This window comes from Streptomyces sp. Act143, assembly GCF_003143935.1.
Taxonomy (GTDB): Bacteria; Actinomycetota; Actinomycetes; order Streptomycetales; family Streptomycetaceae; genus Streptomyces.
Genome location: NZ_QFRX01000001.1, coordinates 8,202,474 through 8,258,633 on the forward strand (window position 1 = coordinate 8,202,474; position 56,160 = coordinate 8,258,633).

Sequence of the window (56,160 nt, forward strand, 5' to 3'; positions counted from 1 at the left end):
GCCCACCACCAGCCGGGCCCCGGCCAGCGCGGCGGCGGGGACCGGCGCCCCCGTGCCCGTGCCGAAGACCGTGATCACGTACTCGCACCCCGCGCGCGCAGGGCCCGGCGGGCCTCCGGGTCGGCCTTGCGGTACCCGTGGAAGTGGCCGGGGTGGTACAGGTGCGAGCGGGTGCCCTCGGCGTCGAGCGCGGGCCCGACCAGGAAGAGGGTGTGCTTCCAGAGCTTGTGCTCCTTCACCGTCTCCTCCAGCGTCTCGATCGTGCACCGCACGACGAGCTCCTCGGGCCAGGTGGCCTGGTAGGCGACGACGACGGGCGTGGAGGTCGGGTACCCGCCCTCCAGCAGCTCCCGCACCAGCTGACCGCTGCGCGCCGCCGACAGGAAGATCGCCATGGTGGTGCCGTGCTTGGCGAACTCCCGCACCTCCTCGCCGGGCGGCATCGGCGTCTTGCCGCCGCCGAGCCGGGTCAGCACCACCGACTGCGCGACCTCGGGGATGGTCAGCTCGCGCTGCGCGAGCGCGGCGACGGCGGAGAACGCGGAGACACCGGGCACCACCTCGGTGGCGATACCGATCTCGGCACACCGGTCGAGCTGCTCCTGGGTACCGCCCCAGAGAGCGGGGTCACCGGAGTGGATGCGGGCGACCCGAAGGCCGTCCTGGCGGGCCCGCCGGTAGACGGCGACGACGTCCTCCAGCGACATCGTCGCCGAGTCGAGGATCTCCGCGCCCTCGCGGGCATGCTCCAGCACCTCGGCCTGGACCAGGCTGGCCGCCCAGATCACGACGTCGGCCTCGGCGATGGCGCGTGCGGCACGGAACGTCAGCAGGTCGGCGGCGCCGGGGCCGGCACCGACGAAGGTCACCTTGCCGGTGGGGGTGTCGGCCATGGAAATCGGTCCTCCTACAGGTACTGCCGGATGTGCGGAAACGGGGGCTGATCGGATACGAAGAACCCATGGCGGTCTTCGTCGCGCTCGGCGCGTTCCTGATGACGCTGGCCGGCGGCTGGACGGCCCAGAAGGTGACCGACCGTCGCCATCTGGTCCTCGGGCTGGCCGGCGGCCTCATGCTCGGTGTGGTCGGTCTGGATCTGCTGCCGGAGGCGCTGGAGGCGGCGGGCACCGAGATCTTCGGCGTACCGGCCGCGCTGCTGCTGTTCGTGGCGGGCTTCCTGGCCGCCCATCTGGTGGAACGTCTCCTCGCGGTACGCCAGGCGGCACACGGCGGCGAGGAGCACGACGGCCGGGTCCCCGAGGTGGGGCTCACGGCCGCCGCCGCCATGGTGGGTCACAGCGCCATGGACGGCGTGGCGATCGGCGCGGCCTTCCAGGTGGGCGGCGGCATGGGCGTGGCGGTCGCCCTGGCGGTGATCGCCCATGACTTCGCGGACGGCTTCAACACGTACACGATCACGAGCCTGTACGGGAACGCCCGCCGCCGGGCACTGGCGATGCTGTTCGCGGACGCGGCGGCCCCGGTGCTGGGCGCGGCCTCGACCTCCTTCATCAACATCCCCGAGAAGCTGCTCGGCGCCTATCTCGGCTTCTTCGGCGGCGCGCTGCTCTACCTGGCCGCCGCCGAGATCCTGCCCGAGGCCCACCACGAACACCCCGCCCGCTCGACCCTGCTGTGCACGGTCGCGGGCGCGGCGTTCATCTGGCTGGTGGTGGGCATCGCCGACTGACGCCCCGAGGGACGCTCTCACAGCTTGCCGCCCCGCCCGCCGTCACGCCGGGCGGGCGCGATGAGCGTGGAGAGGTAGGGCAGCGGGCCGCCGTCGAGCTCGGCGGCGGCCCGCACCGACTCCTCGGGCAGCCCCAGCGCCGACCCCCACACGGCGTCGTCGAGCCGCCCGGTCTCCCGCAGGGCCTCGGCGACCTCCTGGGCCTGCCGCCCGAACTTGTACGCGACGACCGTCCCCGGCCCGGCGAGGGCGTCCTTGAGCACCGCGGCCCCCGCGGTCACGGGCACCAGCGTCAGCGGCTCGGTCCCCTCGGTGAGCACCGCCCCGGACCGGGCGGCGAGGTCCTGCATGGCGGTGATGCCCGGCACGGTCTCGACGACGGTCCCCGGCACCAGCTCGGCGACGGTCTGCGCGAGGTAGGTGAAGGTGGAGTACACATTGGGGTCGCCGATGGTCGCGAAGGCGACGGTGCCGTGCGCGCGGAGCAGTTCGGCGACCCGCGTCCCGGCGGCGTCCCAGGCGGCCTCGCGGCGCCCCCGGTCGCTGCGCTCGTTGAGCGCGAAGACGACCCGGACGACCTTCTCCTGCCCGACGTAGTGCAGCACGGTGGCCTCGGCCCGCCCCCGCTCCAGGGTGTCCATCACGGGTACGACGACCACGTCGGCGGCACGCAGCGCGTTGACGCCCTTGACGGTCACCAGCTCGGGATCGCCCGGGCCCACCCCGACTCCGATCAACCTGTTGCTGCTCATGACGTCCGGCACCTCTCCACGAACCGACGGGCCACACCGGGCTGGGACGCCCAGTGCGTGTGCAGGTAACTCGCGTGCACACCCTGTTGTACGAAACCTTCGACGCGCCGCGCAGGGGCGCGCACCCCCCATGCGGGAGCCGCCCCCGCGCCGGGCTCCACGACGGTGCGGTGGAACTCGTGCCCCCGCATCCGCGTCCCGGCGACGGCGAGCGAACTGTCCCCGACGGCCACCGCGTCCCGGTACCCGAGCGTGAGCCGCTCGCTCATCCGCGCGGAGGCGTCGAGCACCCCGCACATGGGGAGCCCGTCGAGCTCACGGCAGAGGTAGAGCAGCCCGGCGCATTCGGCGGCGACGGGAGCGCCACTGAGGGCGAGCTCGCTGACGGCCTTGCGCAGAGGCTCGTTGGCGGCCAGTTCACCGGCGTACACCTCGGGGAAGCCGCCGCCGATGACCAAACCGCTGGTGTCCGGGGGGAGTTGCTCGTCGCGGAGGGGATCGAAGGTGACGACTTCGGCTCCGGCGGCGGAGAGCAGCTCGGTGTGCTCGGCGTAGGAGAAGGTGAAGGCGGAGCCACCGGCAACGGCGACTACGGGGCCTCGCCCCTCGACCGACCGGGTCGGGTGGTCGGTGGGCACCGGCTCGGGGGTCCAGGCGGCGGAGCCCCCTGGTACGGCGCCCGCGGTACGGGCCAGCGCTTCCAGCGCGGCCAGGTCACACCCTTCGGCGACCTGCGCCCCCATCGCGGCCACGGCCTCGACAGCCGCCCCCCGCCGCTCAGCAACCGGCACCAACCCCAGATGCCGAGAAGGCGTGTCCACCTGAGCCACCCGCCGCAGCACCCCCAGGACCGGCACCCCGGCAGCGTCCAGAGCCTCCCGAAGAAGCTCCTCGTGCCGATCGGACGCGACCTTGTTGAGGATCACGCCCCCGACCCGCACCTCCGGATCCCAGGAGGCGAACCCGTGCACCAGCGCCGCCACCGACCGGGACTGCGACGAGGCGTCGACGACCAGCACCACCGGCGCCCGCAACAGCTTCGCGACATGAGCGGTGGACGCCAGTTCACCTTCCCCCGCGGCCCCGTCGTACATCCCCATCACGCCCTCGACCACGGCGATGTCACACCCGCGCGAACCGTGCGCGAACAACGGCCCGATCAACTCCGGCCCGCACAGATACGCGTCGAGATTCCGTCCCAGCCGCCCGGTGGCGAGCGAGTGGTACCCGGGGTCGATGTAGTCCGGCCCGACCTTGTGCGGCGACACGGCAAGCCCCCGCGCGGCGAACGCGGCCATCAACCCCGTGGCGACGGTGGTCTTCCCGCTGCCCGAGGAGGGCGCGGCGATGACCAGCCGAGGGACGGAAACGGAGGAGGACATCACCACTCGATACCCCGCTGCCCCTTCTGCCCGGCGTCCATCGGGTGCTTGACCTTGGACATGTCGGTCACGAGATCGGCGAAGTCGACCAGCTTCTCGGGAGCGTTCCGCCCGGTGATCACGACATGCTGGGTGCCCGGCCGATTGCGGAGCACGTCGATCACCTCGTCCGTGTCCACCCACCCCCAGTGCATGGGGTAGGCGAACTCGTCGAGCACGTACAGCCGGTACGTCTCGGCGGCGAGGTCCCGCTTGACCTGCTCCCAGCCCTCCCGCGCCTTCTCCTCGTTGTCCATCTGGGCGTCCCGCTGGACCCAGGACCACCCCTCGCCCATCTTGTGCCAGTCGACGGACCCGCCCTCACCGGACGCCCCCAGCACCCGCAGCGCGTTCTCCTCGCCGACCTTCCACTTGGCCGACTTGACGAACTGGAACACCCCGATGGGCCACCCCTGGTTCCAGGCCCGCAGCGCGAGCCCGAAGGCGGCGGTGGACTTGCCCTTCCCGATCCCGGTGTGCACGACGACCAAAGGCCGATTACGCCGCTGACGAGTGGTCAGCCCATCGTCCGGCACCACACTCGGCTGTCCCTGAGGCATTACGCGGCCCTCCTCTGCACGTCCTTGACCAGGCCGGCGATGGAGTCCGCCCGCAACTCGTCGAGCGTCACCGCCGTACCCCCCAACTCACCCGCGAGCTGCCCGGCGAGCCCCAGCCGCACGGGCCCGGACTCACAGTCGACGACGACGGAGGCGACCCCGTCGGCGGCGAACAGCCGAGCCGCCCGCTGGGACAGCGCGACCGGCTCGGGCCCGCCCGTGGCCCGCCCGTCGGTCACCACCACGACCAGCGCCCGTCGCGCCGGGTCCCGCAACCGCTCGACCCGCAGCACCTCATGCGCCTTCAGCAGCCCGGCGGCGAGCGGCGTCCGCCCACCGGTCGGCAGCGACTCCAGCCGCGCCGCGGCGGCATCCACGGACGACGTCGGCGGCAACGCCACCTCACCCGCCGTCCCCCGGAACGTCACCAGGCCCACCTTGTCCCGCCGCTGATACGCGTCGAGCAGCAGCGACAGCACCGCGCCCTTCACCGCGCTCATCCGCTGCCGCGCGGCCATCGACCCGGAGGCGTCCACGACGAAAAGCACCAGGTTCCCCTCGCGCCCCTCCCGCGTCGCCTGCCGCAGATCGTCCCGGCGCAGCACCAGCCCCGGCCCGGACCGGCCGCGCGCCCGCTGATGCGGTGCCGCCGCCTGCACGGTGGCCGCCAGGTGCAGCTTGGTCAGCGCGCCCTTGGGGCGTCGCGCACCCGTGGTCCGCCCGTGCTCGGTCCGCGCCCGCGACCGCCGCCCGGCGGCACCGTCACCGAGCCCCGGCACACTGAGCACCTTGGTGCGGAACGGCTCCGCAGCCCGTACGGCCGACTGCTCACCGGAACCGGCCCCGCCGGCCTGCGGTTCCCCGCCCTCTCCGGCCTCGGGCTGCGCCGCGGCCCCGGAGTCGCCCTGCGACCCGTCGTCCGGCGCCGGCTGCCCGCCGCCCCCGCCGGGCCCGTCCGGATCGGGATCGTCCTCGCCCTCGCCGCTGAACTCCTCCAGCGTCTGGTCGAGCTTGTCCTCGTCAAGTCCCGGCGCGTCGAAGGGATTGCGGCGCCTGCGATGCGGCAGCGCCAGCAGCGCCGCCTGCCGCACGTCCTCGGCCAGCACCTCGGTCCGCCCGGCCCACGCGGCCAGCGCCGTGGCCGTCCGCGCCATCACGATGTCGGCGCGCATGCCGTCCACCTCGAACGCGGCACAGGTCGCCGCGATCTGCCGCAGCGCCCCGTCGCCCAGCCGCACCGACGGCAGCAACTGCCGCGCGGCGACGATCCGTTGCCGTACGGCCGCCTCCTCGTCGGCCCAACGCGCCGCGAAACCGCCCGGGTCGTCGTCGTAGGCGAGCCGCCGCCGCACGACCTCCACCCGCTGGTCGGGTTCGCGCGAGGCCGCGACCTCCACGGTCAGCCCGAACCGGTCGAGCAACTGCGGCCGCAGCTCACCCTCTTCGGGGTTCATGGTCCCCACGAGCAGGAACTTCGAGGCGTGCCGCACGGAGACGCCCTCGCGCTCCACGTACGAGGCGCCCATCGCGGCGGCGTCGAGGAGCAGATCGACGAGGTGGTCATGGAGCAGGTTGACCTCGTCGACGTAGAGAATCCCGCGGTGCGCGTCGGCCAGCAGGCCCGGCTCGAAGGCCTTCACGCCCTCCGCGAGCGCCCGCTCGATGTCGAGGGCGCCGACGAGGCGGTCCTCGGAGGCGCCGACGGGGAGTTCGACCATGCGGGAGGGGCGGGACGCGCCGGGGCCGGGCTCGTGCGGGCCGTCCGGGCAGCCGGGGTCGGGCCGGGCCGGGTCGCAGGAGAAGCGGCAGCCGGCAACGACGTCGACCTCCGGCAGCAGCGCCGAAAGGGCCCGCACCGCCGTGGACTTGGCGGTGCCCTTCTCGCCGCGCACCAGCACTCCGCCGACGGCCGGCGACACGGCGTTCAGCAGGAGTGCCAGCCGCAGGTCGTCCTGACCGACGACGGCCGTAAAGGGGAAGGGGGTGGTCACTGGTCGTCGCCCTCCAAGTCGCCCTCCAGCTCCAGATACGTGGCGCGCAGCCGCTCCAGCGTGTCCGCGTCCGGCTCCGCCCACAGCCCGCGGTCGGCGGCCTCCAAAAGCCGCTCGGTGATGCCGCGCAGCGCCCATGGGTTGGACTTCTTCATGAAGTCCCGGTTCTCCGGGTCGAAGACGTACTCCGCGCTGAGCTTCTCGTACATCCAGTCGTCGACCACGCCCGCCGTGGCGTCGTAGCCGAAGAGGTAGTCGACGGTCGCCGCCATCTCGAAGGCGCCCTTGTAGCCGTGCCGGCGCATGGCCGCCATCCAGCGCGGGTTGACCACGCGGGCGCGGAACACGCGGTGCGTCTCCTCGCCCAGCGTGCGCGTCCTCACCTGGTCCGGGGTCGCCGAATCGCCCACGTACGCCTCGGGGTTGGCGCCCGTGAGATGCCGGACCATGGCGACCATGCCGCCGTGGTACTGGAAGTAGTCGTCCGCGTCGACGAGGTCGTGCTCGCGGGTGTCCACGTTCTTCGCGGCCACGTTGATCCGCTTGAACGCCGTCTCCATGTCCCCGCGCGCCGCCCGCCCGTCGAGCCCGCGCCCGTAGGCGTAACCGCCCCACACCGCGTACACCTCGGCGAGGTCCGCGTCGGAGCGCCAGTTGCGGGCGTCGATCAGCGGCAGCAGACCGGCACCGTACGCGCCCGGCTTGGAGCCGAAGACGCGGGCCGTCGCGCGCCGCCGGTCGCCGTGCTCGGCGGTGTCCTCGTCGGCGTGCGCCCGCACGAAGTTGCGGTCCGCGGGCTCGTCCAGCTCGGCCACCTTGCGCACCGCGTCGTCGATCAGCCCCACCACGTGCGGGAACGCGTCCCGGAAGAACCCGGAGATGCGGACGGTGACGTCGATGCGCGGGCGGCCCAGCTCCGCCAGGCCGATGACCTCGAAGCCCGTCACCCGCCGCGACGCCTCGTCCCACACCGGCCGGCACCCCAGCAGCGCCAGGATCTCGGCGATGTCGTCACCCTGGGTGCGCATCGCCGACGTGCCCCACACCGTCAGGCCGACGGACTTCGGGTACTCGCCGGTGTCGGCCAGGTACCGCTGGACGAGCGAGTCGGCGAGCGCCTGCCCGACCTCCCAGCTCAGCCGGGACGGAATGGCCTTGGGGTCGACCGAGTAGAAGTTCCGCCCGGTCGGCAGCACATTGACCAGACCGCGCGTCGGCGAACCGGACGGGCCCGCCGGGACGTACCCGCCGTCGAGCGCCTTGAGGATGTGGTCGATCTCGTCGGTGGTGCGGGCCAGCCGGGGCACGACCTCATTGCAGGCGAACTCCAACACGGCCACGCCGTCGGCGAGTTCGGCCCCCAGCACACCGCGCAGCACGGCCGGGGCGACGGACACGTCCCAGTCCCGGGCCTCCATGCCCTCCGCGACCCGCCGGCACAGCTGCTCCAGCAGATCGATCGCGTCGGCGGCCGTACGCGCCGGCCCCTCGACCAGATCGGTCAGCTCCACCGGCACCTTCACCGGCGCACCCGGCTCGGCCAGCAACTCCTTCTCCACCAGCCCGAAATGAGCCGCGAACGAAGCCCGCAGCCCCGGCAACGCGTTGGCCTGCCCGCCCCACACCTGCGAGGCCCGCAGCACGGCCAGCACGAGATTGACCCGTGCCTCCCCGACCGGGCCGCCGCCGAGGATGTGCAGACCGTCCCTGATCTGCACGTCCTTGATCTCGCACAGGTAGCCGTCGATGTGCATGACGAACTCGTCGAAGTCGTCGTCGTCCGGCTGGTCCTCGACATGCAGGTCGTGGTGCAGCTCGGCCGCCTTGACCAGCGTCCAGATCTGCGCGCGCACGGCCGGCGCCTTCGTCGGGTCCAGGTCGGAGACGAGCGCGTACTCGTCGAGGAGCTGCTCCAGCTTGGCGAGGTCGCCGTAGGTGTCGGCGCGCGCCATCGGCGGCACCAGGTGGTCGACGACGGTGGCGTGGCCGCGCCGCTTGGCCTGGGTGCCCTCGCCGGGGTCGTTGACGATGAAGGGGTAGATCAGAGGCAGGTCGCCCAGCACCGCGTCCGGCGCACAACCCCCGCTCAGCCCCAGCCCCTTGCCCGGCAGCCACTCCATCGTGCCGTGCTTGCCCATGTGGACGATCGCGTCGGCGCCGAAGCCCCCCTCCGATGTTGCAGCCTCCAGCCAGCGGTACGCGGCCATGTAGTGGTGCGACGGCGGCATGTCGGGGTCGTGGTAGATCGCGATCGGGTTCTCGCCGAAGCCGCGCGGCGGCTGGATCATCACGACGACGTTCCCGAACTGGAGGGAGGCGAGCACGATGTCGTCCCCGTCGACGTAGAGACTGCCGGGCGGCTCGCCCCACGCCTCCAGCATGCCGTCCCGCAGCTCCGGGTCCAGCTTGCCGAACCACGCCCGGTAGTCGGCCAGCGGCACCCGCGCGGGCGCGGCGGCCAGCTGCTCCTCGGTGAGCCATTCGACGTCGTGGCCGCCGGCGTTGATGAGCCGGTGGATCAACTCGTCGCCTTCGGAAGGGTATTCGGTGAGGGAGTAGCCCGCCCGCTTGAGGGCGTCCAGCACCTGCACCGCGGAAGCGGGCGTGTCCAGGCCGACCGCGTTGCCGACCCGCGAGTGCTTGGTCGGGTAGGCGGTGAAGACGAGGGCGAGCTTCTTCTCGGCGTTCGGCTTGTGCCTGAGCCGCGCGTGCCGCACGGCGATCCCGGCGACGCGCCCGGCCCGCTCGGGGTCGGCGACGTAGACGGGGACGTCGTCCGGCCCCTGCTCCTTGAAGGAGAACGGGACGGTGATCAGCCGCCCGTCGAACTCGGGGATCGCGACCTGCATCGCCGCGTCCATGGGGGAGAGGGCGGCGTCGGACGCGTCCCAGGCCGCCCTGGACGTCGTCAGGCAGAGCCCTTGCAGCACCGGCACGTCGAGCTCGGCGAGCGCCCCGATGTCCCAGGCCTCCTCGTCGCCGCCCGCGGACGCCTGCGAGGCGTGTGTGCCGCCCGCGGCGAGGACGGTGGCGACGAGGGCGTCCGTCCGCCCGAGCAGCTCGTACAGCCCGGCGTCGGCGCCGCGCAGCGAACCGCAGTACACGGGGAGGGCGTTGGCGCCGCGCGCCTCGATCGCGTCGCACAGCGTGTCGACGAAGGCGGTGTTGCCGCTGAGCTCGTGGGCCCGGTAGAAGAGCACGCCGACGGTCGGACGGCCCTCGACGAAGGCACGGTCGCCGTGGACGCCGTACTCCGGCATCTTCTGCGGCTCCAGGAATCCCTCACCGGTCAGCAGCACGGTGTCGGAGAGGAACCGGGCCAACTCGGTCAGGTTCCCGGGGCCGCCCTCGACGAGGTACTTCAGCGCCTCGGCCACCACACCGGCGGGCACCGACGACTCGGCCATCAACTCGGCGTCCGGCACGGCCTCGCCGCCCAGCAGCACGGTCGGGATGCCCGAGGCCTTCAGGGCGGCCAGCCCGTCCTCCCAGGCCCGCTTGCCACCGAGCAGCCGCACGACGGCGATGTCCGCGCCGTCGAGGAGGCCGGGCAGCTCCCCGGAGACGTCCACACGGGTCGGATTGCCGATCCGGTAGTCGGCGCCGGAGGCGGCCCGGGCCGCCAACAGGTCCGTGTCGGCGGTCGACAACAACAACACAGTGCTCATGCGGGCGCTCCCGGTGGAATGAAAGGCAGTCCTTGCGGCGCGCCCGACTCGATGAGCCGCCAGAGCGCGTCGGTGTCCGCGTGCTGTTCGATCAGGTCGCCGAGCCGGTCGAGCTGCTCCTCGCGCAGCGCGGCGAACGAGGTGTCGGGGGCGGGCACGAACCGGCGGCCCGCGGCGGCCGCCACCTCGCGCAGGAAGGCCCGCCGGAAGCCGTCCGACTCCAGCGAGCCGTGCCAGTGGGTGCCCCAGGTCTGGCCGACGCGGCACCCGTCGAGGAAGGGGACGCCGCCGCTGATCCGCGCGACCCCGTGATGGATCTCGTACCCGGCGACCTGCTCGCCGAGGGCCTCGCCCACGGGCCGGGTGAGGGTCTTCTCCCGCGCGAACCGCACGCGGACGGGCAGCACACCGAGGCCGTCGACCGCGCCGGCGCGCGACTCGACGTCGTCCTCGATGTGCTCCCCGAGGACCTGGAACCCGCCGCAGATGCCGAGGATCGGCCGCTGTTCGGCGGCCCTGCGCCGCAGGGCGTCCGCCAGCCCGCGCTCGTGCAGCCACTCCAGTGCGCGCACCGTCCCGCGCGTCCCCGGTATCACCACCAGGTCGGCGTCGGCCAGTTCCTCCGGCCGGTCCACGAACCGCACGACGACACCCGGTTCGGCGGCGAGGGCGTCCACGTCCGTGAAGTTGGACATCAGCGGGATCGCGCAGACGGCGACCCGGAGGACGTCCTCCCCGACGGGCGGGGCGACGTTGGACTCCCGGACCGTCCCCCGCAGGGAGACCCGCAGCCCGTCCTCCTCGTCGATCCCGAGCCCGTGCCGGAAGGGCAGCACGCCGTACGTCCGCCGCCCGGTGAGCCCGTGGAGCATGTCCAGGCCGGGTTCGAGGAGGGAGACGTCCCCCCGGAACTTGTTGACGAGGAACCCGGCGACAAGAGCCTGGTCCTCGGGCGAGAGCAGCGCGACGGTGCCGAAGAAGGAGGCGAAGACGCCACCGCGGTCGATGTCCCCGACCACCAGCACCGGAAGCCCGGCATTGCGGGCGATCCCCATGTTGACGATGTCGGTCCGCCGCAGATTGATCTCGGCCGGACTGCCGGCCCCCTCACAGATCACCGCGTCATACGTGCCCCGCAGTTCGGCGAGACAGTCGAGCACGGTCCCCAGGAGCTTCTGCTGCCGCCCCCCGTGGTACCCGCGCGCGCTCATCTCGCCGACGGGCCGCCCCATCAGCACCACCTGGCTGCTCTGCTCACCCCCGGGCTTGAGCAGCACGGGGTTCATGAGCGCGGTCGGCTCGATGCGGCAGGCCTGGGCCTGCATGGCCTGCGCCCGCCCGATCTCCGCGCCCTCGCGCGTCACGAACGAATTGAGGGACATGTTCTGCGCCTTGAAGGGCGCGACCTTGACCCCCTGCCGCACCAGCCACCGGCAGATCCCGGCGGTGACGACACTCTTGCCGGCGTCGGAGGTGGTACCGGCGACGAGCAGCCCCCCGCTCATGTCCTGCGTCCCTTCAGCAAGGCCCGCGCGGCGACACCGGCGCCGAGCGCGAGCAGACCTGTGCGGCGGGACAGCCGTACCGCCCGCTCGATGTCCGGAACCGCCACCGGCCGTCCCTCCCCGTTCAGCACGGGCCGGTGCTCGACCCGCCCGCCGTACGACAAGGTCCCCCCGAGCCGCACCCCGAGCGCCCCCGCGAACGAGGCCTCCACCGGCCCGGCGTTGGGGCTCGGATGCTTCCCGGCATCGGCCCGCCAGGCCCGTACGGCACCACGCGGATCGTCACCGCAGGCGGCCGCGAGGACGGCGGTGAGGCGGGCGCCGGGCCAGCCGGCCACGTCGTCGAGACGGGCCGAGGCCCACCCGTACCGCCGGTACCGCTCGGACTTGTGCCCGACCATGGCGTCCAGGGTGTTGACGGCCCGGAACCCGAGCAGCCCCGGCACCCCGCCCACGGCCCCCCACACGAGCGCCCCCACGACGGCGTCGGAGGTGTTCTCGGCGACGGACTCGACGACGGCCCGGGCGATCCCGTCGGCGTCCAGGGACTGCGGGTCCCGGCCGCACAGATGGGGGAGGCGGGCACGGGCGGCCTCGACGTCCCCGGCCGCCAGGGCCCGCCCGATGGTCCGGGCCTCACGCGCGAGCGAAGTCCCGCCCACGACGGCCCAGGTGGCGGCCGCGGTCAGCGCGACGGAGGCGCTACGGGACGGACGTACGGCGCGCTGTGCGGCGGCACCGAGGGCGACGGCACCGCCGACGCACACGGCCGTGTGCAGCGCCCCCCACCCGCGGTGGTCGCGCCACAGCACCCGCTCCACGGCGCCCGCGGCCCGGCCGAACGCGGCGACCGGATGCCCGCGGCGCGGATCGCCGAGCAGATGGTCCCCGAGAAGGCCGGCGGCGGCGCCGTACGCGAAGACGCGATCGGCACGCATCGGCTCAGCCGGCCGCGGGGTCGGGCAGCGACCTGGAGCGGTTCCTCACACGGCAGGCGAGCATGGCGACATGTCCTCACTCAGGGTGTCCACGCCCTGGTTCGACGAGACCGGCGGTGGGAGTTCCTGGCTCCCGGGGCTTACTACCCCGGTGACAGTGGCGGGACCGCGCCGGATTCACACCGGACTTCCTCCCTGGCCGCCGTACTTGGCCCCGGCAGTCCACCACGGGCCCGGAAGGGCCGTCAACTTGCTGTTGACCTGGGATGGAGGAGTGTGCTGAGGCCCACACGGGCGGGGTGCCGGAGGGCATGACACGTCCACGCTCCGTGGACCGGGCAAGAGAACGGCAGCACAGAACCGTGCCCCCCGGACATCACGTCCGGGGGGCACGGTCGGCGCTGTGCGCAGGGCGTCAGGCCACGATCAGATAGATCCCGTACGCCACCGCCGCCGCGCAGGCCGCGAAGCAGGCGTAGGCGCCGGTGACCGCGAGGGCGGCGGAGCCGCCCTGGGCCGTGGCCTTCTCCTGGCGGGACAGGCCCGCGATGCCGAGGGTGAACAGGGCCACGAGGGCCACGGTGACGACGAGACTGACACCGAAGACGGAGCCGAGCGCTTCCCAGTCGATCTTCATGCTGGTGATTCCTTGTGTTCCGGGTGCGTGCGGATCAGACGGCGGCGGCCGGCGGGGCCGTCGGCTCCGGGGCGACCGTGGTGGCCGTGGCGGCCGGGGCGGGGATCGTGGCCGTGAGGTCCTCGGTCACCGTGCCCGCGGGCGGCGGGGTCACGGCGGCGATCGCCGTGGTCACCACACCGGCCGGCTCGTCGGTGTCGTTGACGTTGGTGTGGTCCACCACCTCACGGCGGGAGACCTTCCAGATGGCCGCGCTGGAGGCGACCAGGAAGGCCGCGACGACGGCCGTGCCCCAGTCACCGAGGTCCGTGACGGACTCGGCGAGCGCACCCACCAGGGCCGCGGCCGGGAGCGTCAGGCCCCACGCCACGAACATGCGGGTGGCCGTCGACCAGCGGACCACTCCGCCCTTGCGGCCCAGACCCGCACCCATCACCGAACCGGAGACGACGTGCGTGGTGGACAGCGAGAAGCCCAGGTGCGAGGAGGCCAGGATGGCGGTGGCCGCGCTGGTCTGGGCGGCGAAGCCCTGCTGCGGCTCCAGCTCGGTCAGACCCTTGCCCATCGTGCGGATGATCCGCCAGCCGCCGATGTACGTGCCGAGCGCGATGGCCAGGCCCGCGGAGAGGATGACCCACAGCGGCGGGTCGGAGTCGGGGGCCACGGCACCGCCGGCGACCAGGGCGAGGGTGATGATGCCCATCGTCTTCTGCGCGTCGTTCGTGCCGTGGGCCAGCGAGACCAGGCCGGCGGAGGCGATCTGGCCGGCCCGGAAGCCCTTCGCGCCGGCCTTGCCGTCGGCGTGCTTGCCGAGCTTGTAGGAGAAGCGGGTGGCCAGCATGGCGGCGATGCCCGCGACCAGCGGGGCCGCGATCGCCGGGATCAGGACCTTGGTGACCAGGGCGTCACCGTGGACCGCACCCGCGCCCGCCGAAGCGATGGTGGCGCCGATCAGACCGCCCATGAGGGCGTGCGAGGAACTGGAGGGGAGCCCGACCAGCCAGGTGAGGAGGTTCCAGAGGATCGCGCCCACCAGTGCGGCGAAGATGACCTCGGGACGGATGCCGGTCTCGTCGACGAGACCCTTGGAGATCGTGTTGGCGACCTCCACGGAGAGAAAGGCGCCTACAAGGTTGAGCACGGCGGACATGGCCACCGCGACCTTGGGCTTGAGTGCACCGGTCGAGATGGTCGTGGCCATCGCGTTGGCGGTGTCGTGAAAACCGTTCGTGAAATCGAACGCGAGCGCGGTTACGACCACGATCGCGAGGATCAGCGAGAAGTTTTCCATTTACCCAGGCAATCGTTCGAGCGTCATTGGCTCGTTGAACGTAGGTAACCAGGGTGAACGGAAGGTGAACTGGGCAGGGCCGCACGGTGTCCGGAACTGAGGATTTTCCCTCCGCCGCACCCGCACGGCCCAGACGCCGCACCGTCACGAGCCCCGGGCGAACTTCCTCAGCTGTGCCATGGAGCCGTTGAAGAGATTCTGATCACCCGGCAGGCTGCCGCCGTTGTCGTACTGCCAGATGGTCCAGAACCCCCACCCGTGCGGCAGCGACCCGGCGTCCGCCGTGTTGTAGCGGGCCACCCACAGCGCGTGATCGGCGGCGAAGGCGGCGCTGCCGCCGGTGCAGGTGTTCCACCAGTGGGTGGTCGTGTAGATCACCGGACGGCGGCCGGTGAGCCGCTTGACCTCCTTGCTGAAGGACTTGATCCAGCTGACCATCCTGGCCTTCTTCAGGCCGTAGCACTTGTGCTTGCTGTCGTACGGGTTGTATTCGATGTCGAGCGCCGGCGGCATGGTCCAGCCGTCCGCGCTCCAGCCGCCGCCGTTGCGCACGAAGTAGCGCGCCTGGGCCTTGCCCGACGACTTGTCCGGCAGTGCGAAGTGGTACGCCCCGCGGATCAGGCCCGCGTCGCGCGAGCCGCTGTACTGCTGGTCGAAATAGGGATTGCGGTAGTTCCGGCCCTCGGTCGCCTTGATGTAGACGAACCTGGCGCCCTTGTGCTTCGCCCTCCGCCAGTCGACGTTCTTCTGATGGGACGAGACGTCGTGTCCCCTCGGCTTGCCCGCCGCCGCGGCCGGGAACTCGGCCAGCGCGGTTCCCGAGAGGGCGAGCGCGGCCACGGAGGCCGCCAGGACGCGGCCGCGGTGACGGGACGGTTTGCGATCACGAGCCATATTTCCCCCCGGAATGGCGACGTGCACGACAAATCAGGCAGAGATTACTGGAAGATCCTGCAACGCTCGATGATGTCTGGCCAAGCTGCGCAAGAGGGGGATGTATCCGCATATGCGCACTTCCGGACGGCATGCCTCCGCCCTAAAGTGCCCCGGCCCGGCCGTGCACGGAGGCCGCGCCTGGCAGGATCGCGGCATGGCTGAGCAGCGGCAGGAGCAGCGGGACGGGCGGGACGCCCGGGAGGACGCGCGGACGGTGGGCGAACCGCGGGGGCGCGGTGTGCGCGATGAGGAGGCCCGCGCCTGGGGCGACCTCGTCGCCGCCGCCCGCCGCACCGTCGCCGACGGACTCGTCGTCGGCACCTCCGGCAATGTCTCCGTCCGCGTCGGCGACACCGTGCTGGTCACGCCGTCGGGAGTGCCGTACGACCGGCTGACCCCGGGCGACGTCACCGGCGTCGGCCTCGACGGCCGACAGGTCCTCGGCACGCTGGTCCCCACCAGCGAACTGCCCATGCACCTCGCCGTCTACCGCTCCACCGGCGCCCGCGCCGTCGTCCACACCCACGCCGTCCACGCGACGGCCGTCTCGACGCTGGTGCCGGAGCTTCCGGCGATCCACTACATGTCCGCCGCGCTCGGCGGTGCCGTCCGGGTTGCCCCGTATGCGACGTACGGCACCGAGGAGTTGGCCGAGAACATGCTCCACGCCCTCGCCGACCGCACCGCCTGCCTCCTCCGGAACCACGGCACGATCGCCTACGGCGACACCCTCGACCAGGCCTACGACCGCACCGCCCAGCTGGAGTGGATGTGCCGCCTGTGGCTGACGGCGTCCTCCGTGCCGGGCCTGACCCCGAGCCTGCTCTCGGCGGAACAGGTGGCCGAGGTGGGGGAGAAGCTGCGAGGGTACGGGCAGCGCACCTGACGTACGTGCCGTCCCGGAGGCCCGGACGCCGGCCGTCACCACCTCCCACGCTCGCGGTCCGCGCCCGTGCGGCGGAACGTCACCCTCATCCGCCCTCCCACTGGCCCCCACTCTCCACCACCCCGACACTGGACGGGTGCGCACTGTCAAAGCGACGGCCGCCGCCGTCACCGTGGCCCTGGCCGCCGGAGCCGCGAGCGTCGCCGCCGGGCGGCTCGCCAGCGATGCCGCGCTGAAGGCGCCCCCCGGCCGCCCCCTGCCCAGCGAACCCCGCCTCACCGTGCACGCCACGGCCGCCGGCCAGGTCGCCCTGACCCGGGACCTCGCCGCCCTGCGTCCCGGCACCTACGGCCTCACCGGCGACGGCATCCACGCGGTCGTCGGCCCCGTCCTCGGCACCGCCTCCCACTCCGCCGACACCGTCGTACGCCGCCTCGAACGCGTCACGCGCGGCACCCTGCGACCCGGCGACGAGGTGTGGCTCACCCCCACCGTCCACGTCGGCGACCCGCGCTCCGCCCTCGGCCTCGACCACGCCGACGTCGACATCCCCGGCGAACTCGGCACCCTGCCCGCGTGGTTCGTGCCCGGCGTCCGCGACACCTGGGTCATCACCGTCCACGGCCTCGGCACCACCCGTGAACTCTCCATGAACGTCATGGAGTTCCTCGTCGGCCGACGCTTCCCGGTGCTCGCCCTCGGCTACCGCGGCGACCCCGGCGCACCCCGGCAGCCCGACGGCCTCAACCACCTCGGCGAGACCGAGTGGCGCGACCTGGACGCCGCGATCCGCCACGCCGTCCGCCACGGCGCCCGCAACGTCGTCCTGCACGGCTGGTCCACCGGCGCCACCATGGCCCTGCGTGCCGCCGCCCACTCGGGCGTCCGCAACCGCATCAAGGGCCTCGTCCTGGACTCCCCGGTCCTCAGCTGGGAGACCACCCTGCGCGCCCTCGCCTCGGCCCGCCGCACCCCGGGCGCCCTGCTGCCCCTCGCCGTCCGCGCCGCCCAGGGCCGCACCGGACTGCACGGCGACCGTCTCGCCGAGGCCGTCGACCCCGAGCTGCTCAGGGTGCCCACCCTGATCCTGCACGGCCCGGACGACACCGTCGCCCCCTGGACCCTCTCGCGCCGCCTCGCCGCCACCCGCCCCAACCTCGTCGCCCTCCACACCGTTCCGCACGCCCCCCACGGAGCCATGTGGAACGCCGACCCCGCCGACTACGAAGAGGCGCTCCGCCGCTTCCTGACGCCCCTGATGTAACGGCGGCAGCCGGCGGCCCCGAAGGTTCCGTTTAAGGCCGTACTACTGGCCTGATCCCGGTCCCCGACCACTCGCCGCACCCTGTGCGTTGGCCATCCCCGTAGCCCGCCGTTACATTCCGTTTGGGTTTTCGGACCGTCAACCGGAAGACTGCACCCGTGACGTCCCGTATCCCGCGCGACTCCAGGCTTCGACTCGTCCGCACGCGACCCCTGGCCGCCGCCCCCGCAGCGATGAACCAGCGGCGCTCGCGCCGCCCCGCACCCCGCCCTCCGGAGGGCACCCCGGCCCGGGCCGAGCTGGCCAGAATGGCTCGCTCCGGGCTGGCCGGCGCGGCCCGCGTGGCCCACTGGGCCGACGCCGCGCTGGGCCCCGGCCGGGACGCCGGCAGAGCCGACGGCAAGGCCACCCTCTCCGACGAGACCGCCGAACGGGCCGCCGCCGATCTGGGCCTGACCGCGGCTCAGGTCCGCGCCGACTGGGACACCGCCCGCCTCGCCGGCCTCGTCGAGGTGCACGGCGACAGCGCCCGCCCCGGCTGGCGGCTGCGCGCCTGGGACCGCGACGACAGCGCCGTCCTGCGCGGCTGGGTCGCCCTCTTCGACGCCTGGTCGCTGGCCCACCCCGAACCCGCGGACCACGAACCGGCCGCCGTCGCCGAGGTCGTCTCGGCCATGCCGCAGGTGCTCTCCTTCCTCCAACTCTCCGCCGGCCCCGTGCCCATGGAGCAGCTCCTGGACCTGCTCCAGCAGCGGGTCACCGAACTGCGCACCGAGCGCTGCGAGATCCCCTACGGCCCGCAGCCGGACCCCGCCGGCCAGGCCGAGGACCAGGCTCAGGACCGGGCCCGGCCCGAGGACGCCCCCCTCGAACCGCTCCTCGACTGGGCCCTGCACGCCCTGGCCTCCGTCGGCGCCCTCACCTACGGCGACGGCCAGGCCACGCTGACCCCGCTCGGCAGCTGGGCGGTGTGGGTCAAGCTGGAGCAGATCTGCGTCGCCGCGCAGAGCCCCGCCGGCAACATCGAGGTCGCCGCCGAGGAGATGCTCCGCGGCTGCGCCCAGCTGCGCCCCAACGCCGCCCGCGCCGAATACCGGGCCTGGCTCGCCGCCCGCCCCGTCGGCAGCGCCGTCACCGAACTCATCGACGCGGCCCGCGGCGAGGACGCCCTGCTGCGCGGCCTCGCCTTCGAGGCGCTGCGGGTCGTCGGCGCCCCCGCCGAGCCCGACGTCCGTGCCGTGGCCGACGAACCGACGCTGCGCCCGTACGCCCTGCTGTGGCTCGCCGAGCACGACGGCCACGACCCGGAGGACGCCCACGAGGTCCTCACCCGCGAGGAGGCCACCTGGCTGTGGGTCGACACCGCGGCCGCCGTGGCCGACCACGGCGAGGCCCCGCTGCTGGTGCGGCACCTGGAGTCCGCGGTGCAGCCGACGGTGCCCATGCTCCTCGACGAGGTACGGGCCGTCGGCCACCCCCGCACCGTGCAGGTCCTCGTCGCCCTCGCCGCCGCCCACCCCGACCCCGCCCTGGCCAAGGCGGTCCGCCGGGCGGCCTTCCAGGTGCACACGGGCCGGAGCTAGACGTGCCGCCCGGGGACAGGTGCTCGGTGTATCGACCCGAAGTATCGCCCCGAAGCGTTGTTCATGCGGGTGATGGGTGGATGGCCGCCGAGTGCGGTGTCGTGCGCGGACGGCTGGACCGGTCGTGCACTCCTTGGTCGCCTCCGGTCCGCCGGCGACGCATCCACTGGTGAGCGGTGACGCGGGAGATGCCCGTCTCGGCGGCGACATGGGCGACAGGGCGCCCGGTGCGGACACGGTCGACCAGCGGGCGCCTGCCGTGAACGGTCAGGCGGGCATCACGATGGGACACGAAGGCCTCCGTGCGGTGCAGATCCGACACCTCCACCACACACGGAGGCCTTCGCCATGATCAAGCCCGCCCGGCGTCAACGCCGCTCGTGATCAATACAGTTAGGCGCCTGTCTCCGGCGTGTACGTCCCGAAGCTCCAGATGTTGCCCTCGACGTCCCGGGCCATGTAGTCCCGCGCGCCGTAGTCCTGGTCCGTCGGGGGCATCAGGATCTCCGCGCCCTGCTCGACCGCGTGCCGGTGGTGGGCGTCGACGTCGTCCACGGCGACGTACACCCCGGTCGTCCCCGCGTCCTTCATCGCCGCGTCGAAGACACCGCCGCGCCCCTTGGAGCCGAGCATGATCGCGCCATTGCCCTGGACCAGCTCGGCATGCATGACCGTGCCGTCCTCGCCCTCGAACACCGACAGCTCGGTGAAGCCGAACGCCTCCGTCAGCTGCCTGATCGCCGCCTTGGCGTCCTTGTACAGCAGCGTCGGGTAGATGCTGGGCCGCGCACCGCTCGTGCCTGTCATGCCGATCACTCCCTCGTGATCCGGAAAACACCGGAAGCCGACGAACTCGACGTGCGGCCCAGTCTTGCAGCGACGACTGACAACAGCCCTGACCAGGCAGAACCCCGCACACCGGCGGTCAGCGGAAGGTGTTGCACCGCGCCATGTCGCCGCTGTCGTACCCCGTCCGGAACCACTGCTGGCGCTGCGCCGCCGACCCGTGCGTCCACGACTCCGGCGTCACCCGCCCCTGGAACCGCTCCTGGATCCGGTCGTCGCCCACGGCCGCCGCCGCGTCCAGGCCGTCGGTGATGTCGGCGTCCGTGAGGCTGGTGATCAGCGGACGCCCGGTCGACTCGTCGTTCGTCGTGGTCGCGTGGTGCGCCCAGACCCCGGCGTAGCAGTCCGCCTGGAGCTCGACCCTGACCGCGTTGCTGTTCGCACCCGTGCGCCCGTCCTGGGACCGGCTCAGCGTGCCCATCAGGTCCTGCACATGGTGCCCGTACTCGTGCGCGACGACGTAGGCCTGCGCGAAGGCCCCGCCGCTCGCCCCGAACTTGCTCCGCAGCTCGTCGAAGAAGCCGAGGTCCAGATAGACCTTCCGGTCGCCGGGGCAGTAGAACGGCCCGACCGCCGAGGTCGCCGACCCGCACGCCGTGCCGACCCGCTGACTGAAGAAGACGGTGGGGGAGCGGGAGTACGAGCCGCTGCGCCGCGTGAACTCCTGGTCCCAGTAGTCCTGCACGCTGTTGACGACGGCGACCATGCGGCAGTCGTCCCGGGTGTTGGCGTCCTGCCCGGTACGGCAGCTCCGCTGCACCTGCGCCAGGGCGGAGGACGTGGCGGCGGGCTGGTCGCTGCCGCCGTCGGACAGGCCCAGCTGGTCGGGCCCGACGCCGAGGAAGAGCCCCAGCAGCAGCGCGATCAGCCCGGCGATGCCGCCGCCGACCGTCGCCCTGCCCCCGGGCACCCGGCTGCCGCGCACGTCCTGGACCTCGGAGGTGTCGAGCTTGGCGTCGTCGTCGAACTGCATGCCGTCATCGTGATCCACAGCCCCGGCACCCGCACCCGGAGGAACCCGGGCACCCGCACCCCGGCGAACCCGGACACCGCGGAGGAGTCCGAACACCCGCACCCAGAAAAAGTGCTTGCACCGCCCCGTTAGACTTGGCCCATGGCCATTCTCCTCGCGCATTAGACGGCGGGAACGTCCTCAGCCGCCCACAACCGTCAAACACACGCCCAGGAGTCTGTCCGTGATCTCCGCCACCGGTATCGAGCTGCGCGCCGGCGCCCGAGTCCTCATCGAGTCCGCCACCTTCCGGGTCACCAAGGGTGACCGCATCGGTCTGGTCGGCCGCAACGGCGCGGGGAAGACCACCCTCACCAAGTGCCTCGCCGGCGAGGGCATCCCCGCCGCCGGCCAGATCACCCGCTCCGGCGAGGTCGGCTACCTGCCGCAGGACCCCCGTACCGGCGATCTCGACGTCCTCGCCCGCGACCGCATCCTCTCCGCGCGCGGCCTCGACGTACTGATCCGCAAGATGCGCGAGAACGAGCAGCGGATCGCCAACGGCCAGGGCGCCACCCGCGAGAAGGCCCTCAAGCAGTACGAGCGCCAGGAGACGGAGTTCCTCACCAAGGGCGGGTACTCCGCCGAGGCCGAGGCCGCCACCATCGCCGCCGCGCTGAACCTGCCCGACCGGGTGCTCGGCCAGCCGCTGCACACCCTCTCCGGCGGTCAGCGGCGCCGTATCGAGCTGGCCCGCATCCTGTTCTCGGACGCGGACACGCTGCTCCTCGACGAGCCGACGAACCACCTCGATGCCGACTCGATCGTCTGGCTGCGCGATTACCTCAAGACCTACCGCGGCGGCTTCATCGTGATCTCCCACGATGTCGACCTGGTCGAGACGGTCGTCAACAAGGTCTTCTACCTGGACGCCAACCGCGCCCAGATCGACGTCTACAACATGGGCTGGAAGCTCTACCAGCAGCAGCGCGAGGCCGACGAGAAGCGCCGCAAGCGCGAGCGGCAGAACGCCGAGAAGAAGGCCGCCGCCCTCAACGCGCAGGCCGACAAGATGCGCGCCAAGGCCACCAAGACGGTCGCCGCGCAGAACATGGCCAAGCGCGCCGACCGGCTGCTCGCCGGCCTGGAGGCGGTCCGGGTCTCCGACAAGGTCGCCAAGCTCCGCTTCCCGGAGCCCGCGCCCTGCGGCAAGACCCCGCTGACCGCTGAGGGCCTGTCGAAGTCCTACGGCTCGCTGGAGATCTTCACCGACGTCGACCTGGCCGTCGACAAGGGGTCGAGGGTGGTCATCCTCGGGCTCAACGGCGCTGGCAAGACGACCCTGCTGCGGCTTCTCGCCGGGGCCGAACAGCCCGACACCGGTGCCGTCGTCCCCGGCCACGGCCTCAAGATCGGGTACTACGCCCAGGAGCACGAGACCCTGGACCCGGAGCGCACGGTCCTGGAAAACATGCGCTCGTCCGCCCCGGACATGGACCTCGTCGAGGTCCGCAAGGTGCTCGGCTCCTTCCTGTTCTCCGGCGACGACGTCGACAAGCCCGCCGGCGTCCTGTCCGGCGGCGAGAAGACCCGGCTGGCCCTCGCCACGCTCGTCGTCTCCTCCGCCAACGTCCTGCTCCTCGACGAGCCCACCAACAACCTCGACCCGGCCAGCCGCGAGGAGATCCTCGGCGCGCTGCGCACCTACAAGGGCGCCGTCGTTCTGGTCACCCACGACGAGGGCGCGGTCGAGGCGCTCCAGCCGGAGCGGATCATTCTGCTGCCGGACGGGATCGAGGATCTGTGGGGTGCCGACTACGCGGATCTGGTCGCCCTGGCTTGATCGAATGCGTGATCCACGGCGTATGGATCATTCGGCCTACCGGTGATCCATCATCTGTGTGAGATCTCCTCGTACCGGGGTGTGTCCTACATCCATTTCGCGGCCGATCCCTTTGTCGACAAGGGATCGGCCGTCGTACGTCTCTGACCTGCCTCTTCCCGAACGAACCCGTTCGGCGGTACGAACATGCCGTCGCGGAATGCCTGATTCCATATGTGGGGACGCGCTCCTGTCGTCACAACCTTGTCTTACGGACCTTGCCGAATGGGTGGCCAGGAAGCCCCAGAGGGGTGATCATGAGAAGACCAGAGCGCACTTCCCATGAGGAGGCACGGGTGGCCGAGACTCTGAAGAAGGGCAGCCGGGTGACCGGCGCCGCGCGCGACAAGCTCGCGGCAGACCTGAAGAAGAAGTACGACTCCGGTGCGAGCATCCGGGCGCTGGCCGAGGAAACCGGCCGCTCGTATGGCTTCGTGCACCGGATGCTCAGCGAGTCGGGCGTCACGCTCCGTGGGCGTGGCGGTGCGACCCGGGGCAAGAAGGCCGCGTCGTCCTGATTCCGGGCGGCCCCTCGGCTTCGATGGTGGCCACCCGGTCGGTTGTCTGACCGTCCGGGTGGTTACTGTGCAGTCACTTAGTCGTGCCGTGTGGCACGGCGGATGACCGCACGCATCGGAGGCGCCCCATGGGCCAGGAACTCGTTCCCCTGCTCGACAAGGACGGCGTTCGGCTCACCGTCGAGGACACCCTCGCCACGGTGACGCTGACCAACCCGGCCAAGCTCAACGCGCAGAGCCCCGCTCTGTGGCGGTCGCTGGCCGAGGCGGGTCGGCTGGTGCCGGGCTCCGTCCGGGTCGTCGTGCTGCGCGGTGAGGGCAAGTCCTTCTCCGCGGGGCTCGACCGGCAGATGTTCACGCCGGAGGGGATCGAGGGCGAGCCGTCGTTCATCGACCTCGCCCGCAGTGGTGACGCCGAACTCGACGCTGCCATCGCGGAGTTCCAGGAGGGCTTCACCTGGTGGCGGCGGAGCGACCTCGTGTCCATCGCCGCCGTCCAGGGGCATGCCATCGGCGCGGGCTTCCAGCTCGCGCTCGCCTGCGACCTTCGCGTCGTCGCCGACGACGTGCAGTTCGCCATGCGCGAGACCAGCCTCGGACTGGTCCCGGACCTCACGGGCACGCATCCGCTCGTCTCGCTCGTCGGCTACGCCCGGGCGCTGGAGATCTGCGCCACCGGGCGCTTCGTGACGGCCGAGGAGGCCGTGAACACCGGCCTGGCCAACATCGCCGTGCCCCGCGACCAGCTCGACGACGCCGTACGCGACCTCGCCGGCGCCCTGCTGGCCGCGCCGCGGGACGCCGTCATCGAGACCAAGGCGCTGCTGCGCGGCGCCCAGGACCGCACCTACGACGAGCAGCGCGCCGCCGAGCGCGCCGCACAGGCACGCCGCCTGCGGGACCTGGCCGGCATCGGCGAATAGGCCGCACGGGCAGTCACCCGACCGCGGTGACCAGGACCGCCACCGTCGGGTGACCGGGCAGCACCCTCCCCACCTGCTCGCGGACCGCCCGGGCCACCTCCAGTGCCCGGTGGTCCGCGTCGACCGCCACCTCCACCTGGACGTGGCGCCGCGGCAGGGCCGCCTCGCTCCGCACCGCCTGCCCCAGCACAGCGGTCAGCCCCGCGACGCCGGGCACCGCGAGGGCGGCGGCCGCCGCGGGATCGTCGGTCGCCGCGACCGACGGCGGCTCGGGCTGTCGTACCGCAGCGGCCTCCGGCTCCTCGTCCAGCAGAGCCGTCACCGTCAGATCGACCTCCGCCACCGCCAGACCCAGCAGCTCCGTGGCCGCGGTCGCCAGGCCCGCCCGCAGGAGCGCCACCGCCGTCGGCAGCGGCTCGTCCGCGGTCGCCGCGAACTCCGCCGAGACCCGCAGCGGCCCCGGCGGCAGGGCGCTCGGCGGGGGCGGTACGACGGGCTCGTGCACCGACTCCGGATCGGCGAGCGCGATCCGCAGCGCCTCCAGGCGCACGCCGCGCAACTCCCGTACCGCGCGCCGCAGCACCGCCTCGGCCGCCTCCTCCGCGATCCACGCGCCGTCGCGCGCACTCCCCAGCGGCAGCAGCCTGCCGAGGCCCAGCCGATGCCGTACGGACTGTGTCAACCGGTCGGTCATTGCTCCAGCCTGCCGCATCCCCGGCGCGCGCGGACGCAACCCCACTTACGGTGGTTCAAGGACGACGACCGAAAGGGACGTACGGCGATGACAGAGCAGCAGACGCAGACTCCTGAGGCGGAGACCGCCGCGCAGCCGCGCAAGTCCGTCAAACGCGGCGGCGGGGACCCGGCGACCCGGGGACGGACCACCATTGCCGACGGGGTCGTGGAGAAGATCGCCGGGCTCGCGGCCCGGGACGTCCTCGGCGTGCACGCCATGGGCAGCGGGCTCTCCCGCACCTTCGGCGCCGTCCGCGACCGCGTTCCGGGCGGGTCGAAGTCCGTGACCCGGGGCGTCAAGGCCGAGGTCGGTGAGGTGCAGACCGCGCTCGACCTGGAGATCGTCGTCGACTACGGCGTCTCGATCTCCGACGTGGCACGGGCCGTGCGGGAGAACGTGATCGCCGCGGTGGAGCGGATGACCGGCCTCGAGGTCGTCGAGGTCAACATCGCGGTGAGCGACGTGAAACTGCCCGAGGAGGAGGACGACGAGCCGGAGCCCCGGATCCAGTGAGGGGTCTCCCGATGGCTGGTCAAGGGTTCCCGGTGGCTGAGGGGAGTGCGGCATGAGCATGGCTGTGGTCGGCATGATCGCCGGTATGGCGCTGGGGTTCGCCGGGTACTTCGGCGGGTTCGGGGCCTTCCTGCTGGTGGCGGCCCTGGGGGCGATCGGGTTCGTCGTCGGCCGCTTCATGGAGGGGGACCTGGAGATCGGCGACTTCCTCCGCACCCGCGACGACCGGCGCGACCGCCGCGACCGGCGGTGACGTAGGTGACCGCCGAGGCCGGTGAGCTGCGCAGACCCCTGACCGTCGTACCGCCCGGCGAACGCGGCGCAACCCGGATCGCCGACCGGGTCGTGGCGAAGATCGCCGCCCGGGCGGCGCGCGAGGTGATCGGGGAGGTCCCGGACGAGGCCGCGCGTCCGCACGCCACCGTGGTGGTGCACCACGACACGGCCCGCGTCCGCGTCCACGTCGAACTCGGCTACCCCACCGACATCGGCGCCCGCTGCGCGCGCGTGCGTCGGCATGTGGCCGAGCGGGTACGCGCGTTGGTGGGAATGGAGGTGTCGGAGGTCGCGGTCCAGGTCGAGCGGCTGCATCTGACCCCGGCGCACGGCGCGGCACAGGGGAGGACGCGATGAGCGAGCCCCAGGGCTCCGAGGGCACGACCCAGCGACTGCCGGTCCTGGAGAAGGCGACCGAGCCGGAGCAGGCACCACCGGTCCTCGAAGGTGAAAGCACACCGGGCCTCGAAGGTGAGGGCACACCGGTCCTTCAGGGCGAGGGCGGCAACGGCCGCTTCTGGTCGCACCGGCGCGTCCCCGCCCTCGTCGTCGCGCTGCTGCTCCTCGCCGTCGCCGGGTTCTTCCTCTACGACATCGCGGCCGTGCGCGCCGATCAGCCGGCCATGCGCTGGCGCCGCGAACTGGCCGCGCAGCTCGCCGAACGCCCCCTGGACGACACCTGGGTCCTCGTCGGCGCCGGCGTCGCCGCGGCCCTCGGCCTCTGGTTGATCGTCCTCGCCGCCACCCCGGGCCTGCGCGGTGTCCTGCCCATGCGGCGCACCCACGCCGATGTACGGGCCGGACTGCACCGTGAGGCCGCCGCGCTGGTTCTGCGCGACCGGGCCGTCGAGGTCGCCGGGGTGCAGTCGGTCCGGGTCCGGCTGAGCCGCACCAAGGCCGACGTCGGCGCGATCTCGCACTTCCGTGAACTGGACGACGTACACGCCGACCTGGAGGCCACGCTCACCGACGCGATCCGGGGACTGGGCCTGGCCCGGCCGCCCGCGTTGTCGCTGCATGTGCGGCGGCCGGGGAAGAAGGGGTGAGGGCTGTGCTCAGGGTCGTCAACCGGGTGCTGCTGGGGCTGATCGGGCTGGTGCTGGTCGTCGTGGGCGGTTCGGTGCTGGCCGTGGGGCTGGGCGCGGACCCGCCCTCCTGGTGGATCCACGACAGCCGTCACGACGTACTGCTCGACACCGCCGAACGCACCCGCTGGCGGGACGCGGGCTGGTGGTGGCCGACGGTCCTCGGCGCGCTCGCGCTTCTCGTCCTGCTCGCCCTGTGGTGGCTGACCGCGAACCTGCGCCGCCACCGCCTGACGGAGGTCCTGGTGGACACCGGCGACGGCGAGGGCGCGTTGCTGCGCGGCCGGGCCCTGGAGGGCGTACTGGCCGACGAGGCCTCGCAGTTGGACGGTGTCGCCCACGCCCAGGTGCGTCTGACCGGCCGGCGCGACGCCCCCGAGACCCGGGTGCGGCTCCAGCTGGAACCGCACGTGGACCCCGGGACGGCGCTGAGCCACCTGACGACGGAGGCGCTGACCCACGCGCGCGACTCGGCGGCGTTGGCGGCGCTTCCGGCGGAGGTGCGGATGACGGCGGTCAAGCACCGGGCGGAGCGGGTGAGTTGAGCCTCTGAGGCCGAACCCATGAGGCCAGAGCCATTGCGGTCAGAGCCTTTGAGGTCGAGCCCTTGAGGCCAGAGCCATTGCGGTCAGAGCCTTTGAGGTCGAGCCTTTCAGGTCAGAGCCCTTGCGGGCTCAGAACCCGTGCCGCATGCCGCCGTCCACCGGCAGCATGATCCCGGTCAGGTAGGACGCGGCCGGCGACAGCAGGAACGCCGCCGTACGGCCGAACTCCTCCGGCGTCCCGTACCGCCGCAGCGGAATCCGCGCCTCGTTCGCGGCCCGGGTCGCCTCCGGGTCGGCGGACATCCCGTCCAGCTCACGCACGCGGTCCGTGTCGATACGGGACGGCAGCAGGCCCACGACCCGGATGCCGCGCGGCCCCAGCTCGTCCGCGAGGGACTTCGCGAAGCCGGCCAGCCCCGGCCGCAGCCCGTTGGAGATCGTCAGCCCCGGGATCGGCTCGTGCACCGAGCCCGACAGCACGAACCCGATGACACCCCCGGCCTCCAGCTCCGCGGCGGCGGCGCGCGCGAGCCGTACCGCGCCCAGGAACACCGACTCGAACGCGGTGTTCCACTGCTCGTCCGTGTTGTCCGCGACGAACCCCGGCGCGGGGCCGCCGACGCTGACGAGGATGCCGTCGAAGCCGCCGAAGTGCTCCCGCGCGGCGGCGATCAGCCGTGCCGGGGCCTCCGGATCGCCGTTGTCGACGGCCACCCCGACGGCGTTCGGACCCAGCTCGGCCGCCGCGTCGGCGACCCGCTTCTCGTCCCGCCCGGTCACGACCACCTTCGCCCCGTCGGCGACCAGCTCACGCGCGGACGCGTTGCCGAGGCCGCGGGTGGCTCCGGTGACGACGTACACCCGGTCCTTCAGTCCAAGATCCATGGCCCCTATCCTGCCTCGTCGTCCCCGAACAGGGCGAGGGCGGTGTTCACCAGTCCGATGTGACTGAACGCCTGCGGGAAGTTGCCGAGGTGGCACTCGTGCACCGGGTCGTACTCCTCCGACAGCAGCCCCACGTCGTTCGTCAGCCCCACGAGGCGCTCGAACAGCTCCCGCGCCTCCTTCGTCCGGCCGGTCATGTGCAGGGCGTCCGCCAGCCAGAACGAGCACACCAGGAACGTGCCCTCGTCGCCCGGCAGTCCGTCGACCGTCGTGCCGTCGGTGCTGTACCGGCGCAGGAAGCCGCCGTGGCCCAGTTCCTCGCGGATCGCGTCGACGGTGCCGATCACGCGCGGATCGTCGGGCGGCAGGAAACCGACGCGGGGGATGAGGAGCAGGGAGGCGTCGAGCTCCTTCGAACCGTAGGACTGGGTGAAGGTGTTGCGCTCGGCGTCGAAGCCCTTCTCGCACACCTCGCGGTGCACCTCGTCGCGCATCGCCCGCCAGCCGTCGACGTCGCCGTCGAGTTCGGGGTTGTCCTCCACGGCCCGCACCGCACGGTCGGCGGCCACCCACGTCATCACCTTGGAGTGCACGAACTGACGGCGTCCGCCGCGCACCTCCCACAGCCCTTCGTCGGGCTGCCGCCACGCCTCGCGCAGGAACTCCATCAGGGCGCACTGGAGGGACCAGATGTGCGGCTTGGTGGACAGCCCCGCATGCCGCGCCAGTGAGAGGGAGTCCATGACCTCGCCGTACACGTCCAGCTGGAGCTGGTTCACGGCCTCGTTGCCGATCCGCACCGGCTGTGAGCCGCGGTAGCCGGCGAGCCACGGCAGCTCGAACTCGGGCAGTCGTCGCTCGCCCGCGAGGCCGTACATGATCTGAAGGTCCGCCGGGTCGCCCGCGACCGCCCGCAGCAGCCAGTCGCGCCAGGCCTCCGCCTCCTGGTGGAAGCCGGCCGACAGCAGCGCGCCGAGGGTGAGGGTGGAGTCGCGCAGCCAGCAGTACCGGTAGTCCCAGTTGCGTACGCCGCCCAGCTCCTCCGGCAGCGAGGTGGTGGCCGCGGCGACGATGCCGCCGGTCGGGACGTAGGTGAGGGCCTTGAGCGTGATCAGGGAGCGCAGGACGGCCTCCTTGTACGGGCCGTCGTAGCGGCAGCCGGCCGACCACGCCTGCCAGTCCTCGACGCTCGTGCGCAGGGCGTCGAGGGGGTCGGTCTGCGGCGGGCGCGGCTCGTGCGAGGGGTGCCAGGTCAGCACGAACGCGACCGTCTCGCCCTTCTTGACGGTGAACTCCGAGTACGTGCAGAAGTCCTCGCCCCAGGTCCGCACCTCGGGTTCGCTGCGCAGCCACACCGAGTCCGGTCCGGCGACGGCGACCCGGTGCCCGTCGGTCCTGCGCACCCACGGCATGATCGAGCCGTAGTCGAAGCGCAGCCGGAGCGTGCTGCGCACGGTGACCTCGCCGCTCAGTCCTTCGACGACGCGTACGAGGTCGGGGGCGCGGTCGCGCTGGGGCATCAGGTCGGTGACCCGTACCGCACCGGTGCCGGTCTCCCAGTCCGTGTCCAGGACGAGGGTGCCGGGACGGTAGGCGCGGCGGGTGCAGTTGCCGGTGGCGTCCCGCGGTGCGATGCGCCAGTGGCCGTTGCTCTCGTCGCCGAGCAGTCTGGCGAAGCAGGCGGACGAGTCGAAGCGGGGCAGGCACAGCCAGTCGACGCTGCCGTCCTTGCCGACCAGGGCCGCGGTCTGTTCGTCGCCGATGAGGGCGTAATCCTCGATACGGGGGTGCACGGGATGCGGGTTCCCGGAGGGGCGGCAGGGCAATCCGGGGTGGAGCCGGGCGGGTGACGCGCGCCGGCGGGTTCAGACCGCGGCCCGTTCCGTCTCCGACTCGGCGCCCGACTCCTGCTCGGCCTTCTCCCGGCGGTCCCGCGTCTCACGCCGCACCAGGACGACCCAGCCGACCGGCACGGCCGCGGCGAACAGCCACCACTGGAAGGCGTACGCGTAGTTCAGCGCGGCGTTCTCCATGCCGGGCTTGCTGCCCAGCAGCTCCGGGCGGTCACCCTTGGACTCGGGGGCGGTCTGGACGATGTAGCCGCCGAGGACCTGGGCGCCGAGCCGCTTCGCCTCCCGCGCGCTGTTGATCAGCATGATCTGGCGGTCGGGCAGGCCCTTGAGGTCCTTGATGCCGCTCGCCTCGGTCGTCTCGTCGGGCATCAGCCGCCCGGTGACGGTGAGCTCGCCCCGCGGGGGAGCGGGGACCTCGGGGAAGGCGGTCTGGCTCGGACCGTCGGCGGGAATCCAGCCCCGGTTGACCAGCAGTACCTTGCCGTCGCCGAGGACGAAGGGGGTCAGGACGTGGTAGCCGACCTCGTCGTCGGAGTTGGTGCGGCGGCGGACGACGACCTCGTGCTCGGTGTCGAAGTGACCCTTCGCGGTCACCGAGTGGTACCGCTCCTTGCTGGTGACGGTGTGCGCCGGGGAGGTCAGCGTCTCCACGGGCACCGGCTTCGCGTCCAGCGCGTCGGAGACCAGCTGGTTGCGGGCGGTGCGCTCGTCGTAGCGGTGCATCTGCCAGATGCCCAGCCTGATCATCGTGGGGATGAGGAGGAGGGCGACCAGCGTGAGGATCACCCACTGCCGGGACAACAGGAAGCGGTACACCCCACGACCGTACAACTCGGGCCGCGGGGTGTTCGCACAGGGGTCTGCCGGATTCGGACGACCGGTGCTCAGACGCGGTCGACGATGCCCACCTTCCCCTCCGCACGGGCGCAGTGCGCACCGCAGAACCAGTGGCCCTCGACCTCGACGCCCTGGCCGATGATCTGGACGCGGCAGTGCTCGCAGATCGGGGCCATGCGGTGGATCGCGCAGGAGAAGCAGTCGAAGACGTGGACCGCTCCCTGGGCGTGCACCTCGAAGGTCATGCCGTAGTTGTTTCCGCATACTTCGCAAGTCGCCATGCGCCACAGGGTGAGCCGTCGGCCGGGCGCGGGCGAGCGGGCGCCGGGCGAGTCGCGGCGCAATCACCCGTCCGTACGGTCGCCCCGACGCCGGTCACGCGCGGTCGTACGGTGGGCGGCGCAGGCGTCCCGCCGGAGAGCCTCGCCCAGGTCGGCGGGGACGGTCAGCCTTCCGGAGGCGGTCTCGTGCGGCCGTACCGTCATCCCTCCGACGCCGGTGCCACGTTGCCCAGCAGCTGTCCGAACGCCGCCTCGTCGACGACCGGGGTGCCGTACTGCCGGGCCTTGACCACCTTCGACGTGCCCGAGTCGGGATCGTTGGTGACGAGGAGGCTGGTCAGCCGGGAGATGCTGGTGGCCACATGGAGGCCCGCCTCGACGGCCCGGTCCTCCAGGAGGTCCCGCTCGGTCGAGGTGTCCCCGGAGAAGGCCACCCGCATGCCCTGCTTGAGCGGTTTGCCCTCTTCGTACCGGCCCGGGTTGGGATAGGGGCATGCGGGCCTTTTGCGGGCGGGGCGCCAACTGGTCGGCCGGTAGCTGCCGTACGAGGACTGCTGCCGGGGTACGGCGGCCCGGTCCGTCCACTCCGTCAGCGGCCGGCACTCGTGCAGCGGCAGCCGGATGCTCTGCGAGGCGGCCGCCCGCAGGCTCGGCCGGAACGCCTCCGCCAGCACCCGCGCGTCGTCCAGCGCGTGGTGCGCGCGCTGCTGGACGACGCCGAAGTGCGCGGCCAGCGACTCCAGCTTGTGGTTGGGCAGCGGCAGGGCGAGCTCCTTGGACAGCGCGATGGTGCACAGCCGCTGCCGCACCGGTGCCTCGCGCTCCGCGCGCGCGTACTCCCGGGCGATCATCTGCCAGTCGAAGACCGCGTTGTGCGCCACGAGCACCCGGCCCTCCAGCCGCGCCGAGAACTCCTCGGCGATGTCCTGGAACAGGGGCGCGCCCTCCAGCACGTCGCTCGTCAGACCGTGGATCCACACCGGGCCCGGGTCGCGCTCCGGGTTGACCAGCGTGTACCAGTGGTCCTCGACCTCGCCGCGCGCGTCCAGGCGGTAGACGGCCGCGGAGATTATCCGGTCGTCGCGGGCCAGTCCGGTGGTCTCCACGTCAACGACCGCGTATCCCTTCGGATACGCGGCCGGCCACTCGGTGGGGGAGGACGCCTCGGCGGTACGGTCTTCGAGCATGGTCCCTGAGGATACGGGCCCCCACTGACAGTCCCGCGCCCACCCGGCGGAAGCGGAGGACATGACGCGGCCTCAGTTCCCGGCGACACACCCTCAGCCCCATGCAGCCTCAGTTCCCGGCGACACGCCCTCAACCCAGCGCGGCCCCAGTTCCCGGCGCGCGCTCTCAGCCCAGCGCGGCCACCAAGTCCCCCGCCGTCAGCGCCTCCAGCCCGCAGCCGTCGACCGGCCCCGGCAGCAGCCGGTACGCCGCCCCGGACGCCCCCGCCGGTGCCACGCCCCCGTGCACGAGCGCGAGGAAGACGTTGCGGTGCGACGCCGCTTCACCCGCGAGGGCGTCGGCCGTCTCGGAGGGGTGCCGCGCCTCGGGCGGTTCGAGGCCGCGCACCCGCGCGGCGAACGCGGTGTCCGGCTCCGCTTCGTGCCGCCGGTAGTGCCACAGCTCGTCCACGGCGCGCGGATGCGGTGCGCGCCGTATCACCGCGACCTCGTCGCCTCGCGCGGTCGCCCGCCACACCGCGAGGTCCCACAGGGTCGTACGGCCCGACGCGAAGTACTGGTGCAGGTCCTGCGCGACCCGGCCGAGGTCGGCGCCGTGCCGGTACAGGCTGTGGAAGCCCTCGTCGGCCGGGAGGTGGAGGTCGGTCCACAGGAACGTGCGGCGGTCCAGGTCGACCAGCATCGGGACATGGATGCGCGAGTCGCCCACCAGGTCGTAACGCTGACGGACCGTACGCGGGTCGTACGACGCGTTCCGGTCCTCCTCGGCCGCGGACGGCAGCGCCATGAACCCGGCGAAGGCGTCCAGAAGCTCGTCGAACGCGATGTCGTTGAAGCTGAAGACGACCGGCAGGGCGTAACGCACGCCGCGTTCCGCGAGCCCCGCGAGATCGAGGTCCACGTACTCGGTGGCCCCGTCCGGCGCGGGCGCCGACACCAGGTCGCCGGAGTGGACGGCCGAACGGCCCTCGTGGACGAGGTTCGTGTAGTCGCACAGCCCCGCGAAGTTCCACTCGGCGTCGTACAGGGCCACCGACAGGTCGAGGTCCACGCGCTTCTTGGCGGGCTCCGTCCAGTGCAGGAACAGCCGCAGCACCTCACCCTCGGGCAGCGGCTGCGTGCTGCCCCGCGGGACCGTGACGAGGGCCTTGCCGGCGGCGGTCTCGGCGGCGGGCACCGCGAGTCCGGTGAGCGCCGAGTCGAGCACGGACAGGTCGAGACGGGGCCCGTCGTGCTCGCCGAGCCGCCGCAGCGCCTCGGCCTCCAGCAGCGCGCACACCTCGCCCGTCACCTTCGGCGACAGCGGCACGCGCGTGTCGTCGATCGTGAACGAGCGCGTCACCTGGCCGCGCGGGAAGAACACCCGCCGCCCGCCGGGGAGATGACGGGTGCGCATCCGCCCGAGCGCGGCGAGCAGCGGTCCCGGGCCCGCCTCGGGCAGGACCCGGCGCAGCACGTCACCGAACCCGTCCGGCAGCACGTCGAGTTCGCGCAGCCGCAGCAGGTGGTCGAGGCGGCGCAGCAGCTCGCCGGGGCGTTGGGCGAGCAGGTCGAGGGCGGCCTCGAAGTCCGCTTCCTGCAGCGCCTGTTCGACGCGTGCCGCCCAGGTGGCCGGCTTGACGCGGGTTCCGGCCGTCCGCACCTCGTCGGGATGGTCCGCGGCCGTCCGTACCTCGTCGGGATGGTCCGCGGCCGTCCGTACCTTGTCGGGATGGTCCGCGGCCGTCCGCACCCCGTCCTGGTGGGTCACCCGCACCGCGTCCGGATGCTCCGCGGCCGTCCGCAGCAGCGCCGCGCCGAGGGCGCCCTCGGAGACGTCGGTGCCGCGCAGGACCGCGAAGGCGAGCGCGGCCTTCGGATGGCGCGCGTGCTGCTCGTAGGGGTGCAGGATCTCGGCGGCGCGCTTCCAGGCGGTGGGGTGCCGGAGCACGTCCTCGATCAGCGACGGCATCGCCAGCCCGTCGAGGACGCCGAGCAGCCGGCGGCGGAGCGCACGCGGGAGCGACCGAATGCGGGGCGGCTCCAGCAGGTCGGCCGCGCCGCCGGACCACACGCACAACAGCCGCAGCACGTCCGTCGCGGTCGTCAGCCGGGCGGCGAGCAGCTCGGCGGCCGCCACGCGCGTGTGCCGGTCGAGCAGCAGCATGCCGAGGGCCAGTGCCTTGGTCTGGCGCACCGGGATGTCCTCCGGGAACCAGCCCAGGTCCCTCGGCGCGTGCGCCAGCAGGATCTTCACGTCGTCCCGGTCCTGCGGCGGCAGCGGCGTCCGCCGGGCCAGCAGCCGCAGCAGCGCCCGCACGGCGTCCGTCCGGGCGTCCTTGCCGAGCGCGAGCACCTTCAGCGGGCCGACGGCCACTTCACGCGCGTGACGCGGCGGCGCGGGCTTCAGGAAGGGGTCGGTGCGGTCGATCCGGCGGTGGCAGAGCGGGCAGCCCGCGTAGTCCGCGCCGTCCCAGCACGCGCGGCACACCAGATGCGCGCAGGGCGACACCGGGTGCACGCTGCCGACCGTGCCGCACAGCACGCACGGCTGCTTCGGCCACTGCAGGATCAGTGTGAAGACCCGGTCGACGAACAGCTGGAAGGTGTCCTCGGGCACCGAGGCCGGGAAGCTGCGGAACAGCGGCATGTGGGTGCGGTCCGCGCCCAGTTCGGCGTCGATGTGCCGGATCACCTGCTTACCCGCGTCCGCGAGCCCGGCGGGCCCCAGCCAGGCGAGCGCCGCGTGCAGTTCCGCCGTCGGCGCGAATCCCCGGTCCAGCAGCTCGGCTTCGAGCGCGACAAGCCCTGGCGCCGTCGACGGGTCGCCCGGGCGCGGCCCGGCCTGGTCGACGTAGACGGTACGAAGGCGGCGGAGCAGCACGGACGACAGTACGGACAAGCGGAAGCCCCCTGGGGGAAGGTGGAGAGAAGTCTCGGAGGCGGGGACGGAGAGTGGGCGCGCTGTCGATGTCATAGGAAAGAGAGAAGGAAGCACGCGGCGGAGCCGTCCCCGCGATCACGACTGTAGGAGGGCGCTGTTCGCGGGCGCCACTCATTTATTTTCGCGCTGTTCCTCTGCTGTCCAGGAGCGATTGCACGAGGGCCCGCACGGACGTCACGAACAGCCGCTCCTCGTCCACGGGACGGGCGAAGGCGCGGGCGAGTGCGGGGTCGTCGTAGCGGTCCTGCGTGGGCTGTTGCGCGGGCGCCCGCTCACGGTTGCGCTCCACGAGCACGAAGCCCACGACCTGGAACTGCACGGCCCGCACCGCCTCCGCCGCGCGGGCGCCCCGCAGTCCGGCCGCGTGCACCTCGCGCACCAGCGCCTGCTGCGCCGGCAGGAACATCCGCTCGGTCAGGCCGCGTTCGTGGACCATCGCGACGAGGTGCGGATGTTCGCGCAGCCGTCGGCGCAGGATGCGGGCCACCGACACGACCCGTTCCGCCGGGGTGCGCCCCACGGGCCGGATCTCGCCCAGCTCGGCCACGGTCCGCCGTACGAGCGCGTCCAGCAGGGACTCGCGGTTGCCGACGTGCCAGTAGATCGAGGTGACGGCGGTGCCCAGCTCGGCGGCGAGCTTGCGCATCGTCAGCGCCTCGGGGCCGTGCTGCTTCACCAGGGCGGCGGCCGTGTCCAGGACTTCGTCCCTGGTGAGCGACGCTCTCGCCATGGTGCCCCCAAGTCCGTTTCGTGCACGCGTATTTACCCCGCAGAAGGTCTGCTGTAACTCTGTTACAGATGACGGCCCATCAGAAGAAGGGCGGTACGGCATGGCACGCGTACGGTACGGCGCGCGGACCGAGGCGGAGATCGCCGCCGCGCGCACCGCGAGCGCTCGGCTTCCCGACATCTGGTCCACCGGGGTGGTGGCCGTCTGGGAGACCGACCCGGACGCGGTCGCGGCGGTCCTGCCGCCGCCCCTGAAGCCCACGGCCAGGCCGCTGGCCCGGGTCACCATCAGCAAGGTCGACCTGCCGGGATACCCGCTCGGCGCGGGCTCGTTCGCGGTCGCGGCGGCCCACGGGGACGTCGACGGCTGGTACCCCCTGGTCATGCCGATGACCCATGAACGGGCCCTGATCGGCGGCCGTGAGGTGTTCGGCGAGCCCAAGAAGCTCGGCGAGGTCGTCGTGGAGCGCGCGGGCCCGGTCGTCCGCGCCTTCCTCGCCCGGCACGGCATCGCCTTCGTGGAGGTGCGCGGCGCGGTCTCCGGGGAACTGCCGCTTCCCGATCCCGTGCAGAAGACCGACTTCTACTTCAAGTTCCTGCCCGCGGTGGACGGTTCGGGCTTCGACGCCGACCCGGTCCTCGTGCACTGCCTGCGCCACGAGAAGGTGCGCCGCCTGGAGCGGATCACCGGCGACGTCGTGCTGCGCGAGTCGATGTACGACCCGGTGGCCGACCTGCCGGTGCGCCGGCTGGTGGAGATCACCATCGGCGAGAAGACCAGCGACCAGCGCGGCGAGGTCGTCGAACGGGTGGACGCGCGGACGCTGCTGCCGTACGTCCACCAGCGCTACGACGACCCGGCCCAGGTCCTGGACGCGCCGCCCGAGGGGAGCGCCTGATGCCGTGTCCACCCGGTGGACAACCCGGTCAACCCCCGGCCCCCCGGCCGGAAGCGGCCTCGTCTCGATCGATGCCGGGAGGGGAGGGGCCGTGGATCTGAGGGCAGGACAGGTCGCCGTGGTCACCGGGGCCGCGAGCGGCATCGGCCTGGCGATGGCCCGGCGGTTCGCCGCCGAGGGGCTGAAGGTCGTCCTCGCCGACGTCGAGCGGCCGGCGCTGGACGCGGCCGTCGCGGCGCTCCGCGCGGACGGCGCCGACGCGCACGCGCGCGTGGTCGACGTCGGCGACCGCGAACAGGTGCTGGAGCTGGCGGACTTCGCGTACGAGACGTACGGCGCCGTCCACGTCCTGTGCAACAACGCCGGGGTCGGCTCGGGCGCCGAGGGCCGTATGTGGGAGCACGAGCCGAACGACTGGAAGTGGGCGTTCTCCGTCAATGTGTGGGGTGTCTTCCACGGCGTCCAGGCGTTCGTGCCCCGCATGATCAAGTCGGGTCAACCCGGTCATGTCGTCAACACGTCCTCCGGTGACGGCGGCATCGCCCCGCTCCCCACCGCCTCCGTCTACGCCGTCACCAAGGCGGCCGTCGTGACGATGACCGAGTCCCTGTACGCGCATCTCAGGGCCGAACACGCGCGCGTGGGCGCCTCCGTCCTCTTCCCCGGCCCCCACATGCTCCGCACCGGGCTGTGGGAGTCGCACCGCAACCGTCCCGCCCGGTACGCCAAGGAGCGGCCCCGCAGGACCCCGTACCGCAGCCTCGACCAGTGGGAGGCCGCGATGAAGGAAGCGGGCCGGGAGGTGCGCTTCACCCCGGTCGAGGAGGTCGCCGGCACGGTCGTGGACGGCATCCGCGCCGACCGCTTCTGGATGCTGCCGCCGAGCGAGCACAGCGACGCGCAGATACGCGCGCGTGCGCAGTCGATGCTGGACCGCACGAATCCGTCGTACCTGGAGCACTTCATCCTGGACTGAGGGGGTCGACGTGACCGAGCACGAGCCCTACTTGATCATCTCCTCCGACTGCCACGCCGGGCTGCCCACCGAGCAGTACCGGCCGTACCTGGACGCCCGTTTCCACCGGGACTTCGACGACTTCCTAGCCGGGCGCGACCGGCGCCGGGAGGAGATGACCCGGCTCGGTATCCGCAACGAGGCCTTCGCGGCCAAGTGGTTCCAGGACAACGAGGAGGGCCTGCGCGGCGGCTGGGACGGCGCTCAGCGGCTCAAGGAGCTCGACGGCGACGGAGTGGCCGCCGAGGTCGTCTTCCCGGACGCCGACGCCGTGGACAGCCAGACGGCGGCGCCCTTCGGGGTGGGGCTCGGGCTCTCCGGCGACCAGGACCCGGAGCTGGGCATGGCGGGCGCGCAGGCGCACAACCGCTGGCTGGCCGACTTCGTGTCCGAGCACCCCGAACGGCACTGCGGGGTCGCCCTGCTGCCGGTCACGGCCCCCACCGAGCGGGTGGTCGCCGAGGTGTACCGCGCCAAGGAGTCGGGGCTCGGCGCCCTGATGATCCCGTCCATGTGGGTCGACAAGGAGCCCTACCACGACCGCCGTTACGACCCCGTGTGGGCGGCGGCGGCCGAGTGCGCGATGCCGGTGGTCACCCACTCCGGAGCGGCTCCGCGCCACGAGTACGGCGACCACCTGGGCATCTACGTGAGCGAGGTGACCTGGTGGCCCGCCCGGCCGCTGTGGTTCCTGCTCTGGTCCGGGGTCTTCGAACGCCACCCCGGGCTGAAGTTCGGTGTCGCGGAGTCGGGCTGCTGGTGGCTGCCGAACCTGCTGTGGTTCATGGACCGCCTCTACCTCGGCGCGCACGGCGGCAAGAAGCTCTCCCCGTTCCAGGAGCTCAAGCGCCCGCCGCACGAGTACCTCGACCGGCAGGTCTTCGTCTGCGCGACCAACACCAAGCGCCGCGAACTCGCCCAGCGCTACGAGATCGGCGTCGACAACATCCTCTGGGGCAGCGACTTCCCGCACCCCGAGGGCACCTGGCCCGACACGCGCGCGTGGCTGAAGCGCACCTTCCACGACATCCCGGTCGCGGAGACCCGCCGCATGCTGGGGCTCGCCGCGGCCGACGTCTTCGGCTTCGACGTCGAGCGGCTGACCCCGCTCGCCCGCCGCATCGGCCCCACCCCCGCCGACCTCGGCCAGAGCGCCGACCAGACGGCCGTGGAAGCGTCCTGGGCACGTTCGCGCGAGGTGGGCAGGCACTGGCTGACCGACCACGACTTCCCTGTGCTGGGGGCCTCCTCATGACCGACCGCTACACGGTGATCTCGGCCGACTGCCACGCGGGCGCCGACCTGCTCGACTACCGGCCGTACCTGGAGAAGCGGTTCCACGACGACTTCGACGCGTGGGCGGCGACGTACGTCAACCCGTACGAGGACCTGCTCGCCGACTCGGCGGACAGGAACTGGAACTCCGAGCGGCGGCTCGCGGAGCTGGAGGCCGACGGGATCGTCGCGGAGGTGGTGTTCCCGAACACCATCCCGCCCTTCTTCCCGTCGGGTTCGCTGATGGCGCCCGCGCCCACCGCGGCGGAGTACGAGCGGCGCTGGGCCGGACTGCGCGCCCACAACCGCTGGCTGACGGACTTCTGCGCCGCCGCACCGGGCCGCCGCGCGGGCGTCTTCCAGATCCTCCTCAACGACGTCGAGGAGGCCGTGCACGAGGTCCGCCGGTCCGTGGCGGCGGGCCTCATGGGCGGTCTGCTGCTGCCCGGCACCCCGCCGGGCTCGGGCCTGCCCGAGCTGTACTCGTCGGCGTACGACCCGCTCTGGGCGGTCTGCGCGGAGCTCGGCGTCCCCGTCAACCACCACGCGGGCTCGGCGTCCCCGCCGCTCGGTGACGAACCGGCGGCGCGCGCGGTCTTCATGGTCGAGACGACCTGGTTCTCGCACCGGGCGCTGTGGCACCTCGTCTTCGGCGGCGCCTTCCGCCGCCACCCGCAGCTGAGGCTGGTCCTCACCGAGCAGGGCTCGGGCTGGATACCGGGGGTGCTGGAGATGCTGGACTACTACCACGGGCGCCTGGTCGCGGCGGCGACGAAGGCCACCACCGCGGAGTCCAAGTTCGGCGCCGGACTCGCCGCCCGCATGGGCGACCCGCCCTCACAGGTCTGGCGCGACAACTGCTTCGTCGGCGCCAGCTTCATGCGCCCGCACGAGGTGCCGCTGCGCGACCGGATCGGCGTCGACAAGATCATGTGGGGCAGCGACTACCCCCACGACGAGGGCACCTGCCCGTACACGCGCGAGGGCCTGCGGTACGCCTACGCGCGCGTGCCGCGCGAGGAGGTTGCGGCGATGGTCGGCGGCAACGCCGCGCGCGTGTACGGCTTCGACCTGGACCTCCTCGACCCCATCGCGGCGAAGGTGGGGCCGACGGTGGAGGAGATCGCCGAGCCGCTCACCGAGCCGCCGGCGGACGCGACGAGTCCGGTGTTCGCGAAGGGGGCGTCGGTGCGGGTCTGGTGACTTCCCGAATCGCCCGCGCGGGAGCGTTGATGCGCGGCCGGCGCATTCCTGGGCCGCCTCGCAGGGGCGTCGGTGCGGACGGGAGGGCGTCCGGGGTGCGATCCTCCCGTCTGTGACCGAACCCACGCATGACGAGACCCACGGCGGTGCGCTCGGTGAGCGGCTGAACTGGCTGAGGGCGGCCGTCCTCGGCGCCAACGACGGCATCGTGTCGACCGCGGGCCTCGTAGTCGGCGTGGCCGGCGCCACCGACGACCGCTCGGCCCTGCTGACGGCGGGCCTGGCCGGACTGCTCGCCGGGTCGATGTCGATGGCGGCGGGGGAGTACGTGTCCGTCTCCACCCAGCGCGACTCGGAGAAGGCGGCGCTGGCGCTGGAGAAGCGGGAGCTGCGTGAGCAGCCCGAGGCCGAGCTGGAGGAGCTCACCTGGTTGCTGACGGAACGGGGACTGTCGCGGGACGTGGCCCGGGAGGCCGCCGAGCAGCTCACCGCGCGGGACGCCCTGCGCGCCCACGCGCGCGTGGAGCTCGGCATCGACCCCGACCAGCTGACCAACCCCTGGCACGCCGCCTGGGCGAGCTTTCTGGCGTTCACGGCGGGCGCCCTGCTCCCGCTGCTGGCGATGGTCCTGCCGCCCGCCGGCTGGCGCCTCGCGGTCACCGTGGTCTCGGTCCTCGCCGCCCTCGTTCTCACCGGCTGGAGCAGCGCCCGCCTCGGCGCGGCCGAACCCGGCAGGGCGATGCTGCGGAATGTGGCGGGCGGCGCGCTGGCCATGGGGGTCACGTACGCGGCCGGGACGCTGCTGGGTGCGGCCGGAGTCTGAAACCGCCCGTGCAGACTTTGGCGGAGATCACCAACAAGTAAGCGCGTACTCTCGGTAATACTTGTGAGTAACAACGTCTAGCGGCGGCCGACCGGCGGTTCTACGGTGCCCCCATGCCGAACCTGCCCGATGTCGTGCTGTGGTCGATACCCGCCTTCGTGCTGCTCACCGTGGTCGAGATGATCAGCGTGCGCATCCACCCGGACGAGGACGCCGCCGGATACGAGACGAAGGACGCCGCGACCAGCGTCGGCATGGGCCTGGGCAGCCTCGTCTTCGACTTCCTCTGGAAGATCCCCATCGTCGCCGTCTACACGGCGATCTACGAACTCACGCCCCTGCACGTCCCCGTGCTGTGGTGGACCGTCCCGCTGATGCTCCTCGCGCAGGACTTCTTCTACTACTGGTCGCACCGCGGCCACCACGTCATCCGCGTCCTGTGGGCCTGTCACGTCGTCCACCACTCCAGCGAGAAGTTCAATCTCACCACCGCCCTGCGCCAGCCCTGGACCTCGCTGACCGTGTGGCCGTTCTACGTCCCGCTGATCGCCGCCGGCGTGCACCCGGCAGCCCTCGCGTTCTGCTCCTCGGCGAACCTCGTCTACCAGTTCTGGATCCACACCGAGCGCATCGACAAGATGCCCCGCTGGTTCGAGTTCGTCCTCAACACGCCCTCCCACCACCGGGTCCACCACGCCTCCCAGGGCGGCTACCTGGACCGCAACTTCGGCGGCATCCTCATCGTCTGGGACCGGCTCTTCGGCTCGTTCGTCGCCGAGACCGACCGGCCCGTCTACGGGTTGACCAAGAACATCAACACGTTCAACCCGATCAAGGTCGCCACGCATGAGTACGTGTCGATCGCCAAGGACATCAAGGCCGCCCGCAGGTGGCGCGACCGCGCGGGCATCCTGTTCCGGGGCCCGGGGTGGAAACCCGCTGGTGCCCCGGAGCCGGCCGAGGAGATCATCGCCGCGTGACACGCTTCCTCTTGCGGGCCTTCGCCCTCACGGCCGTTGTGGACCTGGCCTCCCTGGCCGCCGGGTGGGACGTCGGGCACATCGTCGCCAAACCCCTGCTGATGCCCCTCCTGGCCGCGTACGCGGCGTCCAGGGGCGCGCCCCGCCTCCTGATCGCCGCGCTGCTCCTCGGCTGGGGCGGCGACACCCTGCTCCTCCTCGACGCCGATCCGGCCTTCCTCGCGGGGATGGCCTCCTTCGCCGTCGGGCACGTCTGCTACATCGTCCTGTTCCAGAAGCACGGCACGGACATGGCGACCGTACGCGCGCGGGGCGGCTTTCTCGCCGTCGTCTACACCGTCGGGCTGTCCACCACGATCCAGTCCCTCTGGCCGGACCTCCCCGCCGACCTGCGCATCCCCGTCGCCGGCTACAGCGTCCTGCTGACCGTCATGGCCTACCTCGCCGCCGCCCGCATGGGCCGGGTCGCGGGGATCGGCGGCGTGCTCTTCGTGCTCTCCGACACGCTCATCGCGAGCGGCGTCGCCGACTGGGACCAGCTGCCGCGCCCCGATCTGTGGATCATGCTCACCTACATAGCCGCGCAGTTCCTGCTGGTCACCGGCACACTCGGCGAGCGACGGCAGCAGGGTGAGGCGTACGGTGAAGTGCGCTCGACCACCGCCTGAGCGCACGAAGCACCACAGACGAGAAGGACCCTCGCCATGCGCGCCACCACCATCCACGCCCCCTTCGACATGCGGGTGGAGAACGTGCCCGACCCGGTCGTCCAGCTGCCGACCGACGCCGTGGTGCGTGTACTGCGCGCCTGCATCTGCGGCAGCGACCTGTGGGCGTACCGCGGGGAGGCCGCCCGGCAGCCGGGGCAGCGCATCGGGCACGAGTTCCTCGGGATCGTCGAGGAGACGGGCGCCGAGGTGGACACGGTACGGCGCGGGGACCTGGTCGTCGCGCCCTTCATGTGGTCCGACGGCGTCTGCGACTACTGCCGGGAGGGCCTGCACACCTCCTGCGAGCACGGCGGCTTCTGGGGCTCCGTCGGCTACGACGGCGGCCAGGGCGAGGCCGTGCGCGTGCCCTTCGCCGACGGCACCCTCGTCCAGCTGCCCAAGGAGGCGGCCTCCGACGACCACCTGCTGTCCGCGCTGCTGACCCTCTCCGACGTCATGGGCACCGGCCACCACGCCGCCCTCGGCGCCGGGGCCCGCGCGGGCGCCACCGTCGCCGTCGTCGGGGACGGCGCCGTCGGCCTGTGCGCGGTCCTCGCCGCCAAGCGGCTGGGCGCCGAACGGATCATCGCCCTCGGCCGCCACGAGGTCCGCACCGACATCGCACGCCGCTTCGGCGCCACCGACGTCGTCGCCGAGCGCGGGGACGCGGCCGTCGAAGCCGTGCGGGAACTCACCGGCGGACAGGGCGCGCACGCCGTCGTCGAGGCCGTCGGCACCGAGCAGTCCATGCGCACGGCCATCGGCACCGCCCGCGACGGCGGCACCGTCGGCTGGGTCGGCGTCCCGCACGGCAGCGGCACCGGACTCGACCTCGGCGTCATGTTCGACCGGAACATCGCGCTGCGCGGCGGCGTCGCACCGGTCCGCGCCTACATCCCCGAGCTGCTGCCCGACATCCTGGACGGCACCATCGACCCGTCGCCCGTCTTCGACCTGACCGTCGACATGGAAGGCGTCCCGGCGGGATACAAGGCGATGGACGAGCGCACGGCCCTGAAGGTGCTCGTCACCGGCTGAGACTCACCAGCGGATCGGCACCGGCAGCGCCGTCAGCAGCCCCGACACCAGGACCACCACGCCCAGTACGGCGACCTCCGCGCGCGCGGGGGAGCAGGCGGCCAGCGGGTCGGGCGCGCGGCGCAGCCGGAGCCGCGCCCACAGGGCGAGCGCCGCGACCACGGCCACGAGCAGCACCTTGGCGAGCAGCACGCGCCCGTACGCGGTCGACGTCAGCTGGTCCAGGACGGTCTCCGGCGGCATCCGGCGCAGCGTGCTGCACACCCCGGTCGCGGTGATCGCGGCCAGCAGGACGGCGGCCACGCGCGCGTAGAGGCCCAGCAGGGCCGCACCCGCCGCCGACGCGCCCCACCCCCGCAGGGCCCGCAGCGCGTGCAGCAGGCCGCCCACCCACAGCGCCGCACAGGTCAGGTGCACGAGCGTCAGCCCCGACCCGACCAGCGGACTGTGCTCGGTGGTGGGATGGGCGCGCAGGGCCTCCGCCGCGATCACGGCGGCCAGGGGCCACACCTGGGTGCCCGGCCGGGCCGAGCGGGCGCACAGCCCGGCCACGAGGAACGCGTTGACCTCGACGAGCGCCAGCTTGCCGTCCCGGGAGTCGTACAGGCCGCCCACGTCGATGTCGCCGAGGCCGTGCGGCACGAGGTTCCCGGTCGCCACGACCGAGGCCAGCCCCAGCGCGGCCACGAAACCGGCGCCCGCGGCATACACGGCCCAACTGCGCGGCAGGGCCGGGGAAGCGCCGGGGACGGCACGGGCCAGCCGGTTCACGAACAGCTCGCCCACCGGAACGCACAGCGCGGCGAACAGCACCGCCCGCAGCAGCGCGATGCCACCGTCGCCGGGCGCCTCGGCCTCCCCGGTGCCGTGCAGCGCAGCGGACGGGCCGAGGAGCGGTATCAGGGCGCCGAGGGCCACCAGGACGAGCACGGCGACGGCACGGCCGGTACCGGACCGGCGCGGCAGCGGCCCGCCGGCGTCGGTGGCCTCGGTGCCGGGTCTTATCAAGGTCACCTCAGGATCTTCACCAGCCGCCGCAGAACGGGGCAAGTCAAGGAAAACAACTGGCGGTACACGATTCCGCCCAGGGGTACGTTTTCCGGCCGTCCACCGCTCACGCCCACCGCGCGGGATCGGCACCCCAGACCCCCGGTGGCCGCGCCCAGTCGACCGGCCCGCCGGTGAAGGACACCGGCGAACGGGCGTACCGCAGCCGTCCGATCCCGCTGCCGGTCTCGGCGAGCCAGGCGTCCGGACCGTCGTACCCGACCTCCCCGACCGGCCCGGCCGGGACCCCCGTCATCAGCCACTGCGCCGTCCGCGCCAGCGCCAGCCGCACGCACCGGCTGCCACCGTCGTACGACTGCTCGCGCACCGCCCGCAGCACCTCCGCCGCCAGCAGATACCCCGTCCCGTGGTCCAGCGCCTGAGCGGGCAGCGCGCCTGGCCGCTCCATCGACCCCTCGACGGCCGCGATCCCGGTCGCCACCTGCACCAGGCTGTCGAAGCCCCGTCGTCCGCTCCACGGCCCGTACGCGCCCCACGCCGACAACTGCGCCACGACGACCCCCGGCCGCCGCTCGGCCAGCGCCCCCGGCGACAGCCCGAACCGGTCCAGCGCGCCCGGCCGATACCCGGTGACGACCACGTCGGCGGTCGCGAGCAACTCCTCGAAGGTGTCCCTGTCGGCCGTCAGGTCCAGCGTCGCCGACCGCTTCCCGAAGCCCGTGTCGGCATGCTGATCGGGGAGTTCGGGGAGCCGCGGCGGATCGATCCGCAGCACGTCCGCGCCCAGCAGTGCGAGCGTGCGGGTCGCGACCGGGCCCGCGATGACCCGGGTCAGATCCAGCACCCGCAGTCCGGCGGCGGGCAGCAGGGGAGCCCCGTCGACCGGCGTGAGCACGCGCGCGGGGGCGGAGTCGAGGCGCTCGCGCTCGACAAGAGGCCGCTTCGCCAGCTCGGCCGCCTGCTCGTGGGCCGCCCACTCCTCGGGCGTCCGCAGCGCGACGGCGAGACCCCCGGCCGCGTACACGGCCTCCTCGACCTCCAGGGCGGACCGCTCGGCGAACGCCGCCTCCAGGGAGTCGGCCGGGCCCATCACCTTGAGCAGCCGCTCCCGGTGGTGCGGGTAGTTCGCGTGCGTGCGCACCCACCCGTCGGCGGTGCGCCAGAACCTGGACAGCGGCGCGAAGTTGACCGGTGCCCGACCATTGATCAACAGATGCCGCTCACTCGTGAACGCGGTGGCCACGGCCCCGTCGTCCACCCGCACGTCCGGCACCTCGTCGCGCCCGGCCCGCAGGGCGCCCAGCTCAGCGGCGGCCCGCGCACACGCACCGACACAGGCCCGCGCCAACTCCCGTACGGGGAGCCGCGCCTGAAGAGCACCCTCGCGCACCACATCAGTCATGACTTCACTATGCAGTATTGATGCAATCAACCTGGGATCAACCTACGAGGCGGCGGACCACCAGAGCCGTACCTCCTTGCGCACATCGGTGGGCCGCAGCTCCCAACCCTGGGCGAGGGCGACCTGGGCGACGTACCAGCCGCCGATGCCGCGGTAGTGACGCATCGGTATCGCGCACTCCATCAACCGGTGGAACTTCTTGGGATCGCGCGGAAACCGGGCCTGGGTCGTCCAATTGGCGACCTCCCTCTCGACACGTGCCTTGTAGTACGCGGTGTCGCCTTCGTGTATCAGCTCGGGCCAGGTCACGCCCCAGGAGGGCAGGCGCATACGGGCGGTGGCGCGGTCCAGCATCTTGAACAGGCCGTTCTCGTAAGAGGTGCTGAACACGACGATCGCCTCCGTCAGCATGCCCACGGCGAAGGTGACGAGAACGACCGCGAGCCAGAACACCCAGAGCACCGGCATGACCAGCACGGTCGCGATGAAGCGCGCGGTCAGCAGTCCCTTGGGGCGCACCGGTTCGGCCGTCCAGGTCGCCGGATCTTCGTACACATCCATGGCCGAGGATCATCCCCCACGCACAAAGGGGCCGGGGACCCGGTCCCCGACCCCTTCGCTCACGCGCGCGCCGTTACTTGGTGACCGCGTCCAACGCGTCAGCCGTACCCCACCCATAGAAGCCGTTGTAGTTCTTCGACCCCTCGCACACCGCGTCGACCTTCCCGTCGCCGTCGATGTCGTACGGGTCGGTGCACGGCGTGGCGTCGGCCTCCGCGTACAGCAGCGCCTTCACCAGGGCCGGGGAGGCCTTCGGGTGCGTCGACTTGATGAGCGCGGCCACGCCCGCGACATGCGGGGAGGCCATCGACGTACCGGCCATGTAGCCCCATCCGCCGCCCGGCAGCGTGCCCAGGATCAGGCCGCTGGTGGCCGGCGGGGCAGGGGTCTGGAAGCGGGTCGAGTCGCCGCCGGGAGCGGCGATGTCGATGACGCCCAGACCGTGGTTGGAGAAGGACGACTTGATGCCCTTCGCGCCGGTCGCCGCGACCGTCACGACACCCGGCAGCTGGGTCGGGATGTCGTAGCACTCGGAGGGGTCGATGACCCGCTCCGTGGGCGTCTCGACGTCGTTCGGGGAGACCGGGTCGGTGATCTCGGCGGCCGCGAGGTCGTAGTTCTCGTTGCCGGCCGCCGCGACGTTGACCGCGCCCTTCTGCTCCGCATAGCGCGAGGCCCGGGAGACGGCGTCGACGAGCGCCTTCTGGTCCGGGTCGTTCTTGCAGTTGAAGTACCACGGGTCGGTGTAATAGCTGTTGTTCGTCACGTCGACGCCGTGCTCGGCCGCCCACACGAAGCCGCAGACCACGGCCTCCGTGTAGAAGTAGCCGGCCGTCGTGGACACCTTGATGCCGGACACCTTCACGCCGGGCGCGACACCCGTCATGCCGACGCCGTTCTTGGCGGCCGCTATCTCACCGGCGACATGCGTGCCGTGCGGGCTCTCGCCCGTGGTCGGCCGCCACGCCCCGTCGGTCGTGTCGGGCTTGCCCGTCACGCAGTTCACCGACGCGGCCCGGTCGAAGTTCGGCGCTATGTCCGGGTGGGTGTCGTCGACGCCGGTGTCGATCACGGCGACGGTCACCTTGCTGCTGCCGAGCGACTTCTCGTGCGCCTTGTCCGCCTTGATGGCGGGCAGGTCCCACTGCAACGGCTCCAGCGGGTCCTGCCCCTCGGCGGCCTGGACGTCCGCGAGGTCCTCGGCGTCCAGCACCTTCGGGGTGCCGACGTCGGTCGTCGACTGGGCGGGCAGCGGCGCGTTGCGCGTGTTGCCGGCCGACTCCACCCCGCGCACGGTGCGCAGGATCTTCGCGAAGTCGGGGTTCGCCGAGTGGACGACGATGACGCCTATCTGGTCGTACGACGTCACGATCGTGCCGCCGGCCTCGGCTATCGCCTTCTTCACGTGCTTCGAAGGCCCTTGCCCGGGGCTGACGTTGACGACATAGCTGAGCGAGGTCGCCTCGGCGGCAGGGGCTTCCTCCGCCGCCGACGCCGTGACGTTCGGCAGGAACGCGAGAGCCGTCGCCATGGCCATCCCGACGGGGACGGCCATCGCACGACGGAAGCGCGGGTGAGGCGCTGTCATTCTGGATCTCCAGTTCGTTCGCGGTACCACGGGTACGAGCGGACCGTGCGGGTGCCGTACGCGGGCTACTTGACCGCGCGCAGCGCGTTCACGATGCCGAAGCCGTAGAACCCGTTGACCCGCTTGCCGCCCACGCAGGTCGCGTCCTGCGTGCCGTCGCCGTTCTGGTCGTAGGAGGCCGGGCAGCCCGGGTTGTCCGCCTGCGCCTTCATCAGCGCCTGGAGCTGCGCCGGGGTCGCCCACGGGTGCGTCGACTTCAGGAGCGCGGCGACGCCCGCGGCGTGCGGGGACGCCATCGAGGTGCCCTGGAGGAAGCCGTACGAATTGTTCGGCATCGTCGACAGGATGCGGCCGTTCTTCGACGGGGTGTCCGGGATCTGGTAGAGCCGGTCGCCGCCGGGGGCCGCGATGTCGATGACGCCGTAACCGTACGACGAGTAGTACGACTTGAGGTTGTTCACGCCCGTCGCGCTGACCGTGACGACGCCCGGCAGCATGGTCGGCACGTCGAAGCACTCGTGCGGGTCGACGGTGCGGGTGACCGCCGTGGAGTCGTCGGGGCTGGAGTCGTCGACCAGGGCGTCCGAGTCGAGGTCGTCGTTGGAGTTGCCCGCCGACGCGAGGTTGAGGGTGCCCTTCTTCTGTGCATACATGGACGCCCTGTTGACCGCGTCGACGATGGCCTTCTGGTCGGGATCGTCCATGCAGTTGTACAGCCACGGATCAACGTAGTAGCTGTTGTTCGTGATCTCCACGCCGTGGTCGGCGGCGAACACGAACGCGCAGACGACGCTCTCCGGGTAGAAGAGGCCGTTGCTCGGGTCGGTCACGTTGATGGCCGCGACCTTCACACCCGGCGCGACACCGGCGACACCGATGCCGTTGCGGGCGGCGGCGATCTCACCGGCCACGTGGGTGCCGTGGTAGTCCTCCGCGGTGTACGGCCGCCAGGCACCCTCGGTGGTGTTCGGCACGCCGCCGTCGCAGTTGGCGGACTGCGACGCGGAGAAGTTCGGGGCGATGTCCGGGTGGGTGTCGTCGACGCCGGTGTCGATGACGGCGACGGTGACCTTCTTGCTGCCCGGGTTGATCTGCGCGGCCTTGTCGGCGCCGATCGCGCGCAGGTCCCACTGGTCGGCCTCGAGGGGCTCGCTCCCCGCGTCGGCGGCCGAGGCCTGCTCGACCTTCTCGGCCTGCTCCTTGGTGAGGATCTGCGCCGCGCCCTCGTCCGTGGTGCCTGCCGGCGTCAGCGGCGAGGTACGGGTCGCGCCCGCCGACTGCACACCACGGACCTTCCGTATCTGGGCGCCGAAGTCGGGGTTGGCCGAGTGGACGACGATCACGCCGATCTTGTCGTACGTGATGACGACGGTGCCGCCGTTCGCGACGACCGCCTTCTTCACCGCCTCGATCGTGCGGTGGTCCACCTTGGTGTTGACGACGTACGACAGGTTCGGCGCGTCCGCGGTCTGCGCGGTGGGCTCCGCGAACGGAGCGGCCGACGCGGCCGTCGGCAGGAAGCCGAGCGAGGCGGTCAGCGACAGCACGACCGGCACGGCGAGGGCGAGACGGCGTCTGGAACGCAGATGAGGCATGGGGTCTCCACATCATCCGGAAACGAAACCGGCCCGAGACACAGGTGGTGCTCGGGCAGGTACATGACGGGTGGTGCAGGCCCGAAGCTATCTCCCGAAGTCGCTGGCCAGCAATGACCTTCCCGGGATGACTTCAAGAAGAAGCAAACCCAGTTGAACCGGCCCTCGCGTGCCGCCGTGACCTTGGGCAGGGAGCACGAGCACGATCGAGCTCCCCGACGAACCGCGAGGAACAGAGCCGTCCATGTCCGTCGTACCCAGCCCGTCCCCCACCCCCGACCAGCCCCCGTCCGCCGTGGCAACAGCGCCCGCAACGCGAGGAGACTCCGTGGCTACCGACGCACCGCCCCCCTCGACAGAGCAGCACAAACTCCCCAGCACCGAGGAGTTCACCGAGGTGCAGCAGAGCGCGGAGTTCGGTGAACTGCGCCGCTCCCACCGCAACTTCGCCTTCCCCCTGACCGTCGCGTTCATCGCCTGGTACCTGCTGTACGTCCTGCTGTCGAACTACGCGGGCGACTTCATGGGCACCAAGCTCTTCGGCAACATCAACGTCGCCTTCGTGCTCGGCCTCGCCCAGTTCATCACCACGTTCCTCATCGCCTGGTGGTACTCGCGGCACGCCGCCACGAAGCTCGACCCCAAGGCCGAGGCCATCAAGTCCCGGATGGAGGGCGGCGCATGAGCCCCGTGATCACCCTGGCGGCCGGCGAGGCCAGCGAGCACCGGCCGCTGATCATCAGCCTGTTCTCCGTCTTCGTCCTCGCGACCCTCGTCATCACCGTCTGGGCGGGCCGCCAGACCAAGGACGCCGCCGACTTCTACGCCGGCGGACGCCAGTTCAGCGCCTTCCAGAACGGCCTCGCCGTCTCCGGCGACTACATGTCGGCCGCGTCCTTCCTCGGCATCGCCGGCGCCATCGCCCTCTTCGGCTACGACGGCTTCCTGTACTCCATCGGCTTCCTGGTCGCCTGGCTGGTCGCCCTGCTCCTGGTCGCCGAACCGCTGCGCAACTCCGGCCGCTACACCATGGGCGACGTGCTGGCGTACCGCATGCGCCAGCGTCCCGTCCGCACCGCGGCCGGCACCTCCACCATCGTCGTCTCGATCTTCTACCTGCTCGCGCAGATGGCCGGCGCCGGCGTCCTCGTCTCCCTGCTGCTCGGCATCACCTCCGACGCGGGCAAGATCGGCATCGTCGCCCTCGTCGGCGTCCTGATGATCGTGTACGTCTCCATCGGCGGCATGAAGGGCACCACCTGGGTCCAGATGGTCAAGGCGGTGCTGCTCATCGGCGGCACCATCCTGATCACCTTCCTGGTGCTGCTGAAGTTCGACTTCAACATCTCCGAGCTGCTCGGCAAGGCCGCCGACAACAGCGGCAAGGGCACCGCCTTCCTGGAGCCCGGCCTCCAGTACGGCGCCACCGGCACCTCCAAGCTGGACTTCATCTCCCTCGGCATCGCCCTGGTCCTCGGCACCGCGGGCCTGCCGCACATCCTGATCCGCTTCTACACGGTGCCCAACGCCAAGGCCGCCCGTAAGTCCGTGAACTGGGCCATCGGCATCATCGGCGGCTTCTACCTGATGACCATCGCCCTCGGCTTCGGCGCCGCGGCGCTGATCTCCCAGGACGAGATCATCGAGTCCAACCCGTCCGGCAACACGGCGGCGCCACTCCTCGCGCTCCATCTGGGCGGCGTCGACTCGGCGTGGGGCGCGATCCTGCTCGCGACGATCTCCGCGGTGGCCTTCGCGACGATCCTCGCGGTGGTCGCGGGCCTGACCCTCGCCTCCTCGTCCTCGTTCGCGCACGACATCTACGCCAACGTCATCCGCAAGGGCAAGGCGTCCGGCAAGGAGGAGGTCCGCGCGGCCCGCTGGGCGACCGTCTTCATCGGCATCGTCTCCATCGGCCTGGGCGCCCTCGCCCGCGACCTCAACGTGGCCGGCCTCGTCGCCCTGGCCTTCGCGGTCGCCGCGTCCGCGAACCTGCCGACCATCCTCTACAGCCTGTTCTGGAAGCGGTTCACCACCCAGGGCGCGCTGTGGTCGATCTACGGCGGCCTGATCGTCGCCACCGGCCTGGTGCTGTTCTCCCCGGTGGTCTCCGGCGACCCCAAGGCGATGTTCCCCGACGTCGACTTCGCCTACTTCCCGCTGAAGAACCCGGGCATCATCTCCATCCCGTTCGGCTTCCTCATGGGCTTCCTGGGCACCGTCCTGTCCAAGGAGGAGCCCGACGCCGGCAAGTACGCGGAGCTGGAGGTCCGGTCCCTGACCGGCACCGGCGCGCACTAGTCCCCCCACCGGGACGATCCACCGACCGGCCGCGTCGTAGGTGTCTACGACGCGGCCGCGTCTTACCTCGTGGGATCGGGACCTGTCGATGTCAGTGAGGTCACGTAGGCTCGCAGGTGACGGAAAACGAATGCTCCGCGACAAGGGAGGGGGCCGCGTGCTCATCGACACCTTCGGCCGGCAGGCCACCGACCTGCGAGTGTCGCTGACCGACCGGTGCAACCTGCGCTGTACGTACTGCATGCCCGAAGAGGGCCTGCAGTGGCTGGCCAAGCCGGACCTCCTCACGGACGACGAGATCGTCCGCCTGATCGACATCGCCGTCACCTCCCTCGGCATCGAGGAGGTCCGCTTCACCGGCGGCGAGCCCCTGCTGCGCCCCGGCCTGGTCGGCATCGTGGAGCGCGTCGCCGCCCTCGAACCCCGCCCCCAGATGTCCCTGACGACCAACGGCATCGGCCTCAAGCGCACCGCGACGGCCCTGAAGGCCGCGGGCCTGGACCGGGTCAACGTCTCCCTCGACACCCTGCGCCCGGACGTCTTCAAGACCCTCACCCGCCGGGACCGCCACAAGGACGTCATCGAGGGCCTGTACGCCGCCCGCGAGGCGGGCCTGACCCCGGTGAAGGTCAACTCGGTCCTGATGCCGGGGCTGAACGAGGACGAGGCCCCCGACCTGCTGGCCTGGGCGGTGGAGCACGACTACGAACTGCGCTTCATCGAGCAGATGCCCCTGGACGCCCAGCACGGCTGGAAGCGCGACGGCATGATCACCGCGGGCGACATCCTCACCTCGCTCCGCACCCGCTTCGAGCTGACCGAGGAGGGCTCGGAGAAGCGCGGCTCGGCTCCGGCGGAGCGCTGGATCGTCGACGGCGGTCCGCATGTGGTGGGGGTCATCGCCTCAGTCACCCGCCCGTTCTGCGCGGCCTGCGACCGCACCCGCCTGACGGCCGACGGCCAGGTCCGCACCTGCCTGTTCGCCCAGGAGGAGACAGACCTCCGCGCGGCCCTGCGCTCGGGCGCCCCGGACGAGGAGATAGCCCGCATCTGGCGGACGGCGATGTGGGGCAAGAAGGCGGGCGCGGGCCTGGACGACCCGACGTTCGTCCAGCCGGACCGCCCGATGTCGGCGATCGGCGGCTAGGCCCCGGACGGGCTCCCGGGCGCCTGGGCGCCCTCGGGGGATTCCCATTCCTTGAGAAGGACCACGTCCTTGAGGAATCCCCGCACCCCGAGGAACTGGGACAGATGTTCCCGATGCTCCTCGCACGCCAGCCAGGTCTTCCTGCGCTCCGGCGTGTGCAGCTTCGGGTTGTTCCAGGCGAGCACCCACACCGCGTCGACCCGGCAGCCCTTCGCCGAACAGATCGGCGCGGTCTCTTCACTCACTGCTTCGTCTCACCAACTGCGCTGGAAAAGGCGACGCCGAGCAGCCACGGGGGGAGCTGCCCGGCGTCGGTCTGTCGCTCCGACGGGGGATGCGGAGCGCGTAGGAAGTATGTCACGGGTAGCCCGTCACCCGGCACTGGAACAACATGATTGATCTGAGCTTTTCTTGAGCTTGGTCCGGAGGTGACATCCGGTTGTGCCCCCTCCGCCGAGCGTCACATCCGCTCGTGGGGCTCGCTCCGCACACCCGCGGGCGGGCCGTCCGCGGCGCCTTCCGGGAAGGGTTCCGCGAAACGCTCGTCGGCGGTCGGCGGCGCGATCATCGGCCGCGCCGGAGCGCTCACGAAGGTGGACGGCAGGCCCGGCGCGTTCTCCCGCCCCGCGTTGGCGATGACCACCGCGACGTAGGGAAGCAGCGCCCCCAGCACCAACGCGACGATCGCGACGTGCCGTTCGACGTTCCAGAGGCTGGCCGCGAGAATCACCGACAGGGTGCGCACGGACATCGAGATCACGTACCGCCGCTGCCGGCCGCGTACGTCCTCCTGGAGGCCCGCCCGGGCTCCGGTGATCCGGAAAACCTGGCCGCCGCCTGCCTGCTGCTTCCGCATCACATTCCACCATCCGCCCGCATCGGACTCTCCCCGGCCCGTTCCCGCTCCGCTCCCGGCACGAGACCCGGGCCCGGACACGTCCTACGTTACGCCGCGTCTCAGCCGCCTACGAGACCGGGGCACCTCCCGCCGAGGCGATCCACCTGCGCAGCGGCGCGTACGGACGACTCGACATGCGTCGTACGGCACATGGGCCGACACTGGCCGTAATGCTCACGTAGAGCCGTACGAGGAGGCAGCCATGGGCTGGTTGTGGGCGATCATCGTGGGATTCGTGCTGGGGCTGATCGCGAAAGCGATCCTCCCGGGCAAGCAGCACAGTCCGCTCTGGTTGACGACGATCTTCGGCATGCTGGGCGCCCTCGTCGGCAACGCGATCGCGCGCTGGGCGGGCGTCGACGCGACCCGCGGCATCGACTGGAGCCGTCACGCCTTCCAGCTGATCGCCGCGATCATCATCGTTGGCGTGGGCGACATGCTGTACATGGCGACGCTGGGCAAGAGGAAACAGCAAGCCTGACACGGACAGGGCGTACGACGAAGGGGGCGGCCCTCTCGACGAGAGCCGCCCCCTTCGCGCTGTCTAGGCGCCGGTGACCTCGACCGCGGCGAGGTTCTTCTTGCCCCGGCGCAGCACCAGCCACCGCCCGTGGAGCAGGTCCTCCTTCGCGGGGACCGCGTCCTCGGCCGCGACCTTGACATTGTTCACGTAGGCCCCGCCCTCCTTCACGGTCCGCCGCGCGGCCGACTTGCTGGCCACGAGACCGACCTCGGCGAGCAGGTCGACGACGGGCCCGAGCTCGGCGACCTGGACATGCGGCACCTCGGACAGGGCCGCCGCCAGCGTCTTCTCGTCGAGGTCCGCCAGCTCGCCCTGACCGAAGAGGGCGCGGGACGCGCCGATCACCGCGGCCGTCTGGTCGGCGCCGTGCACCAGCGTCGTCAGCTCCTCGGCCAGCGCGCGCTGGGCGGCACGGGCCTGAGGACGCTCCTCGGTCGCCTTCTCCAGCTCCTCGATCTCCTCGCGGGACTTGAAGCTGAAGATCCGCAGGAACTTGGAGACGTCCCGGTCGTCCGCGTTCAGCCAGAACTGGTAGAAGGCGTACGGCGTGGTCATCTCGGGGTCGAGCCAGACCGTGCCGGACTCCGTCTTGCCGAACTTGGTGCCGTCGGCCTTGGTGATCAGCGGAGTGCCCAGCGCGTGCACCACGGCCTCCGGCTCGACCCGGTGGATCAGGTCGGTGCCCGAGGTGAGGTTGCCCCACTGGTCGCTGCCGCCGGTCTGGAGAGTGCAGCCGTACCTCCGGTACAGCTCCAGGAAGTCCATGCCCTGCAGGATCTGGTAGCTGAACTCGGTGTAGCTGATGCCCGCGTCGGAGTTGAGCCGCCGGGAGACGGCCTCCTTCGCGATCATCTTGTTGACCCGGAAGTGCTTGCCGACGTCCCGCAGGAACTCGATGGCCGACAGGCCCTGGGTCCAGTCCAGGTTGTTGACCATGACCGCGGCGTTCGGCCCCTCGAAGTCCAGCAGCGGGGCGATCTGCGCGCGCAGCCGCTCGACCCACTGGGCGACGGTCTCGGGGGCGTTGAGCGTGCGCTCGGAGTTCGGCTTCGGGTCACCGATCAGGCCGGTGGCGCCTCCGACCAGACCCAGGGGGCGGTT

General features: G+C 72.0%; 54 protein-coding genes, 1 pseudogene and 1 riboswitch (2 of these 56 running past the window's edge). Of the genes and pseudogenes, 24 read left to right on the forward strand and 31 right to left on the reverse strand.

Translation table 11 applies throughout. From position 1 onward, the window contains the following. Together cbiE and cobM are read right to left on the reverse strand one after the other, a co-directional pair. Positions 1-78 carry the start of a precorrin-6y C5,15-methyltransferase (decarboxylating) subunit CbiE gene (cbiE, locus tag DI272_RS37470; RefSeq protein WP_109499624.1) on the reverse strand. Its footprint begins 1,158 nt before the window's first position, so 78 of the gene's 1,236 nt are visible here — the first part of the coding sequence; its start codon is at positions 76-78; its stop codon lies beyond the left edge, outside the window. Further along, the gene (gene cobM, locus DI272_RS37475) at positions 75-893 is read right to left on the reverse strand and encodes a precorrin-4 C(11)-methyltransferase (protein ID WP_109499625.1); all 819 of its coding nucleotides are present in this window, start codon (positions 891-893) and stop codon (positions 75-77) included. The genes cbiE and cobM overlap by 4 nt, the downstream gene beginning before the upstream one ends. A 68-nt stretch (positions 894-961) precedes the next feature. Between cobM and DI272_RS37480 the strand changes: the two genes are divergently transcribed. Further along, entirely contained in the window at positions 962-1,690 is a 729-nt protein-coding gene (locus DI272_RS37480; RefSeq protein ID WP_109499626.1) for a ZIP family metal transporter, read from the forward strand. Positions 1,691-1,707: 17 nt separating this feature from the next. Here DI272_RS37480 and cobI read toward each other — a convergent pair whose 3' ends face one another. The 10 genes from cobI to DI272_RS37530 all read right to left on the reverse strand — a co-directional run bounded on the left by cobI (position 1,708) and on the right by DI272_RS37530 (position 15,347). Beyond that, on the reverse strand, positions 1,708-2,454 hold the full coding sequence (gene cobI, locus DI272_RS37485) for a precorrin-2 C(20)-methyltransferase (RefSeq protein ID WP_109499627.1): 747 nt from the start codon (positions 2,452-2,454) through the stop codon (positions 1,708-1,710). After that, positions 2,439-3,824, reverse strand: coding sequence for a cobyrinate a,c-diamide synthase (locus DI272_RS37490; RefSeq protein WP_109501250.1), 1,386 nt, complete (start codon positions 3,822-3,824; stop codon positions 2,439-2,441). The genes cobI and DI272_RS37490 overlap by 16 nt, the downstream gene beginning before the upstream one ends. Beyond that, positions 3,824-4,423, reverse strand: coding sequence for a cob(I)yrinic acid a,c-diamide adenosyltransferase (gene cobO, locus DI272_RS37495; RefSeq protein ID WP_109499628.1), 600 nt, complete (start codon positions 4,421-4,423; stop codon positions 3,824-3,826). Before cobO ends, DI272_RS37490 begins: the two co-directional genes overlap by 1 nt. Next, positions 4,423-6,414 (reverse strand): putative cobaltochelatase, encoded by a 1,992-nt coding sequence (locus tag DI272_RS37500; protein WP_109499629.1) that lies wholly within the window; start codon positions 6,412-6,414, stop codon positions 4,423-4,425. The genes cobO and DI272_RS37500 overlap by 1 nt, the downstream gene beginning before the upstream one ends. Beyond that, complete coding sequence (gene cobN, locus DI272_RS37505) at positions 6,411-10,082, reverse strand: cobaltochelatase subunit CobN (protein WP_109499630.1); 3,672 nt, start codon at positions 10,080-10,082, stop codon at positions 6,411-6,413. The genes DI272_RS37500 and cobN overlap by 4 nt, the downstream gene beginning before the upstream one ends. After that, positions 10,079-11,587 (reverse strand): cobyric acid synthase, encoded by a 1,509-nt coding sequence (locus DI272_RS37510; RefSeq protein ID WP_109499631.1) that lies wholly within the window; start codon positions 11,585-11,587, stop codon positions 10,079-10,081. Before DI272_RS37510 ends, cobN begins: the two co-directional genes overlap by 4 nt. Continuing rightward, positions 11,584-12,525 (reverse strand): cobalamin biosynthesis protein, encoded by a 942-nt coding sequence (locus DI272_RS37515; protein ID WP_109499632.1) that lies wholly within the window; start codon positions 12,523-12,525, stop codon positions 11,584-11,586. The genes DI272_RS37510 and DI272_RS37515 overlap by 4 nt, the downstream gene beginning before the upstream one ends. A 100-nt stretch (positions 12,526-12,625) precedes the next feature. Further along, positions 12,626-12,767, reverse strand: a riboswitch (cobalamin riboswitch). A 173-nt stretch (positions 12,768-12,940) separates the two neighbouring features. Then, positions 12,941-13,162 (reverse strand): hypothetical protein, encoded by a 222-nt coding sequence (locus tag DI272_RS37520; RefSeq protein ID WP_109499633.1) that lies wholly within the window; start codon positions 13,160-13,162, stop codon positions 12,941-12,943. 34 nt (positions 13,163-13,196) lie between these two features. Next, positions 13,197-14,453, reverse strand: a complete 1,257-nt coding sequence (locus DI272_RS37525; protein ID WP_109499634.1) for an inorganic phosphate transporter — start codon at positions 14,451-14,453, stop codon at positions 13,197-13,199. 144 nt (positions 14,454-14,597) lie between these two features. Next, entirely contained in the window at positions 14,598-15,347 is a 750-nt protein-coding gene (locus tag DI272_RS37530; protein ID WP_109499635.1) for a lysozyme, read from the reverse strand. Between the two features lie 196 nt (positions 15,348-15,543). Between DI272_RS37530 and DI272_RS37535 the strand changes: the two genes are divergently transcribed. From DI272_RS37535 to DI272_RS37545, 3 genes are all read left to right on the forward strand, one after another. Beyond that, positions 15,544-16,275, forward strand: coding sequence for a class II aldolase/adducin family protein (locus DI272_RS37535; protein ID WP_109499636.1), 732 nt, complete (start codon positions 15,544-15,546; stop codon positions 16,273-16,275). 136 nt (positions 16,276-16,411) lie between these two features. Beyond that, the gene (locus tag DI272_RS37540) at positions 16,412-17,539 is read left to right on the forward strand and encodes a S9 family peptidase (RefSeq protein ID WP_109499637.1); all 1,128 of its coding nucleotides are present in this window, start codon (positions 16,412-16,414) and stop codon (positions 17,537-17,539) included. A gap of 158 nt (positions 17,540-17,697) precedes the next feature. After that, the gene (locus DI272_RS37545; RefSeq protein ID WP_375138089.1) at positions 17,698-19,122 is read left to right on the forward strand and encodes a hypothetical protein; all 1,425 of its coding nucleotides are present in this window, start codon (positions 17,698-17,700) and stop codon (positions 19,120-19,122) included. A 91-nt stretch (positions 19,123-19,213) separates the two neighbouring features. Here the strand turns inward: DI272_RS37545 and DI272_RS37550 are convergent. The 3 genes and pseudogenes from DI272_RS37550 to DI272_RS37560 form a co-directional block, all read right to left on the reverse strand. Beyond that, positions 19,214-19,414 (reverse strand): annotated as a pseudogene (locus tag DI272_RS37550) (leucine zipper domain-containing protein); the annotation flags it as partial. A gap of 101 nt (positions 19,415-19,515) precedes the next feature. Beyond that, complete coding sequence (locus DI272_RS37555) at positions 19,516-19,929, reverse strand: VOC family protein (protein ID WP_109499639.1); 414 nt, start codon at positions 19,927-19,929, stop codon at positions 19,516-19,518. A gap of 118 nt (positions 19,930-20,047) precedes the next feature. Further along, the gene (locus tag DI272_RS37560; RefSeq protein ID WP_109499640.1) at positions 20,048-20,941 is read right to left on the reverse strand and encodes a neutral zinc metallopeptidase; all 894 of its coding nucleotides are present in this window, start codon (positions 20,939-20,941) and stop codon (positions 20,048-20,050) included. A 223-nt stretch (positions 20,942-21,164) separates the two neighbouring features. Here DI272_RS37560 and DI272_RS37565 point away from each other — a divergent pair, with 223 nt between their 5' ends. The 3 genes from DI272_RS37565 to DI272_RS37575 all read left to right on the forward strand — a co-directional run bounded on the left by DI272_RS37565 (position 21,165) and on the right by DI272_RS37575 (position 24,243). Beyond that, positions 21,165-22,763 (forward strand): ABC-F family ATP-binding cassette domain-containing protein, encoded by a 1,599-nt coding sequence (locus tag DI272_RS37565; RefSeq protein ID WP_109499641.1) that lies wholly within the window; start codon positions 21,165-21,167, stop codon positions 22,761-22,763. 335 nt (positions 22,764-23,098) lie between these two features. Continuing rightward, positions 23,099-23,320: a helix-turn-helix domain-containing protein gene (locus tag DI272_RS37570; protein ID WP_004002281.1), complete on the forward strand. Its 222-nt coding sequence runs from the start codon at positions 23,099-23,101 to the stop codon at positions 23,318-23,320. A gap of 128 nt (positions 23,321-23,448) precedes the next feature. Continuing rightward, positions 23,449-24,243, forward strand: coding sequence for an enoyl-CoA hydratase/isomerase family protein (locus tag DI272_RS37575; protein ID WP_109499642.1), 795 nt, complete (start codon positions 23,449-23,451; stop codon positions 24,241-24,243). A 13-nt stretch (positions 24,244-24,256) separates the two neighbouring features. Here DI272_RS37575 and DI272_RS37580 read toward each other — a convergent pair whose 3' ends face one another. Further along, positions 24,257-24,937, reverse strand: a complete 681-nt coding sequence (locus tag DI272_RS37580) for a nucleopolyhedrovirus P10 family protein (RefSeq protein WP_109499643.1) — start codon at positions 24,935-24,937, stop codon at positions 24,257-24,259. A gap of 87 nt (positions 24,938-25,024) precedes the next feature. On the opposite strand from DI272_RS37580, the gene DI272_RS37585 reads away from it, so the two are divergent. Genes DI272_RS37585 through amaP form a run of 5 tightly spaced genes read left to right on the forward strand, consistent with a single transcriptional unit; the run spans position 25,025 to position 27,398 of the window. Next, positions 25,025-25,492: an Asp23/Gls24 family envelope stress response protein gene (locus DI272_RS37585; protein ID WP_109499644.1), complete on the forward strand. Its 468-nt coding sequence runs from the start codon at positions 25,025-25,027 to the stop codon at positions 25,490-25,492. Positions 25,493-25,544: 52 nt separating this feature from the next. Then, a complete protein-coding gene (locus DI272_RS37590; RefSeq protein ID WP_109499645.1) occupies positions 25,545-25,745 on the forward strand; it encodes a hypothetical protein in 201 nt (66 codons plus the stop codon). A gap of 5 nt (positions 25,746-25,750) precedes the next feature. Continuing rightward, positions 25,751-26,125: an Asp23/Gls24 family envelope stress response protein gene (locus DI272_RS37595; protein WP_109499646.1), complete on the forward strand. Its 375-nt coding sequence runs from the start codon at positions 25,751-25,753 to the stop codon at positions 26,123-26,125. Beyond that, positions 26,122-26,814, forward strand: a complete 693-nt coding sequence (locus DI272_RS37600) for a DUF6286 domain-containing protein (RefSeq protein ID WP_109499647.1) — start codon at positions 26,122-26,124, stop codon at positions 26,812-26,814. Before DI272_RS37595 ends, DI272_RS37600 begins: the two co-directional genes overlap by 4 nt. Further along, positions 26,811-27,398 (forward strand): alkaline shock response membrane anchor protein AmaP, encoded by a 588-nt coding sequence (gene amaP / locus DI272_RS37605; protein WP_109499648.1) that lies wholly within the window; start codon positions 26,811-26,813, stop codon positions 27,396-27,398. The genes DI272_RS37600 and amaP overlap by 4 nt, the downstream gene beginning before the upstream one ends. Positions 27,399-27,527: 129 nt before the next feature. On the opposite strand, the gene DI272_RS37610 is transcribed toward amaP, so the two are convergent. The 7 genes from DI272_RS37610 to DI272_RS37640 all read right to left on the reverse strand — a co-directional run bounded on the left by DI272_RS37610 (position 27,528) and on the right by DI272_RS37640 (position 36,094). After that, the gene (locus DI272_RS37610; protein ID WP_109499649.1) at positions 27,528-28,283 is read right to left on the reverse strand and encodes an SDR family oxidoreductase; all 756 of its coding nucleotides are present in this window, start codon (positions 28,281-28,283) and stop codon (positions 27,528-27,530) included. 5 nt (positions 28,284-28,288) lie between these two features. Further along, positions 28,289-30,076 (reverse strand): glycoside hydrolase family 15 protein, encoded by a 1,788-nt coding sequence (locus DI272_RS37615; RefSeq protein WP_109499650.1) that lies wholly within the window; start codon positions 30,074-30,076, stop codon positions 28,289-28,291. Positions 30,077-30,148: 72 nt separating this feature from the next. Beyond that, entirely contained in the window at positions 30,149-30,952 is an 804-nt protein-coding gene (locus tag DI272_RS37620) for an SURF1 family protein (RefSeq protein WP_109499651.1), read from the reverse strand. Positions 30,953-31,020: 68 nt separating this feature from the next. Continuing rightward, positions 31,021-31,254 carry a hypothetical protein gene (locus tag DI272_RS37625; protein ID WP_079083468.1) on the reverse strand — a complete coding sequence of 78 codons (234 nt, stop codon included), beginning with the start codon at positions 31,252-31,254 and terminating at the stop codon, positions 31,021-31,023. A 200-nt stretch (positions 31,255-31,454) separates the two neighbouring features. Next, a complete protein-coding gene (locus DI272_RS37630; RefSeq protein ID WP_109499652.1) occupies positions 31,455-32,441 on the reverse strand; it encodes a DEDDh family exonuclease in 987 nt (328 codons plus the stop codon). A 166-nt stretch (positions 32,442-32,607) separates the two neighbouring features. After that, complete coding sequence (locus DI272_RS37635) at positions 32,608-35,322, reverse strand: MXAN_6230/SCO0854 family RING domain-containing protein (RefSeq protein ID WP_109499653.1); 2,715 nt, start codon at positions 35,320-35,322, stop codon at positions 32,608-32,610. A gap of 157 nt (positions 35,323-35,479) precedes the next feature. Further along, positions 35,480-36,094 carry a TetR/AcrR family transcriptional regulator gene (locus DI272_RS37640; RefSeq protein ID WP_109499654.1) on the reverse strand — a complete coding sequence of 205 codons (615 nt, stop codon included), beginning with the start codon at positions 36,092-36,094 and terminating at the stop codon, positions 35,480-35,482. Between the two features lie 100 nt (positions 36,095-36,194). On the opposite strand from DI272_RS37640, the gene DI272_RS37645 reads away from it, so the two are divergent. The 8 genes from DI272_RS37645 (at position 36,195) to DI272_RS37680 (ending at position 44,036) form a co-directional block, all read left to right on the forward strand. Beyond that, positions 36,195-36,992, forward strand: a complete 798-nt coding sequence (locus DI272_RS37645) for an acetoacetate decarboxylase family protein (protein ID WP_109499655.1) — start codon at positions 36,195-36,197, stop codon at positions 36,990-36,992. 91 nt (positions 36,993-37,083) lie between these two features. Next, positions 37,084-37,968: an SDR family NAD(P)-dependent oxidoreductase gene (locus DI272_RS37650; RefSeq protein ID WP_109499656.1), complete on the forward strand. Its 885-nt coding sequence runs from the start codon at positions 37,084-37,086 to the stop codon at positions 37,966-37,968. A 10-nt stretch (positions 37,969-37,978) separates the two neighbouring features. Further along, positions 37,979-39,262, forward strand: coding sequence for an amidohydrolase family protein (locus DI272_RS37655; RefSeq protein ID WP_109499657.1), 1,284 nt, complete (start codon positions 37,979-37,981; stop codon positions 39,260-39,262). Beyond that, on the forward strand, positions 39,259-40,485 hold the full coding sequence (locus DI272_RS37660; RefSeq protein ID WP_109499658.1) for an amidohydrolase family protein: 1,227 nt from the start codon (positions 39,259-39,261) through the stop codon (positions 40,483-40,485). The genes DI272_RS37655 and DI272_RS37660 overlap by 4 nt, the downstream gene beginning before the upstream one ends. A 112-nt stretch (positions 40,486-40,597) precedes the next feature. Beyond that, positions 40,598-41,308, forward strand: a complete 711-nt coding sequence (locus tag DI272_RS37665) for a VIT family protein (protein ID WP_109499659.1) — start codon at positions 40,598-40,600, stop codon at positions 41,306-41,308. Positions 41,309-41,421: 113 nt separating this feature from the next. Beyond that, on the forward strand, positions 41,422-42,288 hold the full coding sequence (locus tag DI272_RS37670; protein WP_109499660.1) for a sterol desaturase family protein: 867 nt from the start codon (positions 41,422-41,424) through the stop codon (positions 42,286-42,288). Further along, positions 42,285-42,956, forward strand: coding sequence for a lysoplasmalogenase (locus DI272_RS37675; RefSeq protein WP_109499661.1), 672 nt, complete (start codon positions 42,285-42,287; stop codon positions 42,954-42,956). Before DI272_RS37670 ends, DI272_RS37675 begins: the two co-directional genes overlap by 4 nt. 36 nt (positions 42,957-42,992) lie before the next feature. After that, complete coding sequence (locus DI272_RS37680) at positions 42,993-44,036, forward strand: zinc-dependent alcohol dehydrogenase family protein (RefSeq protein WP_109499662.1); 1,044 nt, start codon at positions 42,993-42,995, stop codon at positions 44,034-44,036. 3 nt (positions 44,037-44,039) lie between these two features. Here DI272_RS37680 and DI272_RS37685 read toward each other — a convergent pair whose 3' ends face one another. The 5 genes from DI272_RS37685 to DI272_RS37705 all read right to left on the reverse strand — a co-directional run bounded on the left by DI272_RS37685 (position 44,040) and on the right by DI272_RS37705 (position 50,190). Next, positions 44,040-45,050: a CopD family protein gene (locus tag DI272_RS37685; RefSeq protein ID WP_109499663.1), complete on the reverse strand. Its 1,011-nt coding sequence runs from the start codon at positions 45,048-45,050 to the stop codon at positions 44,040-44,042. A gap of 100 nt (positions 45,051-45,150) precedes the next feature. Further along, on the reverse strand, positions 45,151-46,446 hold the full coding sequence (locus DI272_RS37690) for a CoA transferase (RefSeq protein WP_109499664.1): 1,296 nt from the start codon (positions 46,444-46,446) through the stop codon (positions 45,151-45,153). 42 nt (positions 46,447-46,488) lie between these two features. Further along, positions 46,489-47,007, reverse strand: coding sequence for a hypothetical protein (locus DI272_RS37695; protein WP_109499665.1), 519 nt, complete (start codon positions 47,005-47,007; stop codon positions 46,489-46,491). A 73-nt stretch (positions 47,008-47,080) separates the two neighbouring features. Continuing rightward, entirely contained in the window at positions 47,081-48,595 is a 1,515-nt protein-coding gene (locus tag DI272_RS37700; RefSeq protein ID WP_109499666.1) for a S8 family serine peptidase, read from the reverse strand. A 65-nt stretch (positions 48,596-48,660) separates the two neighbouring features. Next, complete coding sequence (locus DI272_RS37705) at positions 48,661-50,190, reverse strand: S8 family serine peptidase (protein WP_109499667.1); 1,530 nt, start codon at positions 50,188-50,190, stop codon at positions 48,661-48,663. Between the two features lie 328 nt (positions 50,191-50,518). Here DI272_RS37705 and DI272_RS37710 point away from each other — a divergent pair, with 328 nt between their 5' ends. The 3 genes from DI272_RS37710 to moaA all read left to right on the forward strand — a co-directional run bounded on the left by DI272_RS37710 (position 50,519) and on the right by moaA (position 53,638). Continuing rightward, entirely contained in the window at positions 50,519-50,875 is a 357-nt protein-coding gene (locus DI272_RS37710; protein WP_109499668.1) for a DUF485 domain-containing protein, read from the forward strand. Further along, positions 50,872-52,491, forward strand: coding sequence for a cation acetate symporter (locus DI272_RS37715; protein WP_109499669.1), 1,620 nt, complete (start codon positions 50,872-50,874; stop codon positions 52,489-52,491). The genes DI272_RS37710 and DI272_RS37715 overlap by 4 nt, the downstream gene beginning before the upstream one ends. A gap of 157 nt (positions 52,492-52,648) precedes the next feature. Next, a complete protein-coding gene (moaA, locus tag DI272_RS37720; protein ID WP_219933866.1) occupies positions 52,649-53,638 on the forward strand; it encodes a GTP 3',8-cyclase MoaA in 990 nt (329 codons plus the stop codon). On the opposite strand, the gene DI272_RS37725 is transcribed toward moaA, so the two are convergent. Together DI272_RS37725 and DI272_RS37730 are read right to left on the reverse strand one after the other, a co-directional pair. Further along, positions 53,635-53,883 carry a hypothetical protein gene (locus DI272_RS37725; RefSeq protein ID WP_109499671.1) on the reverse strand — a complete coding sequence of 83 codons (249 nt, stop codon included), beginning with the start codon at positions 53,881-53,883 and terminating at the stop codon, positions 53,635-53,637. The two genes, moaA and DI272_RS37725, sit on opposite strands and share 4 nt — an antisense overlap. 215 nt (positions 53,884-54,098) lie before the next feature. Further along, positions 54,099-54,494: a DUF3099 domain-containing protein gene (locus tag DI272_RS37730; RefSeq protein ID WP_109499672.1), complete on the reverse strand. Its 396-nt coding sequence runs from the start codon at positions 54,492-54,494 to the stop codon at positions 54,099-54,101. Positions 54,495-54,738: 244 nt separating this feature from the next. Between DI272_RS37730 and DI272_RS37735 the strand changes: the two genes are divergently transcribed. Then, positions 54,739-55,017: a GlsB/YeaQ/YmgE family stress response membrane protein gene (locus tag DI272_RS37735; protein ID WP_109499673.1), complete on the forward strand. Its 279-nt coding sequence runs from the start codon at positions 54,739-54,741 to the stop codon at positions 55,015-55,017. A gap of 63 nt (positions 55,018-55,080) precedes the next feature. Here DI272_RS37735 and tyrS read toward each other — a convergent pair whose 3' ends face one another. After that, positions 55,081-56,160: the 3' portion of a tyrosine--tRNA ligase gene (tyrS, locus tag DI272_RS37740; protein ID WP_109499674.1), read on the reverse strand. It continues 189 nt past the right edge of the window; 1,080 of the gene's 1,269 nt are visible here — the last part of the coding sequence; its start codon lies beyond the right edge, outside the window; the stop codon is at positions 55,081-55,083.

Excerpts from the sequence above, each read along its gene's own strand:
- cobM (WP_109499625.1), bottom strand. The coding sequence starts at position 893 with ATGGCCGACACCCCCACCGGCAAGGTGACCTTCGTCGGTGCCGGCCCC.
- DI272_RS37480 (WP_109499626.1), top strand. The coding sequence starts at position 962 with ATGGCGGTCTTCGTCGCGCTCGGCGCGTTCCTGATGACGCTGGCCGGC.
- DI272_RS37490 (WP_109501250.1), bottom strand. The coding sequence starts at position 3,824 with ATGTCCTCCTCCGTTTCCGTCCCTCGGCTGGTCATCGCCGCGCCCTCC.
- cobO (WP_109499628.1), bottom strand. The coding sequence starts at position 4,423 with ATGCCTCAGGGACAGCCGAGTGTGGTGCCGGACGATGGGCTGACCACT.
- cobN (WP_109499630.1), bottom strand. The coding sequence starts at position 10,082 with ATGAGCACTGTGTTGTTGTTGTCGACCGCCGACACGGACCTGTTGGCG.
- DI272_RS37510 (WP_109499631.1), bottom strand. The coding sequence starts at position 11,587 with ATGAGCGGGGGGCTGCTCGTCGCCGGTACCACCTCCGACGCCGGCAAG.
- DI272_RS37515 (WP_109499632.1), bottom strand. The coding sequence starts at position 12,525 with ATGCGTGCCGATCGCGTCTTCGCGTACGGCGCCGCCGCCGGCCTTCTC.
- DI272_RS37520 (WP_109499633.1), bottom strand. The coding sequence starts at position 13,162 with ATGAAGATCGACTGGGAAGCGCTCGGCTCCGTCTTCGGTGTCAGTCTC.
- DI272_RS37525 (WP_109499634.1), bottom strand. The coding sequence starts at position 14,453 with ATGGAAAACTTCTCGCTGATCCTCGCGATCGTGGTCGTAACCGCGCTC.
- DI272_RS37530 (WP_109499635.1), bottom strand. The coding sequence starts at position 15,347 with ATGGCTCGTGATCGCAAACCGTCCCGTCACCGCGGCCGCGTCCTGGCG.
- DI272_RS37535 (WP_109499636.1), top strand. The coding sequence starts at position 15,544 with ATGGCTGAGCAGCGGCAGGAGCAGCGGGACGGGCGGGACGCCCGGGAG.
- DI272_RS37555 (WP_109499639.1), bottom strand. The coding sequence starts at position 19,929 with ATGACAGGCACGAGCGGTGCGCGGCCCAGCATCTACCCGACGCTGCTG.
- DI272_RS37560 (WP_109499640.1), bottom strand. The coding sequence starts at position 20,941 with ATGCAGTTCGACGACGACGCCAAGCTCGACACCTCCGAGGTCCAGGAC.
- DI272_RS37575 (WP_109499642.1), top strand. The coding sequence starts at position 23,449 with ATGGGCCAGGAACTCGTTCCCCTGCTCGACAAGGACGGCGTTCGGCTC.
- DI272_RS37580 (WP_109499643.1), bottom strand. The coding sequence starts at position 24,937 with ATGACCGACCGGTTGACACAGTCCGTACGGCATCGGCTGGGCCTCGGC.
- DI272_RS37585 (WP_109499644.1), top strand. The coding sequence starts at position 25,025 with ATGACAGAGCAGCAGACGCAGACTCCTGAGGCGGAGACCGCCGCGCAG.
- DI272_RS37590 (WP_109499645.1), top strand. The coding sequence starts at position 25,545 with ATGAGCATGGCTGTGGTCGGCATGATCGCCGGTATGGCGCTGGGGTTC.
- DI272_RS37600 (WP_109499647.1), top strand. The coding sequence starts at position 26,122 with ATGAGCGAGCCCCAGGGCTCCGAGGGCACGACCCAGCGACTGCCGGTC.
- DI272_RS37610 (WP_109499649.1), bottom strand. The coding sequence starts at position 28,283 with ATGGATCTTGGACTGAAGGACCGGGTGTACGTCGTCACCGGAGCCACC.
- DI272_RS37625 (WP_079083468.1), bottom strand. The coding sequence starts at position 31,254 with ATGGCGACTTGCGAAGTATGCGGAAACAACTACGGCATGACCTTCGAG.
- DI272_RS37630 (WP_109499652.1), bottom strand. The coding sequence starts at position 32,441 with ATGCTCGAAGACCGTACCGCCGAGGCGTCCTCCCCCACCGAGTGGCCG.
- DI272_RS37640 (WP_109499654.1), bottom strand. The coding sequence starts at position 36,094 with ATGGCGAGAGCGTCGCTCACCAGGGACGAAGTCCTGGACACGGCCGCC.
- DI272_RS37645 (WP_109499655.1), top strand. The coding sequence starts at position 36,195 with ATGGCACGCGTACGGTACGGCGCGCGGACCGAGGCGGAGATCGCCGCC.
- DI272_RS37660 (WP_109499658.1), top strand. The coding sequence starts at position 39,259 with ATGACCGACCGCTACACGGTGATCTCGGCCGACTGCCACGCGGGCGCC.
- DI272_RS37670 (WP_109499660.1), top strand. The coding sequence starts at position 41,422 with ATGCCGAACCTGCCCGATGTCGTGCTGTGGTCGATACCCGCCTTCGTG.
- DI272_RS37680 (WP_109499662.1), top strand. The coding sequence starts at position 42,993 with ATGCGCGCCACCACCATCCACGCCCCCTTCGACATGCGGGTGGAGAAC.
- DI272_RS37690 (WP_109499664.1), bottom strand. The coding sequence starts at position 46,446 with ATGACTGATGTGGTGCGCGAGGGTGCTCTTCAGGCGCGGCTCCCCGTA.
- DI272_RS37695 (WP_109499665.1), bottom strand. The coding sequence starts at position 47,007 with ATGGATGTGTACGAAGATCCGGCGACCTGGACGGCCGAACCGGTGCGC.
- DI272_RS37700 (WP_109499666.1), bottom strand. The coding sequence starts at position 48,595 with ATGACAGCGCCTCACCCGCGCTTCCGTCGTGCGATGGCCGTCCCCGTC.
- DI272_RS37705 (WP_109499667.1), bottom strand. The coding sequence starts at position 50,190 with ATGCCTCATCTGCGTTCCAGACGCCGTCTCGCCCTCGCCGTGCCGGTC.
- DI272_RS37715 (WP_109499669.1), top strand. The coding sequence starts at position 50,872 with ATGAGCCCCGTGATCACCCTGGCGGCCGGCGAGGCCAGCGAGCACCGG.
- DI272_RS37730 (WP_109499672.1), bottom strand. The coding sequence starts at position 54,494 with ATGCGGAAGCAGCAGGCAGGCGGCGGCCAGGTTTTCCGGATCACCGGA.
- DI272_RS37735 (WP_109499673.1), top strand. The coding sequence starts at position 54,739 with ATGGGCTGGTTGTGGGCGATCATCGTGGGATTCGTGCTGGGGCTGATC.